General features: G+C 70.8%; 58 protein-coding genes and 1 tRNA gene (1 of these 59 only partly in view). 30 read left to right on the top strand and 29 right to left on the bottom strand.

Features of this window, described 5'->3' with window-relative positions; translation table 11 throughout:
• Positions 1-364: 364 nt before the first annotated feature.
• Positions 365-934 carry a hypothetical protein gene (locus ACFYNX_RS07990; RefSeq protein WP_388658841.1) on the bottom strand — a complete coding sequence of 190 codons (570 nt, stop codon included), beginning with the start codon at positions 932-934 and terminating at the stop codon, positions 365-367.
• On the opposite strand from ACFYNX_RS07990, the gene ACFYNX_RS07985 reads away from it, so the two are divergent.
• The 5 genes from ACFYNX_RS07985 (at position 933) to ACFYNX_RS07965 (ending at position 5,170) form a co-directional block, all read left to right on the top strand.
• Positions 933-1,154, top strand: a complete 222-nt coding sequence (locus tag ACFYNX_RS07985) for a peptidoglycan-binding domain-containing protein (RefSeq protein WP_365537806.1) — start codon at positions 933-935, stop codon at positions 1,152-1,154. The two genes, ACFYNX_RS07990 and ACFYNX_RS07985, sit on opposite strands and share 2 nt — an antisense overlap.
• Positions 1,155-1,438: 284 nt before the next feature.
• Positions 1,439-2,113, top strand: a complete 675-nt coding sequence (locus ACFYNX_RS07980; protein ID WP_388658839.1) for an HAD-IA family hydrolase — start codon at positions 1,439-1,441, stop codon at positions 2,111-2,113.
• A gap of 639 nt (positions 2,114-2,752) precedes the next feature.
• Positions 2,753-3,403 (top strand): HNH endonuclease family protein, encoded by a 651-nt coding sequence (locus ACFYNX_RS07975; RefSeq protein ID WP_388658837.1) that lies wholly within the window; start codon positions 2,753-2,755, stop codon positions 3,401-3,403.
• A 304-nt stretch (positions 3,404-3,707) separates the two neighbouring features.
• A complete protein-coding gene (locus ACFYNX_RS07970; RefSeq protein ID WP_365538948.1) occupies positions 3,708-4,187 on the top strand; it encodes a DoxX family protein in 480 nt (159 codons plus the stop codon).
• A 347-nt stretch (positions 4,188-4,534) separates the two neighbouring features.
• Positions 4,535-5,170, top strand: coding sequence for a DedA family protein (locus tag ACFYNX_RS07965; RefSeq protein ID WP_388658834.1), 636 nt, complete (start codon positions 4,535-4,537; stop codon positions 5,168-5,170).
• Positions 5,171-5,244: 74 nt separating this feature from the next.
• Here ACFYNX_RS07965 and ACFYNX_RS07960 read toward each other — a convergent pair whose 3' ends face one another.
• Together ACFYNX_RS07960 and ACFYNX_RS07955 are read right to left on the bottom strand one after the other, a co-directional pair.
• Entirely contained in the window at positions 5,245-5,478 is a 234-nt protein-coding gene (locus tag ACFYNX_RS07960) for a DUF2277 domain-containing protein (RefSeq protein ID WP_388658831.1), read from the bottom strand.
• An 89-nt stretch (positions 5,479-5,567) separates the two neighbouring features.
• The gene (locus tag ACFYNX_RS07955; RefSeq protein WP_365537817.1) at positions 5,568-5,801 is read right to left on the bottom strand and encodes a hypothetical protein; all 234 of its coding nucleotides are present in this window, start codon (positions 5,799-5,801) and stop codon (positions 5,568-5,570) included.
• A 188-nt stretch (positions 5,802-5,989) separates the two neighbouring features.
• On the opposite strand from ACFYNX_RS07955, the gene ACFYNX_RS07950 reads away from it, so the two are divergent.
• Positions 5,990-6,748, top strand: coding sequence for a GntR family transcriptional regulator (locus ACFYNX_RS07950; protein ID WP_388658828.1), 759 nt, complete (start codon positions 5,990-5,992; stop codon positions 6,746-6,748).
• Positions 6,749-6,789: 41 nt separating this feature from the next.
• Here ACFYNX_RS07950 and ACFYNX_RS07945 read toward each other — a convergent pair whose 3' ends face one another.
• The gene (locus ACFYNX_RS07945; protein WP_388658825.1) at positions 6,790-7,731 is read right to left on the bottom strand and encodes an MBL fold metallo-hydrolase; all 942 of its coding nucleotides are present in this window, start codon (positions 7,729-7,731) and stop codon (positions 6,790-6,792) included.
• Between the two features lie 138 nt (positions 7,732-7,869).
• Here ACFYNX_RS07945 and ACFYNX_RS07940 point away from each other — a divergent pair, with 138 nt between their 5' ends.
• On the top strand, positions 7,870-8,319 hold the full coding sequence (locus tag ACFYNX_RS07940) for a lamin tail domain-containing protein (RefSeq protein WP_365537821.1): 450 nt from the start codon (positions 7,870-7,872) through the stop codon (positions 8,317-8,319).
• 63 nt (positions 8,320-8,382) lie between these two features.
• Here the strand turns inward: ACFYNX_RS07940 and ACFYNX_RS07935 are convergent, their stop codons facing one another.
• Positions 8,383-8,973, bottom strand: coding sequence for a DUF4231 domain-containing protein (locus tag ACFYNX_RS07935; protein ID WP_388658822.1), 591 nt, complete (start codon positions 8,971-8,973; stop codon positions 8,383-8,385).
• Between the two features lie 237 nt (positions 8,974-9,210).
• Between ACFYNX_RS07935 and ACFYNX_RS07930 the strand changes: the two genes are divergently transcribed.
• On the top strand, positions 9,211-9,618 hold the full coding sequence (locus ACFYNX_RS07930; protein ID WP_388658820.1) for a hypothetical protein: 408 nt from the start codon (positions 9,211-9,213) through the stop codon (positions 9,616-9,618).
• A gap of 32 nt (positions 9,619-9,650) precedes the next feature.
• Here ACFYNX_RS07930 and ACFYNX_RS07925 read toward each other — a convergent pair whose 3' ends face one another.
• A complete protein-coding gene (locus tag ACFYNX_RS07925; RefSeq protein WP_388658817.1) occupies positions 9,651-9,926 on the bottom strand; it encodes a DUF6023 family protein in 276 nt (91 codons plus the stop codon).
• A gap of 451 nt (positions 9,927-10,377) precedes the next feature.
• Here ACFYNX_RS07925 and ACFYNX_RS07920 point away from each other — a divergent pair, with 451 nt between their 5' ends.
• Complete coding sequence (locus ACFYNX_RS07920) at positions 10,378-11,235, top strand: hypothetical protein (protein ID WP_388658814.1); 858 nt, start codon at positions 10,378-10,380, stop codon at positions 11,233-11,235.
• Positions 11,236-11,308: 73 nt separating this feature from the next.
• On the opposite strand, the gene ACFYNX_RS07915 is transcribed toward ACFYNX_RS07920, so the two are convergent.
• Positions 11,309-11,557: a hypothetical protein gene (locus tag ACFYNX_RS07915; RefSeq protein ID WP_388658811.1), complete on the bottom strand. Its 249-nt coding sequence runs from the start codon at positions 11,555-11,557 to the stop codon at positions 11,309-11,311.
• Positions 11,558-11,650: 93 nt separating this feature from the next.
• On the opposite strand from ACFYNX_RS07915, the gene ACFYNX_RS07910 reads away from it, so the two are divergent.
• Positions 11,651-11,956, top strand: coding sequence for a hypothetical protein (locus ACFYNX_RS07910; RefSeq protein ID WP_388658809.1), 306 nt, complete (start codon positions 11,651-11,653; stop codon positions 11,954-11,956).
• A gap of 301 nt (positions 11,957-12,257) precedes the next feature.
• Entirely contained in the window at positions 12,258-12,725 is a 468-nt protein-coding gene (locus tag ACFYNX_RS07905; protein WP_388659764.1) for a DUF4240 domain-containing protein, read from the top strand.
• 6 nt (positions 12,726-12,731) lie between these two features.
• On the opposite strand, the gene ACFYNX_RS07900 is transcribed toward ACFYNX_RS07905, so the two are convergent.
• Positions 12,732-13,487 carry a GntR family transcriptional regulator gene (locus tag ACFYNX_RS07900; protein ID WP_388658805.1) on the bottom strand — a complete coding sequence of 252 codons (756 nt, stop codon included), beginning with the start codon at positions 13,485-13,487 and terminating at the stop codon, positions 12,732-12,734.
• 78 nt (positions 13,488-13,565) lie between these two features.
• Between ACFYNX_RS07900 and ACFYNX_RS07895 the strand changes: the two genes are divergently transcribed.
• From ACFYNX_RS07895 to ACFYNX_RS07875, 5 genes are all read left to right on the top strand, one after another.
• Entirely contained in the window at positions 13,566-13,844 is a 279-nt protein-coding gene (locus ACFYNX_RS07895) for a hypothetical protein (RefSeq protein ID WP_388659761.1), read from the top strand.
• A gap of 203 nt (positions 13,845-14,047) precedes the next feature.
• The gene (locus tag ACFYNX_RS07890; protein WP_388658803.1) at positions 14,048-14,227 is read left to right on the top strand and encodes a hypothetical protein; all 180 of its coding nucleotides are present in this window, start codon (positions 14,048-14,050) and stop codon (positions 14,225-14,227) included.
• A 23-nt stretch (positions 14,228-14,250) separates the two neighbouring features.
• The gene (locus ACFYNX_RS07885) at positions 14,251-14,448 is read left to right on the top strand and encodes a hypothetical protein (RefSeq protein WP_388658800.1); all 198 of its coding nucleotides are present in this window, start codon (positions 14,251-14,253) and stop codon (positions 14,446-14,448) included.
• A gap of 8 nt (positions 14,449-14,456) precedes the next feature.
• Positions 14,457-15,128, top strand: a complete 672-nt coding sequence (locus ACFYNX_RS07880; protein WP_388658797.1) for a GntR family transcriptional regulator — start codon at positions 14,457-14,459, stop codon at positions 15,126-15,128.
• Positions 15,125-15,466, top strand: a complete 342-nt coding sequence (locus ACFYNX_RS07875) for a hypothetical protein (RefSeq protein ID WP_388658794.1) — start codon at positions 15,125-15,127, stop codon at positions 15,464-15,466. The genes ACFYNX_RS07880 and ACFYNX_RS07875 overlap by 4 nt, the downstream gene beginning before the upstream one ends.
• A 75-nt stretch (positions 15,467-15,541) precedes the next feature.
• Here the strand turns inward: ACFYNX_RS07875 and ACFYNX_RS07870 are convergent, their stop codons facing one another.
• The 5 genes from ACFYNX_RS07870 to ACFYNX_RS07850 form a co-directional block, all read right to left on the bottom strand.
• Positions 15,542-17,017 (bottom strand): hypothetical protein, encoded by a 1,476-nt coding sequence (locus ACFYNX_RS07870; RefSeq protein ID WP_388658791.1) that lies wholly within the window; start codon positions 17,015-17,017, stop codon positions 15,542-15,544.
• A 1,033-nt stretch (positions 17,018-18,050) separates the two neighbouring features.
• Positions 18,051-18,881, bottom strand: coding sequence for a hypothetical protein (locus ACFYNX_RS07865; RefSeq protein ID WP_388658788.1), 831 nt, complete (start codon positions 18,879-18,881; stop codon positions 18,051-18,053).
• A 722-nt stretch (positions 18,882-19,603) separates the two neighbouring features.
• Complete coding sequence (locus ACFYNX_RS07860; RefSeq protein ID WP_382817181.1) at positions 19,604-19,981, bottom strand: hypothetical protein; 378 nt, start codon at positions 19,979-19,981, stop codon at positions 19,604-19,606.
• A gap of 1,147 nt (positions 19,982-21,128) precedes the next feature.
• The gene (locus ACFYNX_RS07855) at positions 21,129-22,307 is read right to left on the bottom strand and encodes a protein kinase family protein (RefSeq protein ID WP_388658786.1); all 1,179 of its coding nucleotides are present in this window, start codon (positions 22,305-22,307) and stop codon (positions 21,129-21,131) included.
• A gap of 827 nt (positions 22,308-23,134) precedes the next feature.
• Positions 23,135-23,209 (bottom strand) — tRNA-Val (locus ACFYNX_RS07850).
• Between the two features lie 270 nt (positions 23,210-23,479).
• Between ACFYNX_RS07850 and ACFYNX_RS07845 the strand changes: the two genes are divergently transcribed.
• The 3 genes from ACFYNX_RS07845 to ACFYNX_RS07835 all read left to right on the top strand — a co-directional run bounded on the left by ACFYNX_RS07845 (position 23,480) and on the right by ACFYNX_RS07835 (position 25,900).
• Positions 23,480-24,142 carry a DUF4097 family beta strand repeat-containing protein gene (locus ACFYNX_RS07845; RefSeq protein WP_388658784.1) on the top strand — a complete coding sequence of 221 codons (663 nt, stop codon included), beginning with the start codon at positions 23,480-23,482 and terminating at the stop codon, positions 24,140-24,142.
• 79 nt (positions 24,143-24,221) lie between these two features.
• Complete coding sequence (locus tag ACFYNX_RS07840; protein WP_388658781.1) at positions 24,222-25,583, top strand: hypothetical protein; 1,362 nt, start codon at positions 24,222-24,224, stop codon at positions 25,581-25,583.
• 104 nt (positions 25,584-25,687) lie between these two features.
• On the top strand, positions 25,688-25,900 hold the full coding sequence (locus ACFYNX_RS07835; protein ID WP_356544523.1) for a zinc ribbon domain-containing protein: 213 nt from the start codon (positions 25,688-25,690) through the stop codon (positions 25,898-25,900).
• A 24-nt stretch (positions 25,901-25,924) separates the two neighbouring features.
• Here the strand turns inward: ACFYNX_RS07835 and ACFYNX_RS07830 are convergent, their stop codons facing one another.
• From ACFYNX_RS07830 to ACFYNX_RS07820, 3 genes are all read right to left on the bottom strand, one after another.
• A complete protein-coding gene (locus ACFYNX_RS07830) occupies positions 25,925-26,722 on the bottom strand; it encodes an HAD family hydrolase (protein ID WP_365538960.1) in 798 nt (265 codons plus the stop codon).
• 140 nt (positions 26,723-26,862) lie between these two features.
• A complete protein-coding gene (locus ACFYNX_RS07825) occupies positions 26,863-29,397 on the bottom strand; it encodes a phosphoribosyltransferase (protein ID WP_388658778.1) in 2,535 nt (844 codons plus the stop codon).
• An 18-nt stretch (positions 29,398-29,415) separates the two neighbouring features.
• Positions 29,416-30,579 carry an HpcH/HpaI aldolase/citrate lyase family protein gene (locus ACFYNX_RS07820; protein ID WP_388658776.1) on the bottom strand — a complete coding sequence of 388 codons (1,164 nt, stop codon included), beginning with the start codon at positions 30,577-30,579 and terminating at the stop codon, positions 29,416-29,418.
• Positions 30,580-30,766: 187 nt separating this feature from the next.
• Between ACFYNX_RS07820 and ACFYNX_RS07815 the strand changes: the two genes are divergently transcribed.
• Positions 30,767-31,642, top strand: coding sequence for a TerD family protein (locus ACFYNX_RS07815; protein WP_388658773.1), 876 nt, complete (start codon positions 30,767-30,769; stop codon positions 31,640-31,642).
• Between the two features lie 30 nt (positions 31,643-31,672).
• Here the strand turns inward: ACFYNX_RS07815 and ACFYNX_RS07810 are convergent, their stop codons facing one another.
• The 6 genes from ACFYNX_RS07810 to ACFYNX_RS07785 all read right to left on the bottom strand — a co-directional run bounded on the left by ACFYNX_RS07810 (position 31,673) and on the right by ACFYNX_RS07785 (position 36,236).
• Entirely contained in the window at positions 31,673-32,410 is a 738-nt protein-coding gene (locus tag ACFYNX_RS07810) for a Tellurium resistance (protein ID WP_388658771.1), read from the bottom strand.
• Between the two features lie 100 nt (positions 32,411-32,510).
• Positions 32,511-33,653 carry a DUF475 domain-containing protein gene (locus ACFYNX_RS07805; protein ID WP_365537890.1) on the bottom strand — a complete coding sequence of 381 codons (1,143 nt, stop codon included), beginning with the start codon at positions 33,651-33,653 and terminating at the stop codon, positions 32,511-32,513.
• A 29-nt stretch (positions 33,654-33,682) separates the two neighbouring features.
• The gene (locus ACFYNX_RS07800) at positions 33,683-34,258 is read right to left on the bottom strand and encodes a TerD family protein (protein ID WP_125663907.1); all 576 of its coding nucleotides are present in this window, start codon (positions 34,256-34,258) and stop codon (positions 33,683-33,685) included.
• Between the two features lie 85 nt (positions 34,259-34,343).
• Positions 34,344-34,919 carry a TerD family protein gene (locus ACFYNX_RS07795; RefSeq protein ID WP_356544535.1) on the bottom strand — a complete coding sequence of 192 codons (576 nt, stop codon included), beginning with the start codon at positions 34,917-34,919 and terminating at the stop codon, positions 34,344-34,346.
• A 161-nt stretch (positions 34,920-35,080) separates the two neighbouring features.
• Positions 35,081-35,539 carry a peroxiredoxin gene (locus ACFYNX_RS07790; RefSeq protein ID WP_388658766.1) on the bottom strand — a complete coding sequence of 153 codons (459 nt, stop codon included), beginning with the start codon at positions 35,537-35,539 and terminating at the stop codon, positions 35,081-35,083.
• A 274-nt stretch (positions 35,540-35,813) separates the two neighbouring features.
• Positions 35,814-36,236 (bottom strand): DUF3052 domain-containing protein, encoded by a 423-nt coding sequence (locus ACFYNX_RS07785; protein ID WP_125663913.1) that lies wholly within the window; start codon positions 36,234-36,236, stop codon positions 35,814-35,816.
• A gap of 416 nt (positions 36,237-36,652) precedes the next feature.
• Here ACFYNX_RS07785 and aceE point away from each other — a divergent pair, with 416 nt between their 5' ends.
• Positions 36,653-39,385: a pyruvate dehydrogenase (acetyl-transferring), homodimeric type gene (gene aceE, locus ACFYNX_RS07780; protein ID WP_365537896.1), complete on the top strand. Its 2,733-nt coding sequence runs from the start codon at positions 36,653-36,655 to the stop codon at positions 39,383-39,385.
• 103 nt (positions 39,386-39,488) lie between these two features.
• On the opposite strand, the gene ACFYNX_RS07775 is transcribed toward aceE, so the two are convergent.
• Positions 39,489-39,932, bottom strand: a complete 444-nt coding sequence (locus ACFYNX_RS07775) for a peptidase inhibitor family I36 protein (protein ID WP_388658761.1) — start codon at positions 39,930-39,932, stop codon at positions 39,489-39,491.
• Positions 39,933-40,089: 157 nt separating this feature from the next.
• Positions 40,090-41,583, bottom strand: a complete 1,494-nt coding sequence (locus ACFYNX_RS07770; RefSeq protein ID WP_388659757.1) for an MFS transporter — start codon at positions 41,581-41,583, stop codon at positions 40,090-40,092.
• A 265-nt stretch (positions 41,584-41,848) separates the two neighbouring features.
• Here ACFYNX_RS07770 and ACFYNX_RS07765 point away from each other — a divergent pair, with 265 nt between their 5' ends.
• The 7 genes from ACFYNX_RS07765 (at position 41,849) to ACFYNX_RS07735 (ending at position 49,581) form a co-directional block, all read left to right on the top strand.
• Complete coding sequence (locus ACFYNX_RS07765) at positions 41,849-42,517, top strand: TetR family transcriptional regulator (protein WP_388658759.1); 669 nt, start codon at positions 41,849-41,851, stop codon at positions 42,515-42,517.
• Positions 42,518-42,674: 157 nt separating this feature from the next.
• Complete coding sequence (locus ACFYNX_RS07760) at positions 42,675-43,895, top strand: alpha/beta hydrolase (RefSeq protein ID WP_388658756.1); 1,221 nt, start codon at positions 42,675-42,677, stop codon at positions 43,893-43,895.
• A 56-nt stretch (positions 43,896-43,951) separates the two neighbouring features.
• Positions 43,952-44,941 carry a DUF4429 domain-containing protein gene (locus ACFYNX_RS07755; protein WP_365537909.1) on the top strand — a complete coding sequence of 330 codons (990 nt, stop codon included), beginning with the start codon at positions 43,952-43,954 and terminating at the stop codon, positions 44,939-44,941.
• Between the two features lie 191 nt (positions 44,942-45,132).
• Complete coding sequence (locus ACFYNX_RS07750; RefSeq protein WP_388658753.1) at positions 45,133-46,521, top strand: sensor histidine kinase; 1,389 nt, start codon at positions 45,133-45,135, stop codon at positions 46,519-46,521.
• The gene (locus tag ACFYNX_RS07745; RefSeq protein ID WP_125668600.1) at positions 46,518-47,198 is read left to right on the top strand and encodes a response regulator transcription factor; all 681 of its coding nucleotides are present in this window, start codon (positions 46,518-46,520) and stop codon (positions 47,196-47,198) included. The genes ACFYNX_RS07750 and ACFYNX_RS07745 overlap by 4 nt, the downstream gene beginning before the upstream one ends.
• 200 nt (positions 47,199-47,398) lie before the next feature.
• Positions 47,399-48,379, top strand: a complete 981-nt coding sequence (locus ACFYNX_RS07740; RefSeq protein WP_388658750.1) for an alpha/beta hydrolase — start codon at positions 47,399-47,401, stop codon at positions 48,377-48,379.
• Positions 48,376-49,581: an acyltransferase gene (locus ACFYNX_RS07735; RefSeq protein WP_388658747.1), complete on the top strand. Its 1,206-nt coding sequence runs from the start codon at positions 48,376-48,378 to the stop codon at positions 49,579-49,581. The genes ACFYNX_RS07740 and ACFYNX_RS07735 overlap by 4 nt, the downstream gene beginning before the upstream one ends.
• Before the next feature lie 45 nt (positions 49,582-49,626).
• Here ACFYNX_RS07735 and ACFYNX_RS07730 read toward each other — a convergent pair whose 3' ends face one another.
• Together ACFYNX_RS07730 and ACFYNX_RS07725 are read right to left on the bottom strand one after the other, a co-directional pair.
• Positions 49,627-50,652 carry an aldo/keto reductase gene (locus ACFYNX_RS07730; RefSeq protein ID WP_388658745.1) on the bottom strand — a complete coding sequence of 342 codons (1,026 nt, stop codon included), beginning with the start codon at positions 50,650-50,652 and terminating at the stop codon, positions 49,627-49,629.
• Entirely contained in the window at positions 50,649-51,110 is a 462-nt protein-coding gene (locus tag ACFYNX_RS07725; RefSeq protein ID WP_388658742.1) for a MerR family transcriptional regulator, read from the bottom strand. Before ACFYNX_RS07725 ends, ACFYNX_RS07730 begins: the two co-directional genes overlap by 4 nt.
• A gap of 106 nt (positions 51,111-51,216) precedes the next feature.
• Here ACFYNX_RS07725 and ACFYNX_RS07720 point away from each other — a divergent pair, with 106 nt between their 5' ends.
• Complete coding sequence (locus tag ACFYNX_RS07720; RefSeq protein WP_388659755.1) at positions 51,217-52,035, top strand: serine hydrolase domain-containing protein; 819 nt, start codon at positions 51,217-51,219, stop codon at positions 52,033-52,035.
• An 82-nt stretch (positions 52,036-52,117) separates the two neighbouring features.
• Entirely contained in the window at positions 52,118-52,360 is a 243-nt protein-coding gene (locus ACFYNX_RS07715; RefSeq protein ID WP_260606877.1) for a hypothetical protein, read from the top strand.
• A 34-nt stretch (positions 52,361-52,394) separates the two neighbouring features.
• On the opposite strand, the gene ACFYNX_RS07710 is transcribed toward ACFYNX_RS07715, so the two are convergent.
• The 3 genes in view from ACFYNX_RS07710 to ACFYNX_RS07700 are tightly spaced (each overlapping or abutting the next) and all read right to left on the bottom strand, a layout consistent with a single transcriptional unit that may run on beyond the window.
• Complete coding sequence (locus ACFYNX_RS07710) at positions 52,395-53,018, bottom strand: hypothetical protein (protein WP_388658739.1); 624 nt, start codon at positions 53,016-53,018, stop codon at positions 52,395-52,397.
• On the bottom strand, positions 53,015-54,595 hold the full coding sequence (locus ACFYNX_RS07705; RefSeq protein WP_388658736.1) for a sensor histidine kinase: 1,581 nt from the start codon (positions 54,593-54,595) through the stop codon (positions 53,015-53,017). The genes ACFYNX_RS07710 and ACFYNX_RS07705 overlap by 4 nt, the downstream gene beginning before the upstream one ends.
• Positions 54,592-54,728 carry the 3' end of a response regulator transcription factor gene (locus tag ACFYNX_RS07700; protein ID WP_365537927.1) on the bottom strand. 547 nt of this gene lie beyond the right edge of the window, so the window shows 137 of its 684 coding nt (coding positions 548-684); its start codon lies off the right edge, out of view; it ends in the stop codon at positions 54,592-54,594. Before ACFYNX_RS07700 ends, ACFYNX_RS07705 begins: the two co-directional genes overlap by 4 nt.

Here is a 54,728-nt window from a genome sequence, read left to right as displayed (position 1 = left end):
TATCGGGGAGGGGACCCATCATGACCGGACACGTCTGTCCTGAATGCGGTGTACACAGACCTGGCTGCGCCTGCGCCCGGGCCGAACTGGCGGCGGCCGAGGACTTCGATCCGCTGCGGATCCGGCCGTACGTGACGCTGGACGCGGGAGAGGGCGCGGAAGCGGGGCCGGGGGCGGGGGCGTACGGCGCGGGGGCGTACGGCGCGGGGACGTACGGCACGGGGACGTACGGCACGGGGACGTACGGCACGGGGACTTACGGCACGGGGACTTACGGCACGGGGACTTACGGCGCGGGGGACGCCGCCGCGGATCCGCCGACCGTCCGGCCGGCGGCGGTCCGTCCGGGCTCCTCCCCGCAGGGTCACCCGTACGGGGACGCCGCCGGACCGGTGCCGCACCCCGGCGACGGGGGCGACCCCTCCGAGACGATGCCGCTGCTCCTGCGCGGGGTCGGCGAGGTGCCGCCCCCGCCCGGCGGGAACCGGCCGCGGGGCCGCAGGCGCGGTGTGGCGATCGCGGCGGTGGCCGCCGTCGCCGTGGCGGGCACGGCGGCCCTGGCGGCGGCCGCCCTCGGCGGGGGCGGGACGGACGACCGGGCGGCCGTGCCCGAGGTGACGACGAGCGCGTCCCTGAACCCGGCCGTGTCCGAGGAGCCGCCCCCCTCGTCCGGGGGCCCGGAGCCGACGTCGTCCTCCCCGACGCCGCGCCGGACGTCCGCGTCGCCCTCCGCCTCCCCGTCCGCGTCCGCGACGGCCTCCCCCTCCGCTTCGGCCTCCGAGTCCGCCGACGCCTCCCCCAGCTCCGGCGCCTCGACCGTCCCGGCGCCCCCTCCCGCCGTCACGACCTCGGCGTCGCCGACGAGCGCGCCGTCGGCGACGAGCGCGGAGCCCTCGCGGTCCCCGGAGGCGACGGAGGAGCCGGAACGGGCCATGACCCTCAGCTACGGCGACGAGGGGCCCGAGGTGGAGGACCTCCAGTGGCGGCTGCGGGCCGCCTGGGTCTACTTCGGCCCGGTCGACGGCCGCTACGGCAACAAGGTCCGGGAGGCCGTCCGGGAGTTCCAGCGCTGGCGGTCGATCCAGGGCGACCCGCTGGGCGTGTACGGACCGAGCACGCGCGCGGCACTGGAAGGGGAGCAGTCGGGGAACTGAGCGGCGGGCGACCAGGGGCGCGGGCCGGGGGCGAGGACGGGGACGGGGTCAGAGCCAGGGCCAGGGCCAAGACCCGGACCGGAACCAGGACCAGGGCCAGGAACAACGGCCGGCGGACAGCAAGTGCGACAGGCGGCAGTCCCAGGATGCGGACACGGAGAGGGCCGGTTGGCCAAGACCGCCCCCGGTTTTGTATCGTTGAAAAACAAAGTGGCCCCGCCCGCACTCCCTGACCGGTGGGCGGGTCCGCCTTGTTCTCCGCACCACCCCCTCTGGAGACCCCGATGCCTGCCACCACCCCGGCAACGCTCACCGCCCGCGCCCTCCTCCTCGACATGGACGGCACCCTCGTCAACTCGGACGCCGTCGTCGAACGCTGCTGGCGCCGCTGGGCCGAGCGGCAGGGCCTGGACGGGGACGCCGTGCTCCAGGTGGTCCACGGCCGCCAGGGGTACGCGACGATGGCCGTACTCCTCCCGGACCGCCCCATGGAGGAGAACCACGCCGACAACCGGGTCATGCTCGCCGAGGAGACCGCCGACCTCGACGGGGTCGTGCCCGTCGGCGGCGCGCCCGCCTTCATGGCCGCGATCGCGGACCTGCCGCACGCCCTGGTGACCTCGGCGGACGAGGCGCTCGCCCAGGCACGGATGGGGGCGGCGGAGCTGCGCGTGCCGGAGACCCGGATCACGGCCGAGTGCGTCGGGGCCAGCAAGCCGGACCCGGAGGGCTTCCTGAAGGGCGCGGCCGCGCTGGGCTTCGCCCCGGAGGACTGCGTGGTCTTCGAGGACTCCGAAGCGGGGATCCAGGCGGGTCGCGCGGCCGGCATGCGCGTCGTGGGCGTGGGCCCGCGCGCGGCGGCCTTCGCACCGGACGCGTACGTGCCCGACCTCACCCGCCTGCGGGTCGAGGCGGCGCCGGACGGCACGATCACGCTGACGACGACCACCGCGCCGTAACGCCCCTCCCCCACCCGCACTCCCCGCTCGCGCGCGGCCGGATCCCCCGGCCGCGCGCGAGCGCTTCTCGGTACGGCTCCCCCGACGCCCGCCCCGCCGCCGACGCCGGCCCCGCCTCCGCCACCTCCGCCGCCGTCGCCCGCCCCATCCCCGGCACCCGTCCCCGACCGGCACCCACGCGGACGAACGCGTAACCGCCCTACCCTCAAAGGGACTTGAGCGCACGCCTCCCTGGGCCCCGCACGCGCAAGCATCCCGGCGCCCGCGCGGACGTGCCGTACGCCCCGCCACGCCCCTGGACGCGCCGGCCTCCCGGCCCCACACTTCCGGACAGCCGGTCCCCACCCCGTCGACCCCGCCCCAGCGACCCCGCCCCAGCGACGCGGCACCCCGCACGCGCCCCCCGCGCGCGCCGCGCCCCGCACCACCCCGCGCTCCACCCCTCAATCCCAGGCCGCCGAGCGGAATCTGGCGCTCCGTCAGCACGCGCACACCCCTTGATGTGACGTGCCCATGTCGTCACGCTGTTACCTGGCGCACCCCGTACGGAAACCTGGCGCCGCCACGATGACCGGGCCGCCGCCCGGTGCCCCACGGGGACGGCACCCGCCACGGTCCCCCCACCTCAAGGGAGTTCACATGTCCGTCCGCAGCGTCTACGCGCGTCGACTCGCCGTGCTCACCACCTCCGCCACCCTCACCGTCACCGGCCTCCTCGCCACCGCGCCCGCCGCCCAGGCCGCCATGCCCACCCCGGTCAGCGCCGCGACCGCGCGCACCTACCTGGCCGCCCTCACGGTGAAGGCGGAAGGTTCCACCTCGGGCTACAGCCGGGACCTCTTCCCGCACTGGATCACCCAGTCCGGCGCCTGCAACACCCGCGAGACCGTCCTCAAGCGGGACGGCAACAACGTCGTCACGGACTCCAGTTGTGCCGCCACCGGCGGTAGCTGGTACTCCGAGTACGACGGCGCCACCTGGACCGCCGCCTCGGACCTCGACATCGACCACATGGTCCCGCTCGCCGAGGCCTGGCGCTCCGGCGCCAGCTCCTGGACCACCGCCCAGCGCCAGTCCTTCGCCAACGACCTGACCCGCCCGCAGCTCATCGCCGTCACGGACAACGTCAACCAGGCCAAGGGCGACCTCGACCCGGCGAAGTGGCTGCCCTCGCGGACGGCCTACCGCTGCACGTACGTCAGGGCCTGGGTGCACGTGAAGTACCACTGGAACCTCAGCGTCGACTCCGCCGAGAAGAGCGCCCTCCAGTCCGTCCTCAACGGCTGCTGACACCACCCCGCTTGAAGAAACGTCACGGCATGCCGGCCGGGAAGTGAACACGACCACACACTTCCCGGCGGTCCGATGTTGAACTTGCAAGTACTAGTGAGGTGAACCTAACCTACGGACTCATCGGTTCCGTCCCCCACCTCGTTCGCCGACGGACGAGGCCAGACCGAAGGAGTCCCACCCCATGAGCAACACCAGCGATCCCACCGCGCCGGGCAAGACCGGCGAGGCGGCCGGTACGGCCGTCGGCGCGAGCGCCGGCACCCGTACCGGTACCGAGGGCGCGGCCGGTCTCACGGCCCGCCTGGACCAGGCCCGGCCGTACGCGCTCGGCCTCTTCCGCATAGTCGTCGGCCTGCTCTTCCTCTGCCACGGCGCCGCCTCGCTCTTCGGCGTCCTCGGCGGGGCCCACGGCGGCGGCACGGTCGAGGCGGGCACCTGGCCCGGTTGGTACGCGGCGGTGATCCAGTTCGTCGCGGGCGGCCTGGTCCTGCTCGGCCTCGGCACCCGCAGCGCCGCCTTCCTGGCCTCGGGCTCGATGGCGTACGCGTACTTCAACGTCCACCAGCCCGAGGCCCTCTTCCCGCTCCAGAACGGCGGCGAGACCTCGGCCCTGTTCTGCTGGGCCTTCTTCCTGCTCGTCTTCACCGGTCCGGGCGCGCTGGCCCTGGACGGGCTCTTCGGAGCCGGGGCCCGGAACGGCGCGGACGTGACGGCGCGCGGGGAGAGGAGCACGGAGAAGACCGCGGAGCGCGAGGAGCAGGCCGCGCCGGCCACGGCCTGAGGCCGAGTCCGGGCCGCGTCCCCATCGCCGGCCCGGCCCGGAGACGTACGGGATCAGCAGGACAGACAGGACCGGCAGGCTCACCCGTCTCGGCGTCCTACAGGAGAGGAGCCGGTGTCCGCAGCACGGATTCCGGCCTTTTCCCGCACGCGGCGCGCGTCCGGTACCGACCCCGTACCGGACGACTCCCGCCAGGTTCCCGCACGATCGAACACCGGCGCGGCAGCGGTGCACGGCACCGGCGGCGGCTCCGGCGCGTGGCACCGGCACCGCTCGCCGGCACCCCGTCGGGCCCGCCGCGCACCCATCCGGCGGCGGGCCCCCGATCCCGCGTAGGCTCTGCCCCTGTGAATCTGCTCGACAGCCTGGGCTCGCTGCGGTCGCTCACCGCCGGTCCGTGGATCTACCCGGTGGTGGCGACGTCGATCCTGCTCGACGTCTTCCTGCCCGTGCTGCCGAGCGGCTTCCTGGTGATCACCGCGGCCACGGCGGCGACCGCCGCGACGGCGACCGCCGCCTCCCCCGACGTGCCGTCGCTCCTCCCCCTGCTCCTCTGTGCGGCCACGGCCTCGGTGCTCGGCGACTTCCTCGCGTACCGCCTGGCGCGCCGGGGCGGGGCCAGGCTGGACCGGGCGATAGCGCGCTCCCGGCGCCTCTCCCTCGCGCAGGAACGTCTCGGCACCGCGCTCGCCCGGGGCGGCGGACTGCTCGTGGTGCTCGCGCGCTTCGCGCCGGCGGGCCGCTCCGTGGTCTCGCTGGGCGCGGGCGCGGCGAAGCGGCGGAGCAAGGAGTTCCTGCCGTGGTCGGCGCTCGCGGGCGTGACCTGGGCGTCGTACAGCGTGGGGCTCGGCTGGCTGGGCGGTCAGTGGATGGGCGCGACCTGGTTCAGCGCGGGGGTGTCGACCCTCGCGCTCTTCCTGGCGGGCGGCCTCGCCGCGTATCTCCTGCGCCGTCCGGCCACGACCGCGGCGCCCGCTTCCTGAGGGCGGGGTCCCGCGCAGTACGGGATCACGAGCGCGTCCTCGCGGGGCGCGGGTGCGGTCCCGCACGGCACGGGTTACGAGCGCGTCCTCGCGGAGTGCGTCCCGCGTACCTCCAGGCCGTCGAGGAGTCTCGCGGTGGCCTCGGCGATCTCGTCCACGGCCCGCTCGAAGACCTCGCGGTTGTGGGCGGCGGGGGCGCGGAAGCCGGAGATCTTCCGGACGTACTGGAGGGCGGCGGCGCGGATGTCGTCCTCGGTCGCCTCCTCGGGAAGCACGGGCGGGCGGAGCGTCTTGATGCTGCGGCACATGCCTCCAGTGTGGCGCGCGCCACTGACAACCGCCCGGCCCGCCACCCACACCCCTATGACCCCTACGACCCCTACGACCCCGACGTCCCCTACGCCCCGACGCCGCCGAGGCCGCGTCTGCTCCGGGCGTTGATCTCGGCGGTACGGGCCCGCAGCTCGTGCAGGGGCGTGGCGAGCTGGACGTCGACGGGCTCGGCCTCCCACTCGGTGCCACCGTGGACGGCACGGATGCGGAAGCGCCCGGAGGCGCTGTCCACGTAGAACCCGACCCGCCCGGTGGCGGTGTCACGGACGAGGTCACCGACCTCGGGCAGTGGCTGCACGCGTCCCCTCCGTCCCGGAACCTGAAGCATGGGGACACTCAGGGAAGCGCGGCGACCCGGCCCTGTCAACGTATCTCTAGAGATGTCCCCCGATGGATGGATCGACCGGTCGGGACGGCGTACACGTGTGCTTCCGCGCCGAGGGGTGCGCCGTAGGGTGTCCCGCAGATGAAGGGAGTGGTCCACCCGTGACCGACCAGGACAGCGCTCGGCAGCCCAAGTACCAGCGGATCGCTGATGAGTTGAGAGACGCGATCCGGTCGGGCGCCTTCGCGCCGGGCGACCGGCTCCCCGGCGAGAACGACCTGATGGCGACCTACGAGGTGGCGCGGATGACGGCCCGGCAGGCCCTCTCCGTGCTGCGGACCGAGGGGCTCGCCGAGGCGCGCAAGGGCTCCGGGGTGTTCGTCCGCGTCTTCCGCCCGCTGCGCCGCCGGGGCATCCCGCGCCTGGCGGGCGACCTCTGGGGCGGCGGCCGTTCGGTCTGGTCGGCGGACGCGGAGGACCGGGACCTGGTGGTCGACCGGATCGAGGTGGGCGAGGCGGAGGCCGGCGCCCGGGTCGCGGAGGCGCTCGACCTGCCGCCGGGCGCGCCCGTCTGCGTCCGGAGCCGCCGGTTCGTCCTGGACGACAGGCCGGTGCTGCTCTCCGTCTCGTACCTCTCGGCCGAGCTGGTGCGCGGGACGCCGATCGCCGAGCGGGACACGGGTCCGGGCGGCATCTACGCCCGCCTGGCCGAGCTGGGCCGGCGGCCGGTGCGCTTCCGGGAGGAGATCCGCTGCCGGATGCCGACGGCGGAGGAGTCGGAGCGGCTGGCCCTGGAGCTCGGGACGCCGGTGATCCTCGTCGACCGCACGGCCTTCACGGAGGCGGGGGTGGCGGTGGAGCTGAACGAGATGACGCTGGACTCGTCGTCGTACGTCCTGGAGTACGACTTCGACGCGTGAGGGGTGCGTACGGGGTGCGGGGTTACGGAACCGGGCCCGCGTCACGCGCCCGGACCCCGGCCCGGACGGGCGGCGGCCTCGGTCCACTCCTCCCGGCCCGCCCCGGGGACGAACCGCAGCCCGGGGTCGGCGTGGGCGACCTCCCCGGGGTACCCGGCGGCGGCGAGCGCGACGGCCTCGCCCGGCTCCGTACCCGGCCCGACGTGGGTGAGGACGAGGCGGCGGGCCCGGGCCTCGGCGGCGCTCCGTCCGGCCTGCGCGGCCGAGTGGTGCCCGGGACCGTCCCCGTCGGCCTCGCAGATCAACAGGTCGCAGTCACGGGCGAGTTCGACGAGGGAGGGGCAGGGCTCGCAGTCCCCGGAGTACACGAGCGAGCGGCCCCGTCCGTCCTCGACGCGCAGGGCGAAGGCGGACGGGCCGCCGTGCTCGACGGCCCGGGAGCGGAGGGTGAGCCCGCCGATCCGGGTGGCGTGCCCGTCGTACAGCTCCTCCACGGCGAAGGCCTTCTCGACGGGGCTGCGGACGGGCCCGTCGGTGAGGAATCCGGCGAGGCGGTCGGCGGTGCCGGGCGGGCCGAGGAGCGGGAGGGGCAGGGGGAGGTCGAGTCCGGCGTACAGCAGGGCGTAGAAGGTGGTGAGGAGGTCGGCGCTGTGGTCGGCGTGCAGGTGGGAGAGCCAGACGGCGTCGACCCGGTCGAGCGCGACGTACCGCTGGAGTTCCGCGAGGGTGCCGGTTCCGGCGTCGACCCACACCCGCGCGCCGCCGCCCTCGACGAGGAAGCCGGAACAGGCGTTGTCCGGGCGGGGGTAGGGGGTGGCGGACCCGAGGACGGTGACCCGGAGGGGGTCGGGGACCCGGGAGGTGTCGCCGCCCCGGAAGGCTCCGGGGTCGCGGAGGGCGTCGCTGCCCCGGAGAGTGCCGGCGCCCTGGAGGACGTCGGGGTCCCGAAGGGCGTCGGTGTCCCGGAGGGCGTCGCTGACCATGCGGCGAGCCTAGGACAGGCACGTCTCCTCCCGCCCCCGCTTTCCCGCAAGTTGTGCGGAGGGAGTGAAGATCGTGCGTATCCTGTGTGCTCGCCGGATCCCCATCGGCGGGGGCCCGGCAGAAATCGAGGGACATCCATGCTTCGTGCACGCACGCTCGCGGCCGTGACCGCGGCCGCCGCCTCCGGCGTCCTCCTGCTGCCCGCGCAGGCCCAGGCCGCCGGCTCGGTCCACCTCTACAAGATCTGGTACGACAGCCCCGGCACGGACAACCGGTCCACCGCCAGCCTCAACGGCGAGTACGTGCAGATACGCAACACGACCGGTGCGGCGGTCAACCTGCGGGGCTGGACGCTCACGGACGCGGCCAACCACAAGTACACCTTCGGCAACTTCGTCCTGGGCAAGGGCAAGATCGTGACGGTCCGCACGGGCCGCGGCACGAACACCTCCGCGAACGTCTACCAGAACCGCGGGGCGTACGTCTGGAACAACGACCGGGACACGGCGACGCTGCGCAAGTCGAACGGCGCGAGCGTCGACACCTGCGCGTACAACTCGACGCGGGTGGACTACAAGTGGTGCTGACGCGGCACCGCGTCTGAGGGGGGCGGGCTCCGGAGACCACCGGGGCCCGCGCCGCAAGCCCTCCTACCCACCGTCCTCGCCGCTCCGGGTGCTCGCCACCTTCACGCTCTCGGCCCGGACGCTCTCCACGACCACGCTCTCGGTACGGGTGGCGGGGACCCCGGCCTGTACGTCGGAGTCGACCTGCCCGCCGAGCGTCATGACGTTCAGGGTGGCCGAGTTCTCGTTGGCGATGGCCTTCTCGACCCGGGCGACCAGCACGGAGAACGCCTCCCGCTTCGACAGGCCGCGGTAGGGCCCCACCCTGGTCTCGAAGTAGACGCGCTCGTGCCCGAGGAGCTGCTCGGTCGAGCGGTAGTTCTTCCACTGCTCCCGGTACCGGTAGACGCTCTCCAGCGACACCGCGGCGACGACGACCACGCTCAGGACCGTGGCCGTGACGCGCGCGAAGCCCAGGTCCACGTTCACGAACACCGGCACGAGCGCCCCGCCGACGACGGACACGGTCCGCATCCGCAGGTGCATCGCCTTCATGCGGGTCGCCTTGGTGTCGTACCACTCCCGGTACTGCTCGACGCGCGTCTCGATGTACCGCTGCGGCGTCATCTCGCCGCTCTGCGCGCCCGGTTCGGGCGCGTCCCCCACCTCAGCCATGCGGTGGAGTACACCCGCGGCCCGAGGTCCGCGTCAATTCTCCCCCGCTCCCGGGGTTCGCCGAAGCGACGGCGGGCGACAAGAAGATCGAAGTGATCAAAGTCCGACCTGGCACAGCGTCACCCCGAACACGAAGACCTCCGAACCTATCACGCTTCGGGGCTTTCGCGTGCGAATCCGACCACCTGCCCCACGATCCCTAGGATGGACAGCCCACAAGAAAGGACATGACCGCACATGCGCCCCCAGCGATTCAGCGACTTCGTCGTCGACATCGTGAAGAACAGCCCCACCGCCGACGGCGTGCGGACCCTCGCCGAGTCCGGCGACACCAAGCACCCCTTCGGCGTGGTCATCACGGTGGGCACGACCGAGAGCCAATGGCAGTTCACCGGCCAGCTCCCCGAGGGCGCCAAACACGAGGGCTTCCTCGACGAACCGTCCACCGGCACCCCGGTCCCCGCCGGCGAACCGCCTCGGAAGACCGACTCCCCCGAGGCCTGGCTCGCCGCCGCCCTGGCCCAGGCCGCCTCCCCGGAGATCGCGTCCGTCGAGCGCTGGTCCACCCAACCGGAAGCGGCCTCCCAGACGGGCCTGACCCTCACCTTCCACAACGGCGCCCGTATCTTCGCCCGGGCCTACTGACCGCCGCCCCGGGCACCCCTGAAGGCTCCGGCTCAGGAAGCCGAAGCGACGGAGACGACCTGCCAGGCGACCATGCCCGTGGCCCCGGCCTCCGCGGTGACGTCGACGGGCAACTCCTCCGGCGCGCTCCCCACGTCCCGCCTCGCGGCCACCCCGTCGCAGGGCACGGCCCGCGGATCCCCACCGCCCACGACGACCCGCACGCTCCCGGTCCCCACGCACACCACGGAGACCTCGTAGGCCTCCCCCTTCACGAGCGAGGACCGGTGGTGCAGGCCGTCCTCCACCCGCTCCAGCCCGGATTCCACGAATCCCGGATCATCCACCGAAACCGTCTCGAGAACGGCCTTGGCCCGCTCCCCCCGGCTTTCCTCGCCCTCCCCCCGAGGCGTCTTCACCCCTGCCGACACCGAGGGAGTACCCGCCGGGTCAGCATCCTCGGTACATCCGGCAACCAGAAAAGCCCCGAGAACAAGAACCGCGACCAACGCCCTGCGCGACGCCGCCACGCACTCGCCGCCACCCCCGCCGCCCGTCCTGCCCCATTCCGTCATCCGCACGTCTTCCCCCCGCATCGGAACCGCTCACGGGACCGCCTGCCAGGTCAGTGAGGCAGCCCCCTGCGACGACCGTAATCAAGGGAACGGGGATCGGGTAGAAAAGAGCACCCTTCTGAGCAAGAACTGAGGAAGGCGCATTCCGGCCGCTCGAACGGCCTGCGGCCGAGGCGGTGTCGGTCCCCCGTGCCACCATCCTCCCGTGCTGAAGATTCCCGGTTACGAGGAAGGCCCGCTGGTCCAGGGCTCCGCCCATCTGAACGACCCGTTGTTCTGGCCGGTGCACCTCGGCACCTGCTTGCGGGGCGAGGACGCGCGGCGGGCCGCGTTCGGTGCCGACTGGGACGCCGCGACGGACCTGCTCCACCTGCTGCACGACGAGCGCGCCTGGCCGGTGTTCGACGTGCCCCTGCGCTCCGGGCACACCTTCCACGTCGTCTACCGCAACATCGAGGGGGAGCGCGGGGTCGACTACCTGCTCCACCACCCGACGTGGCCGGCGGCGGAGACCCTCGCCGTGGACGACGGCCACTTCATGGGACCCGGCCTGGCCTGGCCGGAGCTGCTGTCCGTCGCCCGGCGGCCGACGGCAGAAGGCCCCGCCGACACCGACGCCCGCCTCCTGTTGCTCTTCCCGACGCTCGGCGACGCCCTGATCCCCGACGACGCGGCCGCCACCCTCACCTCCGCACTCGCCGCTCTCACCGTCATCGAGGAACCGGCGGAGGTGGCGCGCACCCTCCTCGACAACCAGGGCCAGTGGGCCCCTGCCCACTGGAGGCAGGCGGACGGCACCCGAATCAACGACGGAGGGCACTCCTACCGGAACCCCACCAACGCCTTCGCGCTGCCCCGAAACCGCCTCGTGGAGATCAGCGACGCCCTGAACGACGGGGGAACGTCCACTCACCATGCCTGGGACGGAGACGACGGCACCGTCCGGAACCCGACCGTCGGCGAGGCCCGCGCGAACAAAGCGGAAAAGCCCCCGGCCGCAGTGGCCGGGGGCTTCTCGTCTGTGGGCGCGGACGGTTTCGAACCGCCGACATCTGCTTTGTAAGCTCGTGCGGATCACGGTCGGCGGGGGCCCGCCCCAGCTCGCGGACACCAGGCAGGGCCGTGCAGAGTTGCTGTCATCCGCCGTCGTTGATGTCAGATGTGGATGTCACCTGGCGCCGGTCCGCAAATGGCCGCCGGTAGTCCGCGGCGTCCCCGACCGGGGGATAGTCCCTGCCGAACAGCACGTAGACGGGGTACTCGGGATCCCCGGCTTCCATCCTCACCGAGATGTCCACGTCGTGGTTCGCGAACCTGTGCAGGTACTGGACGAACAACTCCAGCTCCTCATCGGACAGCCGCTCGTCGAGCCGCTCGTTATGCATGTCACCCTCACTACCGACTGATCGACGGGGCCGGACGATACCCGAGCCAAAACACGCGGGCGGCTCGCCGGGCTCCAGCGCTACCGTGCGGACATGAAGCGCAGACGAAAGCACTGGCGGGACGGCTTCGGGACACCGAAGTTTTTCGTCCTGTACCGCACGCCTGACGTGTGGCGCTATGCCATGTACTTCTCCGGCGCCATCGTCGACGGCTACCTCGCCCAGCCCAGCGCCGACAGCGAACCCGGCGAGGCCCAGACAGCCGCACACAGCAAGGCCGAGGACCTGGCTGGCCGGCCGCTGACGATCTCCTGGGAGGCAAGCGACGAACCAGGCTGGTGGACGGGAACCATCACGACCGAACCCATGGACCTGGCACTTAACTCTGCTGCTGGTTGATGGGGGATCCCGCAGAGGGCTGCGGATCCGCCTCCAGCTCCGCACGCTCCAAGGCTGTGATTGTCCTGCGTCGCCATCGAACAACCACAAACGACCCGACCACCGTCACCAGCAATGCAGCGAACACAGAGCCCCAAGCCAAGGCGCCTATGAGGTACCCGACTGACTCCATGGCGCTCTCCCCCTCGCGTACAGCTCTGCTGATCGGAATCTCGTAGACGATCCCATACAGGTGCGGCGGGCTCCCTGGTGATTCGGCGGCGTGAATGTCAGACCGCCCTGACATCCTGCGCCTGTGAGAATGACATGGGCCGACTTCTGGGCGCTTATAGCCACCCTGAACGGTGAGGCCACCCACGCGAACTGCCAGCGTCTCGCCGAAGAGCTGAGCCGCCGTCCCGTCTCCGACATCGTCGGCTTCGCGGAACGGCACGCTGAGGCGCTCTACCGCCTGGACCAGGAGAAGTTCGGCACTCTGCCGGTGATCGACCTGACGGCCCGGTTCGGCAGCCCGTTCCCGCAGTCGTCCGACGTGTTTCTGTACGCACGCTGCGCTGTCGTGGCGGCAGGGCAGACTGTGTGGGAGAGCGTCTTCTTCGACGTCGAGAAGTTCGCTCCGTACACCTCAAGCGAGCGTGACGGCGAATGGCTGCTGTACGTGCCGGACAAGGCGTACGAGCTAGCCACCGGCGAGGAGTGGGACCGCTCCACCCGGCACTGCTTCGAGAGCTACTCCAACAGGGACGGCTGGCCAGACCTGCGGAACTGAGGCGATCTACCTCTTGATCGGGATCTCGTACACGATCTCGCAAAGCGCAGCGGGCACGACGATGTCGGCCGTCTCCACGGGGCGTCCCTCATCGCTGTAGTAGGTCCGCCGGATGTGCGTGACGAGCGCGGCCTTCTGGATCCCGAGGAGTGACGCTTCCTCGGCGGTCGCCTGCCGCGGCTCCGGCTGCTCGACGGCATGGCTGACCGTGACCCCGATCTCGGCCATCCGGTTCACGACGCCGGCCCCTGCGTGCGGCCCGCCCTCGGGAAGGACGACGAGGGTCCCGCCGGTGAGGTCGTACGGCTCCCAGCTCGTCGACAGCTGCACGGGCCATCCGTCGGCAAGGAACTCGTACACGGTACGGACACACAGCTCGCCCTCACCGATCCCGAGCCGCGCAGCAATCTCCGCCGACGCGGGCACCTTCGCATCTGTCCGGCTCTCCCAGCCACCATTCCGCCCGACAGCTTTCATGTCGGCCCGGAAAGGCGACCCGTCAGGCTGCTCGCGCGCCGCGGACCGAACCATCCGCACCCGCTGCCGAGGCTCGGCCACGTAGGTCCCGGACCCGGCCCGCCCCTCCAGCACACCTTGGGAGATCAACAGCTCCTGGGCCCGGCGAACGACATTCTCGCCCACCCCGCACTCCTGGCCGATCTGGGCCCGAGAGGGCAGCCGGTCACCAGGACTCCACTCGTGCTCCGCGATCCGCCGCCGCAGTTCGTCGGCGATGCGGAGGTATGGCGGCTGCTCAGGCATATGGAAAATCTAGTCCACTAGCTCTAATCTAGTTAACTAACTTTACTTAAAGTGATCGCCGGTGACGGAGGCTGCCCTGTGCCTGCTCCAGAAGTAAGCGCGAATGCCCTCGCCGCCCGGTTGTCCGCCCTCGGGCTCACCACACGCGTGCTGGCCCACGCCAGACACACGTCGATCGAAGCGGAGGTACCGGAAACCCTCCCCATCGCGACATGGCGGGAGGTCCTGGAAGTCCTGGCACAGGCAGACCGCTTCGGTCTCCTCGCCACCGGCTTGGGCGGCCGAACCCTCTGGGCCGCCGTGAACAAAGCGGTCCCCGCGACAGGCGACGTCCGGGGACCTGGCCATCAGCGATAGGAGCTGATCAGCATGCTCAACCGTATCCGCCGCGCGGTCACGCGCACCAGGAAGCGGTACGTCCGAAGGCCCGGCGCTCGCTGGGCATTACCGCCCACGGCCCACGTGCTCCACCCGAACGTAATCCCGGGCGAGGACACCACCCTCGTCCGCCCTTACGTCCCGGCCACAGAACACCTCCTCATGACGGCGGAGGTCCTTTGATGCCCCGCACGAAGGCGGCCCCGTACCGCTCGTCCGCCTGCCAGATCGGCACGCACCACGAGTGCGCCTACTCCTCCCCCGCGACGGCCCCGCTCGACATCCCCGTCATCTATGAGGCGTGCGCCTGCCCGTGCCACGAGCCGGCCACTGCCCACACCCCCACGGAGGCGACGGCATGAAGCCCTGGACTCCCAGCGGCGCCATGGCCTCTACGGTGGAGATCACCTCGGCCAACGTGCAGCGCGGCGACGTCATCCAGATCGGCGGTCAGCCCTGCCGAGTGGCTGACCTCCGCCAACTGCCCGGCGGCGCGAAACGCCTCCTCTTCGAATCGGGCGAGCACCTGACCATGCACACCCGTACGCGCCTGATCGCCGTACGCGTGCTCAGAAGGTGGTGATCGACCCAATGCCGTCCCTTCGCCACGCCATCGCTGACGACCTCCGGACCCAGATCACCAAGGGCCACCTCCGGGCCGGCGTCCGCCTCCCCTCGGAGCCCCGGCTCGCCGCGCAGTACAAAGTCAGCACCCCGACCCTGCGGACCGCCCTCGCGCTCCTCCAGGCCGAGGGTCTGATCGAGAAGCTCCACGGCAAGGGCAACTTCGTCCGTCAGCCCCTCCGCAGACTGACGTACGTCGGAGGTCACCTCACCCCGGACGAAGACCTCCACGTCACGATCCGCACCACCCACCTCCGAGCCCGCGGAGACCTGATCACCCTGCTCAAGGTGCCCTCGCGCACGCCGCTGACGGAGTTCCTCTGCCTCAGCCACCAGGGAGAGTCCCCGCACAGCTTGGCCCGCATTTATGTCCCTCGCGACCTGGCGTCGGCCGAGCTCCCCTGGCAACGATCCGCCGCAGAGCAAACCCGGGACCGGGTCAGCGCCCGCCTCCCAACCACCGAGGAAGCCTCCATCCTCCGCATCAGCTCAACGCTGGCCGTGCTCTCCATCACCCGGGTATCGACCGACACCACCGGCCGCGTGGTCGAGGCAGCCTTCCTGGTCTTCCCTAGCGACCGCGCCGATGCGCTCTTCATCACGCACCACGCAACCGACGACAAAGGGCAGGATGGATGACGCCCCACAACGAGCTACGCCTCCTTCCGTGGTCGGGCCCTGATGGCAAACCCTGCTACCTGAGCACCGACGACGAAGACAGTCACCTGTCCCAGCTGGCCGACAAGACCGAAGCGCTCCAACTCAGCCTGGCGGCAGCGCTCCTGGTACAGGCATCGGATTTACTCACCGGCGCCAAGCCGGATGAGCTGCGCCTTCTGGTGACGGATCTGACGGGAGCCCTGCGGGCCGTGCTCCGCGTGGCGGAGAGCCGCGGACACCAGTTGCGACGGCCGGGCGCCTCGCCTCACGGAGGAGGCGACGAGGGTCCTCGACTGCCCGCAGGACCCTTCGGCTAGACCCATCACCAGATAGCGTCGGGCAAGTCGCCAGCAGCGCCTGCGGCTTGCCCGCTACATTTAGACGAATGCCCATCAAAGACCAATAGGCCTGATCAGCTTCTCCCCTCTGGGTACTGACTTAATTCGATGGGGTAGTCCAGCAAGCATAGAGGCGAGGTCGTCCTCCTCCTCACTTGTAGCGAAAATGATCTGACTTCCAGCGGCACCATTCTCGGCTGCGCGCCGCAAAAGCTGCTGAAAGCTTGGACGTGCGGCCTCCTGCTGTCGCGGTTCATCGAAGATGAGTAGCTGAGGGTGATTGGCGCCGAACTCTCGCGATACCTCCATATACGAAAAGAGGTAGGCCCAGATTACGCGGATCATGTCACTCGCCGACAAATCGAACCCAAGGTCAAACCCCTCGTGAACAGGGCGATAAGTCTTCTTCGAGATGTCGATCGAGTCGGGCTCAAGCGAACGGAACCCGTAAGCCGAGAGCTGAGAGGAAAGCGACGAGCGAAGCGAACTGATCTTGGCCTCATCCGTAAAGGAGAGTTCCCTTCTTCGTAGGGAAGCGAGGTTCTCCTTGTTGCGCCTCCAGGTCGCTGCGAGTGAATCGAGTTCCTCAATTGATGAATCGATCGAGTCCCGGACGTTTCGCAGCGCGGCCACGCGCTCCTCAAGGCGCAGCCTCTCGGCCAGCATGGCGGGATTTGGCAATGCGCTTGGACTTACTAGAGCGTCCTTTTGCGATCTGATCGCGGCACGCAGGTTGTCCATTTCCTCGCGCAGGCGATTTACTCGAACCTGTCCAATTTGGACGACGCGCTCGGCATCCCCAGCCATTGCCCGAAAAGTGGTCAACTCCTTATCGAGGTGAGCGATATTATCCTCGATGGTTAGCGGATAGTCGGTGATCTCGAATCCATCGGGAAGCTTCTGCCCACAAGTGGGACAGCTAGAGAAGGACTCGGTGAAATCATCGAAAGACCCGAGGCTTCTAAGTAGCGAGGCATCCTTATGCTTTCGGAGGTCTTCTTCAAGCGCTTCAATTCTGAGCTCAAGCGACGTGGCCTGCCTCTTGGCTTGTTCCAAATCACCGATCGCCGACGACAGGGCGATATTGAGGTGGGTGGCTTGGTCTAGATTCAGAGAAAGGGCTTCTTCGATTCCAGGCGCCGCCTCTCCTACTGACGCGACTGGCTGAACCTGACGAGATTCGAGTTCGCGAACTAGGCGGTCAATCTCCTCATCAAGGGCAACCCAACCCGAACCAGAGTCAACCTCCAGGCTTACAAGTTCATCTCGGCGCCATGTATTTGTAGGCTTCTTGGGAATTCCTCTAACAAGGACACCAGCTCTCGATGCCAGGTCCGAGATGCCATGCTCAGATGCTTTCCAGTCGGCTTCAAGCATGGAGATGGCGGACTCGACCCTCTGGGTTTCGAGGATCATATCCATGGCGTCCATCGAGAGGATGAATTCCGCCGATCTCTTTGACACGTCCTGGATTCCCAGGTATGTCGGGATGCGCGCCTGGACCCCTGACCACCCGTGCTTTTGCTCCACGAAGAAATAGGGAAACAAGCACTCCAGGTAGAGGGGTCCTTCACTGCCGTCCGTGCGTGTAACGCGAGGTAGTTCCCAGCCGAGAAAGCGAGCCAGTTCATGGTGGAACCCAGCTTCTCGCTGCGCCGCTCCAGATCGGCGCACGAAGTAGTCTCGCTGCAAGTACGTTCCCGCCGGCTGCGAGAGAGCAGGTCCGTTACGTGTACGGATAAGGGCCGTATCGTGCTGGGTACTCTTGACCGGTCGGCCGATCGTGAGGACCTCTCCCCGCTGGTTCTCGATCTCTAGGGAGACGCTTGACGTGATTACCCGGTGCTCGATCCCGTCAACTTCGACAACATCTGTCATAGCGTGCGGAAGAGGGATTTCACGGCTGGGGCTCATCATTCCCTCCAGCCCCAGTGCGTACACGATCGACTGCAAACACGTCGACTTACCACTGGAGTTGTCAGCGCGCAAAATGTTTAGCCCACCGTCGAAAGATAGGCTCGCTCCGCATGTGGGACCGGAGGTGCGAACATTCAACGCAAGCTGCCGGATTTTCATGTTCAATCCCCCCACTCAAGAAGATCGCGAATGGATCTCTGTGTGATTCGCGCCGGAAGAGTAGACAGGAATTCCTTCTCAGGCACAAGCACATCGGAGCACCCCCAGAGTAGGTGAGCGAGTCTTTCACCTTTCACAGTCAAGGAAATAGTTGAATTACTATTCCTGGTAGCCAGACCCCCGGCGACTGCCAGATTGATCGTCCGCGCCGTAGATGGGTCGTGCCGAATGATTAAATCGTTCGGCTTGCGCTGCCTGAGGAACCAGTCGCTAATTACCTGTCGGCCATGGCGGGAGCGCAAGGCCCAGGATAGAACGTGGATCTGTTCAAGATTTGCCGTGTTGCCCCGACATCGCTTTAGAATCAACACTGCAGAAGCCAGCCTCCAGTCGATGCGGAGATCTCCTGGAATAGGGTCAGGCCGCCTGGTAAAAACTACGCTGCTCCTGATTAGCGAGAAGGCCTGCTCCAGGACCAGTGAATTGCTCATGTTGCGCCCTCGATTTCGAAATCTAGTGGACATCTCATGAGCCAGTCCGCAATGGATCCCCAAGACATTGCGTCGATGAATGTGTCATCCAGCGCCGGAACCTGACGCGCAAACTCCTCCTTGAGGGCTCTAACGATGCCGGTCAGGTCGGTCGCGCTATTGGTGTTGCCAGGAGGGTATTCGAGGACGAGCTTGCGCTCTTTTCGCACCTTGGCGCCCGTCGCCGCCTCCCACTGATCGGGATATTTTTCACGCAGACGCATCAAGGCATTCTCTGAATCCAGGAACTGCACCACTAGCTGTTCTAGGTAGGTCCTCTGGGCAGACGGTGGTAGTCGAAGCTTCGACAGTTTCTCGAGGGCGGTCTCTGTAAGCTGAGAATTACCCTCAATCCAGCTAGAGATATCGTCCGGGGGCGTCGGGATCACATCGACCAGGGAAGCGAACCGCTCCAGCACTTCACTTCGTTCCGTGGCGTAGATCCTATCTGTAGCGACGGTGATCTTGAAGCCATCTGAAACAAACGGCAAGCCTGCCGATCGGATCTCTTCCGATTTAACACTGGCGTGTTGCACGAGTTGCGCAGAGTCGAAAATCGGCACTAGAAAGATATAGTGGTGAATCTTCACGTCACCGAGAAGTTTTTGCAGCTCTTTTTGCTTAACAATCAGTTTCCTGAGGTCAGTGGAGAGCTTGTCCCGCTGCTTCTCGTAGCGCTCCGCAGTGGATAGCGGCTCGACCGGTGCGTAGCACTGAAAGGCGCGACCATTGAATGTGAAGGCTTCGATCCCGAGGTCGCCACCATGGCGTGCGGGAACTTCCTGCACCTGGTCAGCGCCGTAGTGGCGCCTGGCCAAAAGTAGGCAGTACTGCTCCCACTCATCGCCCGTGTAGTGGTGAGTTGCTACCAAGTAGACCCCCCGACTCGCTGAGCTTGTCACCCAGCACCAAAATGAGTGCCTGCTTCCAGGCCCCGCCCCGCTGCCATGATAGGGAGGCTGCCGCCTGGCGACCTGGTCTTTGTCAGGTCGGCATCCGTCCATCACTGCCCCGTGAAGATCTACCCCATGCTGATTGGCTGGTCGTTCGCCGGAGCGCGGGCAGCCACGGCCGGCTGGTGTACCGCGGGAGCCTGGCGGGGGTGACCATGAAGCAGCATCTGCCGGAGAGCTACTGTCCCGTGACGACGAGGCGTCCGCAGCTGCTCTGAAGGCCCTCCAAGGCGAAGCCACTTACCACGTGTCGGACACGACATATCCCGCAGCTCAGCATGCTGGGTCTTTGCGCGCCAGCTTCGGCGCATCCGGCTGCACGGACTCGAACCTCTTGAGCTGGAACGAATGGTGCAGCTTCTCCGCGAGCATGGCAGGCGCAGCGACCTCTTCGTCCCGAAGCAACTCGGACAGGAGCGCTTCCTTGGGCTGCTGCGCCCCTCACCTGCGCTGATGGTCCGCAGGCGTTCGTGGGCGTACGCCGCTGTTCGTCAGTGTTGTCACACAGTTAGACACTCACCCTGAGCACGGCTTGAGCTGCGGCACGGCCCCACTTGTTAGCTCTCCAAGTGGCTGGCCCATGCAGCCTTGATCTGTTCCCCCTGCTCGGCGGTGATGATCCCTGCGTCCAACGCCACGGCCACGAGATCAGTGCCAGCCGCCAGCTTGAAGGCGGTGAAGGCGTCGTTCATCCGGTCTGAGCTTCGAGGGGTACCGAGATGCCCCGGATCCAGGTCGGCGGGAAGGAAGTTCGCAACTTCCCCGTCATGGTTCTCGAACGCGGCCTTGTCCATCCTCACGTGGACCCGCTTGGTGCCGATGGTGACGACGGTCCCATGCGACCCATGGTGGTACAGGGGCCTGTCGCTTGGCGCTCTGACCGTGACTTTGTCCCCGACCTTGAAGCTGCTCAGGGTCCTTCCACTGCTGAACATACGAGTCCCCCCTCTGGGACATGTGGATCAAGAGCCACTCGATGCCGCCGCTCTGCCCTACTTCTACACCTTGCGTGGGCTCCCGTTCAGCCAGTCCGCCGGCCTCCCACTCCTCGCCGTGATCCATGGGCGGAAGTACCGCGTTACAAGAGAGGGAGGATGGGACCACACCTGACCTGCACAGACGCTGCAGGAACTGAACGCGTCACAGAGCCCGACACCGTCCCTCATTCCCCGTGGTTCCCCGCCTGATCTGGCACAGATGTGGCACGGCCTTCACTTCTGCCTGTCAGTGCCTCGGGGTAGCGTCCACCTGCGCGCGGTCGGCTTCCGAGGTGTCCAGCTCTGTAGTGCAGCTGCATCCCTGGCTCTGTCCGGGGGCGGCCCGGTGCAAACCCGGGACCCAACCGACGGCCAGGCTCCGCCGATGGCCAAGAGTGCCCTGCCAGCGCCGGCCGCGCGCGAACCCTCAAAGTCTGCCCGTACGCGGCAACGGCTCCGGAGGGCGCGTGTGCCCCACGCGTTACAGCAGGTCAGAGCTGTGCGGCGGCCCAGTAACTGTAGACCCGTCCACAAATAGACCGCAGGCCACGGGAGCGATCGCTGTCATTTGAGGGTGCAGGCGATTCGCCCATACTCCTCAATCTGGCGTTGTTGCTCCTCTGGCCCTGGCGCGCGCTCATCGCGACCGCACCGAAGGACCGTTCCATCGGTCCCCTCGAGCACCGAGACAACCCCTCCGTGGTGACTACAGGCACCTTGAGTTCCGGTCGACACTGATGACCATCCATCTGCGCACTCGTACCGTTGATGTGTCCAGACAACTGGCGTGAACATGGGTGGCGGAGATGGAGGGGTGGCAGGCGAATCCTCGTCGTTCCATCCGCTGAGTTGAGCTGTGACCGGAAGGATTATGAAGATCCCCACCGCTATGAGGCCTGCCAGGGAGTAGCAGACCACCCGAGTAACACGCCAGACACGGCTCGCGATGACCCTTCGCAGGAGACCAAGCATGGCAGTCTTCTAGCGCACCACGGAGTCTGAGGAAGCCTCAACGCCAAGATTGGTGGGGTTTACGGCATCTTGTTGCGTGCTCGGGCATCTGCCGCAGCCGGCGAGAGATGTCAGAGAGCCCGCCTAATAAGCGTCATGCGGGAGCGTCCGTGGGCGGCGGGGTGGACTCCAGTCTCTCGACGTCACCAATCAGTTCGCGCACGCTCCCGTACCGATGGGCGACATCGTGTGCCGCACATTTCCGCACAATCTGACTCGGCGCATCATCTTGGGACATCAAGACCTCTCTCCCGGTGAAGATGTAGGAAAGGACCCAGCCGATCGAGTAAATTTCGTTGCGTACGCCATAGTCCTTGAAGCTAGCCAGGAGAGGATCCCGATAGGTTCCTCGCATCTCCGTCTTTGTTCGCGTGAATTCTGAATCGTTGTCCTTGGCAAGGCCGAAGTCTGACAGCTTCACAAGGACAGCCCCGCCATTAAAGGTCTTCACCAGAACGTTTTGAAGGCTGACATCGCGATGAAGCAGCCCCTCACTATGGATGTAATTGACGCCGTACAGAAATTGCAGCGCAATTCTCTTTCGCGATGAAAATGGCAATGTGTTGTTACGTTTCTTAATGTACTTACGAAGCGTAGACTCGCAAAACTCCATTAGATATTCATTGCGAGTTGCATCGTATTGGAAAACCTCAACTATGTACGGGAACCGGAGACGCTTGAGGATCTCGAACTCTTTCTGGAACCGGTGAAGATCCCGTTCGCTCAAGTCCTTATTGGCGCGCTTGAGGGCAAATTTGGTTCCGTAGTCAGGGTCGGTAAACGAGAATACCTTGGCGTATGACCCTTCCCCTACGAGCTGCAGCAGGGCGCGCTGGCTGGACTTCTTCAGTTTGATCTCAGTGTCTGAGCGCGAAAAAACTGGCTCGTATTTGATGATTGCGATCTGCTCGAAGTCGTCCGGGACGGCGCTACCCCCGCTGCGTGCCAGCCAAGACTGGCAGCTCTTCAGTGCACTTGCGTAGGATGCCGCAAGGTGTGCCTGTGTTCCGGCATGCTTGAGGGAATCAAGGAAGTTCATGATTTCCTTGATGAGCGCAAGCATTTCCCTACTTGGCTCGGCCCAGTAGTGGCGGGTCGTCTCCGCCCTGTCGTTAATTGATTCGAAATGCCCGTTTAGCCGTTCATGGAGGCTGGCGAATGCACGGCCGAATTGGGGATCACTCACGTACAGGCGAAGGAAAGCGTTAGAAACTTTTGCGTCTGCGTAATAATTCGAGAGGTCGGCCAGCATCAACTCGGTGGGGTCGGTCATCTTTATCCTCCTGACGGTTGCTTTTAATTGCCTTCCTCTCTTGGTGCCCAGCTAGGTTAAGGTTCGGTTGGGTCTTGCGGGGTAAGAATCCCGGAAAAGAGCAAGGCGGGGTGACCCGCCCACGACTCGCCTCAGCTCCCATCCCGTCTGCCGTCGACCCACACACCGTGGAGCAGGCGCGGTGCCGGGCGTCCAGGTGGAGCGCGCTACTGTACGAACGACCTGGACGCCCGGTGCCGTGTCTGCTCGGCTTTGCCTGGGTCGACGGCAGACGGGATGGGAGTCCCCCACCGCCGCACCCCACCGGCCGGCACCCGCGTACGGCCCCCTCCCATCCCGGAGCCTGAGCGCCCCCGCCGGAGGCATCGTCCTGAGCCGCACTCGTGTGCCGCCTCGGCCACCCGTGGGTTCTTACCCCATCAACCCGAGCTGTCAGGCGTGCGGACGGCGGCCGGGCTGGAGCGGGGCGGAGACAGGAGCACAGGCTCGGGCGACGGGCCGCGCGCGCCGCGCCATGCGCGGCGGCTGCCTTGACAGGCGGTACGTGTGGACACCGCCCTCAGCCAGCGGCACCGCGAGCGTTTCCGGCGCGGGAGGGCCCGGGATGCAGCGATCCACGTCCTCCCCGTACGGGCCGCCATGGAAGATGGCATGCATCCAGCCTTTCGGCGGTCTCCCGGTCGTGTCGAAAACGTCCTCCACCGTTCCCCCTTCGACGGCACCGCAGCCCGCGCTCCCCAGGGACCAGGGCCCCGGTGACCATGGACGTTGATGTCAGATGTAGATGTCAAAGGCCCCCAGCCATGATCGGCTGGGGGCCTTTGCACTGGTGGGCGCGGACGGTTTCGAACCGCCGACATCTGCTTTGTAAGAGCAGCGCTCTACCCCTGAGCTACGCACCCGTGGAAGAGGCAACAGCCTACATGGCCCGTGGGCGGGTGTCGCAAACCGATGGGGGGTGGGGCGGGGGGGTAGCCCCACCCCCGGACGGTGGGTCGCCGGATCGTGACCGGGGGTGGGCGGGGCATAGGTTCGGCAGGTCAGCTTGGTCGTCGTGGGGGTGGGTCGTCGTGGGTCGTCGTCGGGGTCGGGTGCTGGTCGCTTGCGGTGGGGTGCTGGTCGGGATGCTCGGGGTCGGGGGGTGCGGGACCGCCGACGCCGAGGGGGCCGCCGTGGAGAGGAGGAGCTTCGCGTTCGACGGGAGCGAGCTCGTCGTCGACTCCGACGACTCGCGGCTGGTGATCACGCCCGCCGACGTCGACGACGTGCGGGTCGAGCGGCAGGTCGACGGGTGGGTGTTCATGGGGTCCGGGCCCGAGGCGAGCTGGAAGCTGGTCGACGGGCGGCTGACGCTGCGGGTCGACTGCGACGCGGTCGCCTCGAACTGCGAGGCCGTGCACCGGATCCAGGTGCCCCGGAAGGTCTCCGTCGCCGTCGAGAGCGACAACGGGGACGTGACCGCCGAGGGGTTCGCCACGCCCCTGAAGGTGCGGACCGACAACGGGGACGTGCGGGTGCGGAAGGCCGGCGCGGCGCTCGACCTCGGCAGCACCAACGGGCGCGTCACCGTCGACGCCGGCACCACGTCGACCGACCTGACCGTGCGGACCGACAACGGGGACGTCCGGCTCGCCCTCGGAGCCGTACCCCGGAACGTCGACGTCGCCACCGACAACGGCGGCATCACCGTGGAGGTGCCGAAGGCCGAGTACGCCGTGGCCGGGAGCAGCGGGAACGGGAGCGTACGGGTCGACGTGCCCCGGAACGACGGGAGCGGGCACGGGGTGCGGGCCCGCAGCGAGAACGGGAACGTCACCGTCCGTACGGTGAACTGACCGGCCCGTGTGTTCGTCCCTACCGGGTGGGAGAATGGACCCGGACCGGGCACGGCGGACACAGCACGGGGAGAGGTACGTGGCGGCGAGCGATACGAGGAGCGCGTCGGCGCCCGGGGTTCCTTCCGCGTTCCGGCTGGCGCTCCTGCTGCCCCTGGTGGTGGGAGCGGTGCTTCCCGGAGCCTTCGCCGGAGGCGGCACCCGCCGCTGGTTCGGCGGGCGGGGAGAGGGCCAGCGGGCCGAGGCGCAGGCCGCGAAGGACGCCGCCGCGGCCGCGTTCTACGAGCTCGACACCGCCCAGCGCGGGCTGCGCATCTCGGTGGAGACCATCACCGCCGTCGACGGCTCCCCCGAGGCGCTGCGCGCCGCCGAGGGCTTCGAGGCGCTCGGGCGCCGCATCGACGAGGTCAGCCACGCGTACATCACCGCCGTCGACGCCCACGACCTCGACCGCGACGAGCTGGACGCCGCCACCGCCTCCCGGGCCCGCGGCGAACTCACCCGCGCCAAGGACGAACTCGACCGGGTGAAGGGAGAACTCGACCGGTTCGAGGCCGGGCTCGCCCCGCTCCTCGGGCGCGCCGAGACCCAGCTCGCCCGGCTCGCGCCCGCCGTCGAGCGCGCCCGGCAGGCCCTGCGCGGCGCGAGCGGCGCCCTCGACGCCGTACGGGAGAGCGGGCTGCGCGCCGACGACCTCGCGCTGCGGCTCGCCCGGCTCGGGCCCGAGCTGACCCGGCTCAACGAGGGGGCGGGCCGGCACGGCGTCCCCGAGACCCTCCAGCGGGCCGACCGGGTGCTGCGGGACGCCGAGGCCGTACGGGCCGAGGCCGGGCGGCTGCCCGAGCGGGCCGCCGAGATCGACCGGCGCCTCGTCTCCCTCCGTACCCGCACCGAGGCGCTGACCACCCGCGCCGAGGGCGTCGAGCCCGTCCTGTCCGAGCTGCGGCGGCGGTTCTCGCTCGACTGCTGGCAGGACCTCCAGCACGTGCCCGAGCAGGCCGCGGCGAGCCTCGGGCAGGCCGGGGAGCGGCTCGCCGAGGCCGGGAGGGCGCGGGCCGAGCAGCGCTGGCCCGACGCGACCTCGCTGCTCTCCACCGTCCGCGCCCTCCTCGACGCGACCGACGAGGCCGTCTCGGCCGCCGGTGACCGGCTGCGCCGCCTGGAGGCCGTCGCGAAGGACCCGAACGCCGAGGTCGACCGCGCCCGGTTCGCCGTACGGGACGCCCAGCGGCTCGCCATGGACGGGCGGAGCACCCCCGACCCGCGCCACGCCGAGCCCCTCGACCGGGCCGTCGCGCGCATCGACCGGGCCGTCGCCTCCCTGGAGGGCCGCCACCCCGACTACTGGCACTTCCTGACCGAGCTGGAGGACGTCCGCGCCACCGCCGCCCGGGTCGTCGGGCAGATCCGGGAGGAGCGGGGCGGCGGCGCCGGGCATTGACCGGTCCGGTCGACCGGGCCACCCGGACCGGCGGGCGGTCGGGCCACCCCCACTGGCGGGGCGGTCGGCCGGACGGTTCGCCGGGCAGCCTCTAACCTGTCCCCATGCCTCGTTACGAATACCGCTGCCGCACCTGTGGCGACACCTTCGAGCTCAGCCGTCCCATGGCCGAGTCCTCCGCACCGGCCGCCTGCCCCGCCGGGCACGACGACACCGTGAAGCTGCTCTCGGCCGTGGCCGTCGGCGGAAGCGGCACCGCCGCCCCCGCGCAGAGCGGCGGAGGCGGCGGTTGCTGTGGCGGGGGCTGCTGCGGCTGATCTCCCTGGTCCCCGGAGGGGGTCTCAGCCCGCTGCCGCCGCCCTGAAGCGGCGCAGGATCTCCTCCCCCGCCGCGACCCCGCGCTCCGCGAGGACGTCGAGGTGGGGGGCGGTCCAGTCGCTGTCGGCCAGTTCGCCGTGGCCCGGGCGCCAGGCCCGGTCCGCGGCGAGCAGCAGGTCGGCGTCGAGGAGGGAGTCCCCGGCCGCCAGGGTGAGCGCGGCGCCGGTGCGGCGGGCCAGCTCGCGGACGGCCGCGCTCTTGGTGAGCGGCTTCGGCACCGCGTACACCTTGCGGCCCTGGAGCGAGACGGTCCAGCCGCGCTCCCCCGCCCAGTGGCCGAAGAGCTCCAGCCAGCCCTCGGGGAGCAGGTCCCGCTCGATGACCAGGTAGGTGAACAGGTCCTCGGCGACCCGGTGCTTGCGCACCCAGGTCTGGTCCGTGGTGGCGGAGAGGTAGGCGCGGACCTCGGCGAGCGGGGCGCACTCGCCGGCCAGCCGGTCGAGGACGGAGGCGTGCCAGTCCCGGTCGGAGACGCCGTCGACGAGGATGTGCCCGCCGTTGGCGCAGATCGCGTACTTCGGTGCGGCGCCGGGGAGCCGGATGCGCTGGTACTGCTTGCGCGTCCGCGTCGTGGTGGGCACGAAGAGGGTCTCGTCGGACAGGCGCGTCAGGAGGGCCGCCGCGTCCTCGGTCATGTAGGAGAGCGGCTTGGACTCGTGGACCTCGACGCAGAGCAGCCGGGGCGCGAGCGCGTCGGGCATGCCGAGGGCGAGGGCCGCGGACGAGTAGATGAGGGTGCGGTCGAGGTCGCTGGCGACCAGGACCGGGGCCGCGGTCCGGGCCTGATCCCGGGGCGCGGTCCCGGTCCGGGGCGCGGTACCGGTCTGCGCCTGGGCCGCGGTCTCGGCCCGGGCCTGGGCCGCGATCCCGGCCTGGGCCCGGGGCGTGTCCGTCGTCGTGTTCACTGCGACGCCACCGCCTTGCCGTCGGCGCCCGTCGCGCCCCTCGTGTACTTGGGGTGGATCAGGCCCACGGCGCTGTACGGGAGGTCGTCGACCTCCTCGACCGGTACGCCGCGCTGTTCGGCGAGCAGCCGCACGTGCGCGAGGTCGGCGTCGGCGCCCCGCTTGGCGAGGATCTTCCAGGGGACGCGGCGGAGCAGGACGCGGGTGGTCTCGCCGACGCCCGGCTTGACCAGGTTGACGTCGTGGATGCCGTACTCCTCGCTGATCCGCTCCACGGCCGCCCAGCCCTCCCAGGTGGGGGTGCGGTCGGCGGCCAGGAGTTCCTTGACGTCGGCGTCGACGGTCGCGGCGACCTCGTCGAAGCGGGCGGCGACGGCGTCCAGGAAGGCTTCGGAGACGTCGGATCCGGCCAGCTCGCGGTAGAACTTGGCGCCGTGGAAGTCGTCCGGGCCGACGAGGTCGGGGCGGAGCACGGTCCGGGAGATCAGGCCGGAGACCGTGGAGTTGAGGCAGGCGGAGGGGATGAGGAAGTCCTCGCGCGTGCCGTAGGTGCGGACGCAGGAGCCGGGGTCGGCGAGGACCGCGACCTCCGGGTCGAACCCGTCGAAGTCCTTCAGCGCCTCGGCGAGTTCGCGGGTGATGGCGCCCTTGCCCGTCCAGCCGTCGACGAAGACGACGTCGGCGGGGTCGTGGTGGGCGGCGAGCCAGCGCAGCGCGTTGGCGTCGATGCCCCGGCCGCGCACGATCGAGACGGCGTAGTGCGGCAGGCCGAGGCCGTGGCGGTCCCGGGCCCAGCGGCGCATGAGGACGCCGACGGGGGTGCCGGCGCGGGCCAGCGAGACGAGCACGGGGGTGCCGGCGCGCTCGGCGAGGACGGTCTCGGTGACCGTGCCGACCGCGCGGGCGACCCGGGCGGCGGAGCTCTCCAGGGCGGCGTGGAAGAGCTCCTGGTAGCGCTCGCTGGGCTGGTACTCGACGGGCAGCGACTCCGCGTAGTGGGCGCCGCCGCTCTGGATGGCCTCCTCGCGCTCCTCGGTGGGGGCTTCGAGTTCGACATCCGAGAGGTCCTGGAGCAGCCAGCCGACCTCGTCGGGTGCGTACGAGGAGAAGGCGGGGCCGCGGAGGGGCTCGGGCAGCATGGAGCTCCTTTCGGGAGCTTCGGTGGCTTCGGTGGCGGTGAGGGTGTCGGCTCCGCTGTTCCCGACGTTTCGCGTGGTCCCGGCGGTTCCGGTGGTTCCGGGCACGTACGAGGGGACCACCGCGAGCACCACGTGCGGCACGTGCTCCGCGAGCCGGGCCAGGAGGCCGTCCGGGGCGTGCAGGGCCGGGGTGTCGGCGGCGGAGTCGACGACGAGGACAACGGCGTCGAAGCCCGCGCCCGCCACGTTGTAGGCGTAGCGCTCGCCGGGGCCGTCGGCCGGATCGTCGTGGGCGGGGAAGACGAGCCGGGTGCGGATCGCGTAGCCGGGGTCGTCGACGGCGAGGACGGGCGAGCGGGTGGTGGTGGAGTAGCGGACGTCGTGTCCGGCCTCCTCCAGGGCGGTGCCGAGGCGCAGCGGCGCGTACATCAGCTCCTCGAAGCCGAGGACGAGGACGCGGCCGGTGCCGGGCGCCGGGGTCTCGCGGGTTCCCGGGGCCTCGCCGGTTCCCTGGCTCCCCGGGGCCTCCAGGGCCTTCCCCACCCCGGCCGCCAGGGCCGGAAGGGCCGTCTCCAGGCGTTCCCGGTGCTCCGGCGTGAAGCCGTGCCGCCCGCCGTCGGGCAGGCCCCGGGGCCAGTCGAGGGCGGCCCGCACGACGGCGGAGGTCAGGGGGGCGGCCTGCGGCCCCCGTGCCGTCTCGTGCTCCGCCACGAGCGCCCGGCCCTTCTCCAGGACCCCCTCCGGGAGGCGTACGGTGCCGGCCGCGCGGGCGATCAGGTCGACGCGGGCGCCGATCTCCTCCGCGAAGGCGTCCAGGCGCTCGTGGTCGGCGGCCGAGCGCATGTCGACGAGGGCGACCACGACGTACCGCTCGCGCGGGTGGCGCTCGTGCAGGTCCCTGATGGTGTTGAGGACGGTGTTGCCGGTGGAGAACTCGTCGTCGACGAGGACGAGCGGGCCGTCGCCGGCGAGGAGCTTCGGGTCCTCGGGGAGCAGGAGGTGCGAGGTGGCGTGGGAGTGGGACTCCTCGAAGCCGCCCGCGCGGGCGACGCCGGCCACCGGGCGCCGGGTGGAGTGGAGGTACGGGGCGAGGGCGAGGCCGTCGGCGACGGCGTGGCCCAGGGCGGTGGCGGTCTCCGCGTAGCCGAGGACGACGGCGCGGGCGGCCTCCTCGTCGCCGAGGAGCTCCCGTACGCGCCGGCCGAGGTCGAGCCCCGCGCCGTACACCACCGAGGGGCGCTGGGGCACGTGCTTGCCGAGCACGCCGGAGACGAGCAGGTGCGCGCGCTTGGGGTTGCGGCGCAGCGCGAGGCCCAACAGGGCCGGCAGCTCCTCGTCGCCGATCAGTTCGACGCCCAGTCGCTCCGCGACCCACGTTCCGGTCCACACCACGTCGTCGACGTCCCTTCGTCAGCCGGTCAGTCCGGCGGTGAGCAGCTCCACGAAGCCGACGTCCTCCTTGGCGACGCCGAAGACCTCGGCGCGCAGCAGGGTGCGTTCGGCCCACGCGCGGTGCGGCTTCACTTCGTTCATCTTGTTCGTGTACGCGGAGCGGAGCACCCCGCCGCCGCCCCGCTCGGGCCGCAGGATGTCCTGGGCGTCGCTCCACTCCTCGTGGCTGACCACGGAGAGCGCGTGCACCGGCAGCACGTGGGTGGGGTGGATGCAGGTCTTGCCGAGCAGGCCGTTGGCGCGGTCGAGTTCGATCTCGCGCAGCAGGCCGTCGAGGTCGTGCTCGATGAGGGCGGTGCGCAGGTCCTCGGCGCTGCCCTCCAGGAAGGGGCTGCGGCGCAACTGGGGCTTGAACATGCGCTCGCCGGGCCGGAAGTACTCCCAGACGGGTCCGGTGATGGTGAAGCCGGTGCCGTCGGCGCGGCCGAGGACGTTGACGACGTCGGAGATGACGTGGGCGACGACCTTGACGTCGTACGCGGTCATCTCGGGCGAGCGGCGCAGGCCGTAGGCGGAGCAGAAGTCGGTGACGCCGAGGCGCAGGGCGAGGACGTGGTCGCGGTACGCGTCGGTGATCGAGGCGATGCCGGCGAGGGTCTCGACCCGGGTCTCCAGGTGGAGGAGCTCGGGGGACTCCAGGACGGGCATGGCGTAGAGGCGCCGGCCGCTCGTCCGCTCGGCCTCGACGAGCGCTTCGAGGAAGGCGCGGCCGCGCTTCTCGGTGAATTTGGGCAGTACGAATCCGGACAGCAGGTGAATCGTTTCGCCGAGGCGGCCGACGAGGCTGGTGATCTGGGCCGGCTCCCGGACCCGGATGAAGAGCAGGGGCGCGTCCGTGCCACCGGCGGCGAGCTCGGCGAACTCCCGGACGAGGTTGTCCTCGCCGGCCTCGACGTCGGCGTCGCTGATGGAGTCCTCCAGGCAGAGCACCATGGAGACCACGCCGCGGGCGGCCTGTTTGCGCACGGCGGCGGCGAGCCGCGGCCGGGTGGCCGGGCTGTAGAGCGTGGCGCCCAGGGCCGCGGCGAGCGTGCGCGCGGGCGAAGCGGCCGTGAACTCGACCGGCTCCCGGTGGAACAGCCCGGTCCGCCTCACGGACGGGATGTGCCCGAAATGACGCATATATGGATCCCGTCTGCCTTGCCGTGTCCTGGCGACACGTGGCCGGTAATAGTACGTAGGTGCGGGTGACCCTGGTTCCCCCAGCGTATGAAATTCAGGTAACCCGTCCGCGTCCGTCGGTCTCGTCCCGGTCTCGGTACCGCCCCCGCGTTGTCCGCGGGTCGGCCGGGAGGGCAGGATTGCGGTCATGACGCACGCGATGCTGAAGGGCTCCAACGTCCCTCTCGACACCGCGGCCGTACGGGCCGTGCTCCGCTGGACCCCGGGCCCCGGGGTCCCCGACGTGGACGCCTCGGCCCTGCTGCTCGGGCCCTCCGGGCGCGTGCGGTCCGACGAGGACTTCGTCTTCTACAACCAGCCGCGCCACCCCTCGGGGCTCGTGCGGCGCCTGCCGAAGAAGCGGGACGCCGCGGGTCTGACGGACACCGTCGAGGCCGACCTCGGCGGTCTCGACGCCTCGGTCGACCGGGTGGTGGTCGCCGCCTCCTCCGACGGCGGCACCTTCCGCTCCGTCTCCGACCTGCGGATCCTGCTGTACGACGCCACGGGGCCCGAGCGCGAGCCGCTGGCCCTGTTCGAGGTGACGGCGGAGACCGGCGAGGAGACGGCCGTCATCTGCGGCGAGCTGTACCGGCGCGGGGACGCCTGGAAGTTCCGCGCGGTGGGACAGGGCTACCCCACGGGCCTCGTGGGCCTCGCCACCGACTTCGGCATCTCCGTCGACGAGGACGCCCAGGAAGGCGCCCAGGAGGGCCGGGACGGCCTTCCCGGGGCCCCGGAGGCCGCGCGGGCCCCGGAGGGCGCCGGGTCCGGCTCCCCGGCCCACGGCACGCCCGCCGCCGGCTCCGCCGACCTCGACGCGACCGTCGTCCGCCCTCCCGTGCCGCCGCAGCCCGCGGTGCCGCCCCGGCCGGACCGGGCGCCCTCCTACGGCTACCCGCAGCAACCGGTGAACGGCCCGGCCCCCGCGTACGGCTATCCGCAGCCGGTGGGCGCTCCCGAGCAGAACCCGTCCCCGGACTTCCGGATGCCGCCGATGGGTCCCCAGTTCGTCAGGTCCTGACGCCCTCGGGGCGGGCACCGCGCCCGCCCTTCAGGTCTTGGTCTTGTAGCCGCGGCCCCACTGGAGGCCCCAGCCGTACAGCCGGTCCAGCTCCGCCTGGAAGCCGTACACGAAGCGGACCTCGCGCCGGACGGTCAGGTCGCCCTTGACGTTCTCCAGGGAGAAGACCGCGCAGGAGCGGGCCTGCGGGGCGCGCTCGTCGAGCTCGATCTCGATCCGGGGGCCGTTGCTCGGGTAGAGCGTGACCTTGGCGTGGGTGCGGTCGAAGGCCGGCGTCTGGTCGTAGATGTAGACGAAGAACAGCAGCCGCTTGATCGCGTCCCGCTGGTCCAGGTTGACGAAGATGGTCTCCCCGGAGGAGCCGCCGAAGCGGTCGTCCCCGCTCAGCTTCACATACGGGGCCGCGTTCAGGTCGCCGAAGAAGTTGCCCAGCGGCTGCACCACGCCCTTGGAGCCGTCGGCGAGCTCGTAGAGACAGCCCAGGTCCAGGTCGACGTTGACCATGCCCTGGGTGTGGGCCTGGACGACCTCGGGCTTGAAGAGCTGGGCCGGGTTGCGCAGCAGCCGGCCGCCCTGGCGGGAGCGGCCCTCGATGTCGGAGGTCCGCATCCGCCAGGAGAGGTTCACCCGGAGGTTGCCGGTGGCGGCCCCCTGCTTGCTGAGCGAGACGGACGGACGCCGTTTCGTCAGGTCGATCGCGTTCGACACGGCGTTGCCCGAATCGAACTGGGCCGCCCTCCCCGCGAACAGGTTGTCCCAGAAGGCCATGCCGCCCCACCCCCACCACTCGTCTGCGTCCGCACATGCCCGCGGGGCGGCCGGGTGCTCCGGCCGCCCCGCAGTGAAGCGTTCCTCGTCGACGGGGGTGTCACACCCCCGAGGTCACCTCTGTCTTGTCTCCCGAGGAGCCGCCCTCGGCCGCCGCGAGCGCCTTGTTGCGGCGGACGGAGGACCAGAAGGACCAGGCGATCAGGACGACGCCGATGAGGCCGGTGATGACCTCGTTGATCTCGTACTGGATGGTGACCAGGAGGAGCACGGCGAGGGCGCCGATCGCGTAGTGCGCGCCGTGCTCCAGGTAGACGTAGTCGTCGAGGGTGCCCTGGCGGACCAGGTAGACGGTCAGCGAACGCACGTACATGGCGCCGACGCCGAGACCGAGCGCCATCAGGACGATGTCGTTGGTGATGGCGAAGGCGCCGATGACGCCGTCGAAGGAGAAGGAGGCGTCGAGGACCTCCAGGTACAGGAACATGAAGAAGGCGGCCTTGCCGGCCAACTGGACCGCGGAGACCTTCTTGCCGGAGCGCCTGGCCTCCTCCTCGACCTCGTGCTCCCGCTCCTCTTCCTCCTCCAGCTTGTTCTCGAAGAAGCTGGAGAGACCGCCGACGACGAGGTACGTGATGAGACCGGCGATGCCGGAGATCAGGACCGTCTGCGCCTTGTCGACGTGCGTGCCGCCGTGCTGGTGGGCGTGGGTGGCGAAGGTCATCGAGGTGACGAGCAGGACGATGAGGGCGATGCAGACCGACAGCATGTCGACCTTGCCGAGCTTGGCCAGCGGGCGCTCGATCCAGGCGAGCCACTTGATGTCGCGGTCCTCGAAGATGAAGTCGAGGAAGATCATCAGCAGGAACATGCCACCGAAGGCGGCGATCGACGGATGCGCGTCGGTCACCAGCTCCTGGTACCTGTTCGGCTGGTTCAGGGCGAGGTCGACCGCCTCGATCGGGCCGATCTTGGCACTGATCGCGACGATCACGACGGGGAAGACGAGACGCATGCCGAAGACGGCGATCAGGACGCCGATCGTGAGGAAGATCTTCTGCCAGAAGGCGTTCATCTTCTTCAGGATTCCGGCGTTGACCACCGCGTTGTCGAACGAGAGAGAGATCTCGAGGACGCAGAGGATCGCGACCACTCCGAAGGCCTGCCACCCCCCGTAGAGCACAGCCGCGACCAGGCCCAGCGCAGTGATCGCGAATGACCAGCCGAAGGTTTTCAGAACCACTGTCTACCCCATCGTGAAATTACATGGCTTTACGAAACGTTGACCCCGAAGTCTAGAGCGATGCCCCGCAGCCCGGACGCGTACCCCTGACCCACGGCCCGGAACTTCCATTCGCCGTTGTACCGGTAGAGCTCGCCGAAGATCATCGCGGTTTCGGTCGAGGCGTCCTCGGAGAGGTCGTAGCGGGCGAGTTCCTGGCCGTCCGTCTGGTTGACGACCCGGATGAAGGCGTTGCTGACCTGGCCGAAGCTCTGGCCGCGGTTGTCGGCGTCGTGGATCGAGACCGGGAAGACGATCTTGTCGCAGTGGGCCGGCACCTTGGTGAGGTCCACGATGAGGGACTCGTCGTCCCCGTCGCCCTCGCCGGTGAGGTTGTCCCCGGTGTGTTCGACGGAGCCCTCGGGGCTGCGGAGCTGGTTGTAGAAGACGAAGTACTCGTCCCCGAGCACCCGGCCGGCCTGGCAGAGCAGGGCGCTGGCGTCGAGGTCGAAGGGGGCTCCCGTGGTGGAGCGCGCGTCCCAGCCGAGCCCGACGAGGACCTGGGTGAGGTTGGGTGCGGCCTTGGAGAGGGAGACGTTGCCTCCCTTGGCGAGCGTGACGCCCATGGTTCTTTTCCTCCCCGGTGGATGATGAGGCACGTCCGGCGCCGCACTTCCGAGTGCGGCGCCGGACGGTTGGTGCGGGTGCGGCTCAGACGTTGACGCCGAAGTCCTGCGCGATGCCGCGCAGGCCCGAGGCGTAGCCCTGGCCGACGGCGCGGAACTTCCACTCCGCGCCGTGGCGGTACAGCTCGCCGAAGACCATGGCGGTCTCGGTCGAGGCGTCCTCGGAGAGGTCGTACCGGGCGATCTCGGCGCCGCCGGCCTGGTTCACGACGCGGATGAACGCGTTGCGCACCTGGCCGAAGGACTGCTGGCGGTTCTCGGCGTCGTAGATCGAGACCGGGAAGACGATCTTGGCCACGTCGGCCGGCACGCCCGCCAGGTCCACCTTGACCTGCTCGTCGTCGCCCTCGCCCTCACCGGTGAGGTTGTCGCCGGTGTGCTCGACGGAGCCGTCGGCGCTCTTCAGGTTGTTGAAGAAGACGAAGTCCTGGTCGTTGCGGACCTTGCCCGCCTCGCTCACCAGGATGGCGCTGGCGTCGAGGTCGAAGTCCGTACCGGTGGTGGTGCGGACGTCCCAGCCCAGACCGACGGTCACGGCGGTGAGGCCAGGGGCCTCCTTGGTCAGCGAGACGTTGCCGCCCTTGCTGAGGCTGACTCCCACGAGTCCCTCCATAGGTTTCCAGGGGCAGCGCCCCCAGTCGTGCGTTGGCATCGGATCAACGTCTGGATCCTAGTGACGGGTTCCCGGTCGAAACAGTCGATTCGCCCGGTGAATCCGAGGGTGTCGGCCCCGGAGCCCCTCCGGAACCCCGCCGCGGCCCCTCAGAGGGCTGCCAGCGCCTCGACGTAGGCGGCGGCGTCGCGGGCGTCCGGCAGGGCGTTGACGACGCTCCAGCGGACGGTTCCCGCCTTGTCGAGGACGAAGGTGCCGCGCACCGCGCAGCCCTTCTCCTCGTCGAAGACGCCGTAGGCGCGGGAGACCTCGCCGTGCGGCCAGAAGTCGGAGAGCAGCGGGAACTCCAGGTCCTCCTGGTCACCGAAGACGCGCAGGGTGGGGACGGAGTCGGCGGAGACGGCGAGGAGCTGGGTGTCGTCGTTGACGAACGCCGGGAGGTTCGCGCGGAGCTCGCGCAGCTCACCGGTGCAGACGCCGGTGAAGGCGAAGGGGTAGAAGAACAGCAGGACGTTCTTCTCGCCGCGGAGGTCGGCGAGCCGCACGGTGCGCCCGTGGTTGTCCTTGAGCTCGAAATCCGGGGCCTCGGTGCCGACCTCGATCGCCATCGCGTGCGCGTCCCTCTCGACGGGGCCCGCGGCGCCGGGCCGACGGGAACCCGGGCGCTGGGCCGAAACGGTGAGACCCACCCTACGCCCGTACGGGAAGCCCCTGCGCGCGCGGGAAGCCCGGCGCCGGGGAGGCCCCGGAACTTCCGCGCGGAGAAGCCCCCGCACGCGTACGGGAAGCCCCTGCGCGCGTGCGAGGACCCGTGACCGGGCCCCGTACGCGACGAGCCCCCGCCGGACCGGGTCCGGCGGGGGCTCGTCGTAGCGTGGGTGATCAGCGCTTCGGGGTCGCCAGGCGGGTGCCCGCCCAGTCCTTGGCGACGACGATGCTCTTGGTCTGGGAGAGACCAGCGGTCTGCGCGGCATCGTTGATGTCGCTCGGCTCGATGTAGCCGTCGCGGCCGGTCTTCGGCGTCAGCAGCCAGATCACGCCGCCGTCCTCCAGAAGACCGATGGCGTCCACCAGGGCGTCGGTGAGATCGCCGTCCTCGTCGCGGAACCACAGGACGACGCCGTCGGCGACGTCGTCGTAGTCCTCGTCCACGAGATCGGCCCCGATGATGGACTCGATGCCTTCACGGAGATCCTGGTCGACGTCGTCGTCGTAGCCGATCTCCTGGACCACCTGTCCGGGCTCGAACCCCAGCCTGGATGCCGGGTTGGTCCGCTCCTCCGCGTGGTCCGCGGTCGCGCTCACGGCTTGCCTCCTGCTCATTCGGAAAATGCTGTGGGCCGCGCGTGTGCGCGCGGCGCTGGCCGTAGTCCACACGTGCCGGGGCGGATCGCGCAAGTACCCGGCCCCGGAGACCGCCGAAACGGTGACGTTTGGGGCCGTCTCGCCGCAACTTCCGGCACTGTCGGACCCCCTCCGTGATCAGGTGCGAGCGTTTCGTCCGCTTACGAGGACTTCTGACTCTTCAGTCTGCCGAACGCCCGGACGAAACGCATGCGCGGGTTGGGCGTAAGGTTGCGATTTGACCGCACCCTGGCATCTGGAGGGCGCCCCGAAGGGTTACCCCTCGGTAAAGATGACGTCCGGTGTCGGCGGGGTACACGATGGAGATCCCGACCACCCCGTGGCCCCGTGACCACCCCGAACAGCGAAGGAAGAGCGTGGCTCCCGGATCCGATCGCAACCCGATCATCATTGGCGGCCTTCCCAGCCAGGTCCCGGACTTCGATCCGGAAGAGACCCAGGAATGGCTCGACTCCCTCGACGCTGCCGTCGACGAGCGGGGCCGGGCACGAGCCCGCTACCTCATGCTCCGCCTGATCGAGCGCGCCCGCGAGAAGCGCGTGGCCGTGCCCGAGATGCGCAGCTCGGACTACGTCAACACCATCGCCACCAAGGACGAGCCCTTCTTCCCGGGGAACGAGGAGATCGAGCGCAAGGTCCTCAACGCCACCCGGTGGAACGCGGCCGTGATGGTCTCGCGCGCCCAGCGCCCGGGCATCGGCGTCGGCGGCCACATCGCCACCTTCGCCTCCTCGGCCTCCCTCTACGACGTCGGCTTCAACCACTTCTTCCGCGGCAAGGACGAGGGCGACGGCGGCGACCAGATCTTCTTCCAGGGGCACGCCTCCCCCGGCATCTACGCCCGCGCGTATCTGCTCGACCGGCTGAACGAGGCCCAGCTCGACGGCTTCCGCCAGGAGAGGTCGAAGTTCCCGAACGGCCTCTCCTCCTACCCGCACCCGCGGCTGATGCCGGACTTCTGGGAGTTCCCGACGGTGTCGATGGGCCTCGGCCCGCTCGGCGCGATCTACCAGGCCCGGATGAACCGCTACATGGAGGCGCGCGGCATCGCCGACACCTCCAAGTCGCACGTGTGGGCGTTCCTCGGCGACGGCGAGATGGACGAGGTGGAGTCCCTCGGCCAGCTCTCCATCGCGGCCCGCGAGGGCCTGGACAACCTCACCTTCGTCGTCAACTGCAACCTTCAGCGGCTCGACGGCCCGGTCCGCGGCAACGGCAAGATCATCCAGGAGCTGGAGTCGATCTTCCGGGGCAACGGCTGGAACGTCATCAAGCTGATCTGGGACCGCTCCTGGGACCCGCTGCTCGCGCAGGACCGGGACGGCATCCTGGTCAACAAGCTGAACACCACCCCGGACGGGCAGTTCCAGACGTACGCCACGGAGACCGGCGGCTACATCCGGGACCACTTCTTCGGCGACGACCACCGGCTGCGGGCCATGGTCGAGGGCATGTCGGACCAGCAGGTCCTGCACCTGGGCCGCGGCGGCCACGACCACCGGAAGATCTACGCGGCCTACGCGGCGGCGAAGGCCCACGCCGGCCAGCCGACCGTGATCCTCGCGCAGACCGTCAAGGGCTGGACGCTCGGCCCGAACTTCGAGGGCCGCAACGCGACCCACCAGATGAAGAAGCTGACGGTCGACGACCTCAAGCGCTTCCGCGACCGGCTGCACATCCCGATCACGGACAAGCAGATCGAGGAGGGCCTGCCCCCGTACTACCACCCGGGGCGGGACTCCGAGGAGATCCAGTACATGCACGACCGCCGCGAGGCCCTCGGCGGGTACGTCCCGACCCGGGTCGTGCGGGCGCAGCCGCTGGAGCTCCCCGACGACAAGGCCTACGCGGCGGCCAAGAAGGGCTCGGGCCAGCAGTCGATCGCCACCACCATGGCGTTCGTCCGCATCCTGAAGGACCTCATGCGGGACAAGGAGATCGGCAAGCGCTTCGTGCTGATCGCCCCCGACGAGTACCGCACCTTCGGCATGGACGCCTTCTTCCCGAGCGCCAAGATCTACAACCCGCTGGGCCAGCAGTACGAGGCGGTGGACCGCGAACTCCTCCTCGCCTACAAGGAGTCGCCGACCGGCCAGATGCTGCACGACGGCATTTCCGAGGCCGGCTGCACGGCCTCGCTGATCGCCGCCGGATCCGCGTACGCCACGCACGGCGAGCCGCTGATCCCGGTGTACGTCTTCTACTCGATGTTCGGCTTCCAGCGGACCGGCGACCAGTTCTGGCAGATGGCCGACCAACTGGCGCGCGGCTTCGTCCTCGGCGCCACCGCCGGCCGCACGACGCTGACCGGCGAGGGCCTCCAGCACGCGGACGGACATTCCCACCTCCTCGCTTCCACGAATCCCGCCTGCGTCGCCTACGACCCGGCGTTCGGCTTCGAGATCGCGCACATCGTCAAGGACGGTCTGCGCCGGATGTACGGCCCCGAGGCCGAGGACGTCTTCTACTACCTGACCGTCTACAACGAGCCGATCCAGCACCCGGCCGAGCCGGAGGACGTGGACGTGGAGGGCATCCTCCAGGGCGTCCACCGCTTCAAGCCGGCCGAGTCGGGCACGATCCCCGCGCAGATCCTGGCCTCCGGCGTCGGCGTGCCGTGGGCGATCGAGGCGCAGCGGATCCTCGCCGAGGAGTGGAACGTGCGGGCGGACGTCTGGTCCGCCACCTCCTGGACCGAGCTGCGCCGCGAGGCCGTGGCCGTCGAGGAGCACAACCTGCTCCATCCGGACGAGGAGCAGCGCGTCCCGTACGTGACGCGCAAGCTCCAGGGCTCCGAAGGCCCGTTCGTGGCGGTCTCGGACTGGATGCGCGCGGTGCCGGACCAGATCTCCCGCTGGGTCCCCGGCACGTACACCTCGCTGGGCGCGGACGGCTTCGGCTTCGCGGACACGCGTGGCGCGGCCCGTCGCTACTTCCACATCGACGCCCAGTCGATCGTCCTCGCGGTGCTGACCGAGCTGGCCCGTGAGGGCAAGGTCGAGCGGTCGGCCCTGAAGCAGGCCGTGGACCGCTACCAACTGCTCGACGTGGCGGCGGCGGACCCGGGCGCGGCGGGCGGCGACGCGTAACCCCCCGAGAGGGGACGAGGGGCGGTGGGGCCGACGGCTCCGCCGCCCCTCGTCGTTCCCCCCGGGCCATGGTCCCGGGGGAACGACGCCCGGTCGGCCGCTCCTACCGCTCCCAGATCTTGAACGCTCTGACCTCGTAGGGCGTCTGCGGCACCCAGGTCCCCTTCCCCGGGTAGGTCTCGAACTCGCCCGTCTCCGCGCACTCGGCGGACTGGTAGGTGGTGACCGGCCGTCCCGTGCGGTTCGCGAGGGACTGGGCCGAGGTGCCGGCCGGCAGGGCGACGCAACTGTCGATGTCGGTCGTGGCCAGCTCGTGGCTCCGGACCCTGCCCTTGAAGTCGGGCTTGGGCCAGAGGCAGAGCTTCCCGGGTCCGCAGGCACCGAGCTTCGGCCCCGAGGCCGTGGCCGGCAGGGCGGTGGGCGCGGCCGTGGCCGGCAGAACGGTGAGGAGGAGGACCGCCAGGACGGCGGACGTGAGGAATCGCTTCGCGTGTCGCTTCGTCGACGGTCCCTTCGTCGACGGTCGCTTCGTATACAGGTCGTGCATGGCACTGAACCCCCGGTTTCGTCACTCTCTGTGATCAGAACTCTGCCGGAGGTCACCCCCCGTTGAGAAGAGGGCCAAAGCTTCTTCACCCGAACGGGCGACGGCCCCCACCGGACCGGATCCGGTGGGGGCCGTCGCGGGACGGGAAACGAGCAGGTCAGATGTGGGCGCCGCCCATGCCCGCCTCCGCGTTCTCGCCGCGCTTGGTCAGCAGGGCGACGCCGGCCGCGACGACCGCGACGACACCGGCGACGGTGAAGGCCAGGCCCATGCCCTGGAGGAAGGTGTCGTGGATGACCTTGGTGATCACCTGGACGAGGTCGGGGGTCATCCCCGGCGCCTTGGCCAGCTCCGGCGGGACCATGCCGAACTCGGCGGCCTGCTCCAACTGCGGGTTGGGCGGGGCCGGGATGCCGGCCTCCTTCCAGTTGTCCGCGAAGACGCCGGAGACCTTGGAGGACATGACGGCGCCGAGGACCGCCGTGCCGAGCGCGCCGCCGACCTGCATGGCGGCCTGCTGCAGACCGCCCGCCACGCCGGAGAGTTCGAGCGGCGCGTTGCCGACGATGACCTCGGTGGCGCCGACCATGACCGGGGCGAGGCCCAGGCCGAGGAGGGCGAACCAGAGGGACATGGCGAGGGTGCCGGTGCCGGCGGAGAGCGTGATCATGCCGAACATCGCGACGGCCGTGCAGACCATGCCGCCGACGAGCGGCACGCGCGGGCCGAACTTGGTGATCAGCGCGCCGGCCAGTGGCGAGGAGACGATCATCATCGCGGTCAGCGGCAGCAGGTGCAGACCGCTGTCGACCGGGCTGAGGCCCTTCACGCCCTGGAGGTAGAAGGTCACGAAGAACAGGCCGCCCATGAAGGCGAAGGCCATCAGGACCATGAGGATCACACCGGCCGAGAGCGGCACGGAGCGGAACATGCCCAGCGGAACGAGCGGCTCCTTGACCTTGGTCTCCCAGACGGCGAAGAGCGCGAAGAGGAGCACCGCGCCGAGGAGGCAGCCCCACGTCTTGGCACCGCCCCAGCCCCAGGACTCGCCGGCCTTGATCAGGCCCCAGACCAGGGTGCCCATGGCGCCGGAGAGCAGCAGGATGCCGAGGACGTCGAAGGAGCGCGGCGCGTTCTCCGCGCGGTGGTCCTTCAGGATCACCAGGCCGAGGACGAGCGCGACGACGCCGACCGGCACGTTGACGAAGAAGACGGACTGCCAGCTCACGTGCTCGACGAGCAGGCCGCCGACGATCGGGCCGCCGGCCGTCGAGGCGCCGATGACCATGCCCCAGATGCCGATGGCCATGTTCAGCTTCTCGGCGGGGAAGGTGGCGCGCAGCAGGCCGAGGGCGGCCGGCATCAGCAGGGCGCCGAAGAGGCCCTGGAGGACGCGGAAGGCGATCACGGCCCCGATGGAGTGCGAGAGGCCGATCGCACCGGAGGCGGCGGCGAAGCCGGCGATGCCGATGAGGAAGGTCTGCCGGTGGCCGAAGCGGTCACCGAGCTTGCCGGCGGTGATCAGGGCGACGGCGAGCGCGAGCAGGTAGCCGTTGGTGATCCACTGGACCTGGGCGAGCGTGGCGCCGAGGTCCTCCTTGATGGCGGGGTTGGCGATCGCGACGATCGTGCCGTCGAGCGCGACCATCATCACGCCCACGGCGACGGCGAACAGGGTCAGCCAGGGATGGCCGCGCAGTCCCTTCGCCGGACCCGGTACGGGTCCCGGGGTGCCCCCCTGGCCCTGCGGGGCCTTTTCCACGGTGGTCTGACTAGTCATACACCGAGGCTAGTGACAGTCGCTGACAATTGACAAAGCGATTCACGCGTCGGTAACTGTCACGTAGCTCACAGGTACCCTGAGCCGGAAGAAAACCCCGCAAAGCGCCGGTGGCGCCGGAGAAGAGGACCCCGAGGTGAACGTGCCCGGCCTGCGGGAGCGGAAGAAGCAGCGGACGCGCGACGCGCTGACCCGGGTGGCCCTGGAGCTCTTCACCGCCCAGGGGTACGAGCGGACCACGGTCGACGAGATCGTCGAGGCCGTCGAGGTCTCCCAGCGCACCTTCTTCCGCTACTTCTCCTCCAAGGAGGAGGTCGCCTTCGCCGTCCAGCAGATGGTGGAGGAGCGCTTCGTCCGCTCCCTCGCGCGGCGGCCCCCGGCCGAGGGCCCCCTCGACGCGCTGCGCAACGCCGTCCTCTCCTCCTGGGACACCATCGGCGAGGCCATCACCGCGGTCGTCCCGGTCGGGCTGTACCTGCGCACCTTCCAGTTGATCGAGTCGACACCCGCGCTGCTCGCCGTCCACCTGCGCCGCTCCACCGAGATGGAGGAGACGATCGCCCGGATCATCGCCGAGCGCGAGGGCGTCGACGTGGACGCGGACCCGCGGCCCCGGATCGTGGTGGCCGCGTTCAGCGGGGTGATGCGGGTGACCGGACAGATGTGGGGCCGGGGCGCGGACCAGAGCCTGGAGGCCATCCGCGCGCTCACCGAGGAGTACCTCGACCACCTCGGCCCGGCGCTGGCCCCGCACTGGCGGGACCGGGACCGGGACCGGTGCGAAGAGGGTCGCCGCGCCCTCTAGGGGGCACGTACGGAGACGTCTGGGGGCGCGTACGGAGACATCCGGGGGCCCGTACGGAGACGTCTCGTGCAGGCCCCCGGTTCCCGGTCCCGCGGAGGCGTGACCTACGTCCCACCTGGTACGGAACCACCCCCGCCGCCCCGTAGGGTGGCGGCCCGTGACACCTGTCGAGACCCCGTCCGCCCCCTTCGCCGCGCGCGCCCTGCTCGCGCTCGTCGTCGTGCTCGTGCTCCTCGCGACCACCGGGTGGACCACGATCCGGCACCGGCCCGTACCGGGGCCCTCCCGCGAGGCCGCGCTCGCCGCCTGGGCGCACGACCGGACCGGCGGCCGCCCGCTGCCCGACCCGGCGGCCCCGCCCCGTACCGTCGCGGCGTTCTTCGCCGGGCTCGGCCCGGCGGGCGGCGCCCGGCTCGCCGCACGGCACCCGTTCGTCGTCGGCAACCTCAACGGCGCCCCGGTCGCCCTGCGCTACCGCGCCAACCGGATCACCCTCGCGCGCGCGTACGGCGCCGAGCGCGGCAGGGCCGACGACCCCCGGCTCTCCCCCGAGGGCCGCCACGAGGCGCAGCGCCGGATCGACCGCTTCGCCTCGCTGCTGCGGCCGGGCCGGCAGATCCTCGCGTTCGACCCGACGGGGACGGGACGGGCCGCCGAGGTCCTCGGGGACCTGGAGCGGGCCCGGCGCGTCTCGGTGGTCGTGCCCGGCGTCGACACCAACCTCCTCACCTTCCAGCGGACCCACGGCCGGTACGGGGCCCCCGTCGGCATGGCGCAGGCCCTCTACGACGCCGAGCGGCGGGCCGCGCCGGGAGACGGAGTCGCGGTGATCGCCTGGGCCGACTACACCGCGCCCGCCGGGATCGGCATCGACGCGCTGACCGGGCGGCTCGCCGGGGCGGGCGCCGCGCGGCTCGTCGGACTGACCGAGGCGCTGCCCGGGAACGCCCGGGTGGCGCTCTTCTGCCACAGCTACGGCTCCGTGCTCTGCGGGGCCGCCGCGCCCCGGCTGCCCGCCCGGGTGACGGACGTGGCCGTCTCCGGGAGCCCCGGCATGCGCGTGGAGCGGGCCGCCGACCTCGCCACCACGGCCCGGATCTGGGCGATGCGGGACGCGGACGACTGGATCGCGGACGTGCCGCACCTGGAGGTGGGCGGGATCGGACACGGAGCGGACCCGGTGGCCCCCGAGTTCGGCGCGCGGCTCCTCTCGGCGCGCGGGGCCGTCGGGCACAGCGGCTATTTCGCGCCGGGGACGGTGAGCCTCGGGAACTTCGCCGCGATAGGCGTCGGTGCCTATCCGCACCTGGTCTGCGCACGTGCCGACAGCGCTTGCCACGACGGAATATCCGGTACGGAAGGGTCGCGACGCGCGTAGATCCCGTGATTTCGGGACCTTTCACAGGGGCGACGCCGGAGCGGGCGCCGCTTACGATGAGGCGTATGGGTGATGTGCTGGCCGGAATTCATACCGCCTGGGAGTTCGAGAGCGACGCCCTCGTCATCCGTTTCGAACGGGGGATCCGCACGCCGAAGCTGTTCCAGGTCCTGCGCGAACGACGCGTGCCGTACGAAGCGCTGGCGTCCGTGACGCTCACGCCCGGCAAGCGGGGCACCGTCGTGCTGCACGCCGTGCCGAGACCCGGCGCCGATCCGCTGATGGAGGCGGCCGCGGGACAGCTCAAGGAGGGCTCCGATCCGTACCGGCTCGTGCTGCCGGCGGACCGGGAGACCCTCGCCGAGTACTACCGGGACGAACTGCGGGCGCTCCTGCCGCCGGAGCCGGGGGCCGCGGGGGCCGCCGGACACGGCGGGAGCGCCCCGTACGACGTGCTCGACGGACCCTCCCCGGGCGGTGGACTCGCCCCGGACGACGGGCTCGACGGACCGGAGGATCCGTACGGGACGGGCGGGGCCGTGACGCCCGCCGAGCGGTTCCTCGTGGCGCCGCCGCCGGGACCGCTGTCCTTCAAGGCATACGACGGGAAGGCCAGCTTCGACGGCAGCGCGGAGGTCGCGTTCCGCTGGTTCTGGACCGGGGCGTCCTCCGAGAAGTGGAAGGCGGGCGACCAGACCTTCTCGGTACGGGACCTGTGCGGGGTCGAGTGGCGCTCGCCCGACGTCTTCGACGGGCACCTGCGGCTGGTGCTCCGGGACGGCGGGCCCCGGCCCACCCAGCCCGACCACGACCCGGCGTCCGTCGTCTTCGGCCTCGGCTACGGGCTCGTCCACGAGTCCCTGCCCTTCGCCGCGGCCGTCCTCGCGGCGATCCGCACCGCGGACCGCGCCCCCGTGCCCGTCGGCTCCCGGACCCCCGGGGTGGTGGCCGAAAGGATTCGGCACCTGGGCGAGCTGCACCGGGCGGGTCTGGTGACGGACGAGGAGTTCTCCGCGAAGAAGGCCGAGTTGCTCGCGGAGCTCTGAGACCGCCGGGGTTCTGAGGCCGCCGGAGCTCTGAGACCGCCGGGGTTCCGAGGCCGCCGGGGCTCTGAGACCTCCGGGACCCCGGCGCCCGGCCCCTCGGGGAGGTCCCGGGTCATACCCCGGTATCAGCCCGCACCCCGGCCCCCGGTATGACGCCGGGGGCCCGGGCCGCTGCCTACGCTGGGCGGGCCATGACCACCGAACCGCGGCCCGAGCCGCCCACCGCTCCCCGCACCGAGTCGGCCGCCCCGTCCCGCCCCGAACCGCCGTCCCGGCCGTCCGGCCGCCGGCCCCTCGTCCGGGCGCGCGAGGCGTTCCGGGGCCTCGGGGCGTTCCGGGGCCTCGGGGCCGCGCTCACCACCCCGACCGCCCCCGGGGCGCCCCTCCTCGCCGACGCCTCCTCCCGCTGGGTGCGGCTGCTCCCGTACGCCGTCGCCCTCGCCTTCGTCGCCTCGCTGCTCCCCACCACCGTCCACCTCCTCGCCGGGGACTACGGCGTCGCCGGGGCCCTCGCCGGGGCGATCGGCACCGCGCAGACCGCGCCGCTGCTGCTCGCCGTCACCCGCCCCCTCCAGGCCTGGTGGGTCGTCTTCGCCGCCGACGTGCTCGGCGCGTTCGTCCTGCTCGCCGCCGACGGCCCGCGCGCCCACCTGTGGCCCTGGACCCCGCCGCTCGTCGTCGGCTACTGCGCGCTGATGGTCGCGCTCGGCCTGCGCGAGTCCCGCCGGGCGCTGTTCGGCGTCTGGCTGGCGACGGGGGCCGCCGGATACGTCCTGGAGGTGTTCCGGCCCGCCGGGCACGTCAGCGTCCACACCCTGCTGTTCGTCCTGAGCGGGGTGCTGCTCCTCCTCACCTCGGCGGTACGCGCGCGGGGGGACGCCCAGCGGCGGCTCGTGGAGCAGGAGACCATCAGCGAGGCCGAGCGGTCCCGCCGCACGCTCCTGGAGGAGCGGGCCAGGATCGCGCGCGAACTGCACGACGTCGTGGCCCACCACATGTCCGTCATCACCGTGCAGGCCGACTCGGCGCCGTACCGCATCCCGGAGCTTCCCGAGGCGGCCCGCGAGGAGTTCGGGTCCATCGCGGCGAGCGCGCGCGAGTCCCTCGCCGAGATGCGCCGGCTGCTCTCCGTGCTGCGCAGCGACGGCAGCGAGGGCGAGCGGGCCCCGCAGCCGGGCCTCGACCGGCTCCAGCAACTGGTGGAGGCGACCGTACGGGCCGGGGTGCCGGCCGAACTGCGGCTCGCCGCCGACCTCGGGGACGTGCCGCAGGCGGTGGACCTGTCCGCGTACCGGATCGTGCAGGAGGCCCTCGCGAACGTCGTCCGGCACGCGCCCGGCGCCGTGACCCGGGTCTCGGTCCGGGCGGACGGGGGGTGGCTGACGGTCCTCGTCGTCAACGGGCCGTCCCTGGAGGAGGGTTCGTCCGTCGAGCGGGGGGCGCCCGGCACCGGGCACGGGCTCGTCGGCATGCGGGAGCGCGTACGGTTGACGGGCGGCTCGCTGGACACCGGGCCGCTTCCCGACGGCGGCTTCCGGGTCGCGGCCCGGCTTCCCCTGCGCATGGAGGACCCCGCGTGACCATCCGCGTGATCATCGTCGACGACCAGGCCATGGTGCGGGCCGGTTTCGCCGCCCTGCTCGCCGCGCAGCCCGACATCGACGTCGTCGGCGAGGCCCCGGACGGGCGGCGGGGCGTGGAGGCGGCGCGGTCGGCGCACCCGGACGTGGTCCTCATGGACGTGCGGATGCCGGAGCTGGACGGGCTCGCGGCGGCCCGCGAGATCCTGCACCCGCCGGCCGGGGTCACGCACCGGCCGAAGGTGCTGATGCTCACCACCTTCGACGTGGACGACTACGTGTACGAGGCGCTGCGCGCGGGCGCGTCCGGCTTCCTCCTCAAGGACGCGCCGCCGGCCGACCTGATCGCGGCGGTACGGGTGGTGGCGGCGGGCGAGGCGCTGCTCGCCCCGTCCGTGACCCGGCGCCTGATCGCCGACTTCGCCGCGTCCCGCCCGGCCCCGCGCCGGGACACCACGGCGCTGCGCCTGAACGGTCTCACCCCGCGCGAGACGGAGGTCCTGGAGCTGATCGCCCGGGGCCTGTCCAACCAGGAGATCGCGCGGAGCCTGGTCCTCGCCGAGCAGACGGTGAAGACCCACATCGGCCGGGTCCTGGCCAAGCTGGACCTGCGCGACCGGGCCCAGGCGGTGGTCTTCGCCTACGAGTCGGGGCTCGTGACGCCCGGCACGGCCTGACGCCCGGACGAGGACGGGGAACCCCCCGGGGGAAAACCCCACCCCTTCCCCGGGGACGGCCGCTCCCCCACCCCCTACCCCGGTATCAAAGGGCAGTTGGCCCCCCGGTGTGACGTGCCGTCACCCACCCGCTTCCTACCTTCCTCCCGTCGCCGGACGACCGGCGGACGAGCGAGAAGCCGGAGAGGGAGGGCGGGCCCATGCGCCGCACTGCGAGGACCCTGATCACCGTGGCCCTGGCGGCCGTCGCGGTCGCCGGAACGGCCGGCTGGGCGTCGGGGGACGCCCAGGAGGCCGTGACCGGGGCGCCGGTCGGGACGGGGGCGTGGGTGGGTGCGGGGCTGCCGGACCCGGAGGGGATGGGGGTGGCCGGGACCGCGCGGTTCTTCGCGGGACTCGATCCCGTACAGAGGAAGAGGCTGGTGCGGGAGCACCCGGCCGTCGTCGGGAACCTCGACGGGGCCCCTCTGGAGCTGCGGTACGAGGCCAACGCCCTCGTCACGAAGGGGGCGTTCGGGGGCGCCCGGGTGCTCGCCTACGATCCGCGCGGCCGGGGGCAGGTGGCCCTGGTCTACGGGGACCTGGCGCGGGCCGCGCACGTGGCGGTGGTCGTGCCCGGCTCCGACGTCGACGCCGGGCACGTCCGGCCGCTCGCGGACATGACGGCCGCGCTGCGCCGGGCGACCGGGGGCCGGACGGCGGTCGTCGCCTGGGCCGGGTACACCACCCCCGTCGGCGTCGGCCTGGACGCGGCCACCGGCCGGCTCGCCGAGGCCGGGGCCGGGCGGCTCGCCCGGTTCGCGGACGGCCTCGCGGCCGTCGGCGCCGCCGAGCCCTCGGTGTTCTGCCACAGCTACGGCTCGGTGGTCTGCGGGCTCGCCGCCCACGAGCTGAAGGCGAAGGACCTGGTGGTCTTCGGCTCGCCCGGGATGCGCGCGGAGAACGTCGCCGACCTCGGCACCTCCGCGCGGGTGTGGGCGGCGAAGGACCCCACCGACTGGATCGACCGCGTCCCGAACGTCGCGTTCGCGGGGCTCGGGCACGGCGCCGACCCCACCGGGCCGTCCTTCGGGGCGCGCCGGATCCCGGCGGAGGACGCCGCCGGGCACGGCGGCTACTTCGCGGCCGGGACCTCGTCCCTGCGGGCGTTCGCCGCGATCGCCGAGGGGGACGTCCGATGAGTTCCCTCGCGGTCGTCGCCCGGCGGATCGAGGCCGCCACCCCCGCCCACCGCGACCGGGCGGTCGACGGGCTGCGGGCCCTCGCCCTGCTCGCCGTGCCCACCGGGCACTGGCTGCTCGGCGGCTTCACGCGCTCCCCCGACAGCGCGCTCCACAACGCCAGTCCGCTCGGCACCTTCGCCGGGCTCGCGCCGGTGAGCTGGGTCCTCCAGATGCTGGGGATCTTCTTCCTGGTCGGCGGGTACGCGTCCGTCCTCTCGTACCGGCGCCGGAAGGGCTCCACGCGCGCGTGGCTCGGGGGACGGCTCGCCCGGCTCGGGCGGCCGGTGCTCGGGGTCACCGCCGTGTGGGCGGCGCTCCTGCCCCTGCTCCACTTCGGGCCGGGGGTGCCCGTGGACACCCTGCGCACGGCGTCCACGCTGGTGGTCCAGCCGCTGTGGTTCGTCGGGGTCTACGCGGTGGTCACCGCGCTCACCCCGTACTGCGTGCGGGCCGCCCGCCGCCTCGGAGCGTGGGCGGCGGCCCCGCTGCTCGGCTCGGTCGCCGTCGTCGACCTCCTGCGGTACGGACCGTACGCCGACGCCGTGCCGTCCTGGCTGGGTCTCCTGAACGTCCTGCCCGGCTGGCTCTTCGCCTATCAGCTCGGCGTCTCGTGGGGCGAGGGCCGGGTCGCCCGGCGCCACGCGTGGGCCCTGCTCCTCGGCGGGGCCGCCCTCTTCGCCGTCCTGCTGCTCCTCTTCGGCTACCCGGCGTCGATGGTCGGCGTCCCCGGCGAGGCCCGCACCAACTCGCATCCGCCGTCGCTGCTCGTCCTGGCCCTCGCCGCCGCGCAGAGCGGCGCCGCGATCCTGCTCCGCGACCGGCTCGGCGCGCTCCTGCGACGGCCCGCGCTCTGGGCGCCGGTCGTGGTCGTGAACCTCTCGGCCATGACGGTCCTGTGCTGGCACCAGACGGCGATGCTCGCCGCCGCGATCCCGGCCGCGTACGCCGGGGAGGTCCCGGGCCTGGTCGGCGCGCCCGACTCGGCGGGCTGGATCCTGGCCCGGCTCGCCTGGATGCCGGTCTTCGCCGGGCTCCTCCTGCTGATCGGGCGGTACGCGCGGGGCTTCGAGTCCCCGTGGACGGAGGCCGGGCCCGCCCGCCGCGCCCTGGCGGGGCTGCTCGCGGCGGGCTTCGGGGTCTTCGCGCTGGGGCTGGGGTGAGCGCGCCCACAGCCCGCTCGGGCCCCGGCCCGTCCCTTGAAGGGCTCAGACCTCCCGGCTCACCGACGTGAAGCTCATGTCCGGGTAGCGGTCGCCCGCCACCCGGCCGGCGATCGGCTCCAGCTCCGCCAGCTCGGCGTCGGTGAGGACGACGCGGGTGGCCGCCGCGTTCTCCAGGAGGCGGGAGCGCTTGCGGGTGCCGGGGATCGGAACGACCGTGACGCCGTGCACGGAGGCCCGCTGCTGGACCCAGGCGAGGGCGATCTGCGCCGGGGTCGCCCCGTGGGCGGCGGCGATCTTGCGGACCGGGTCGAGCAGGGCGGCGTTCCGCTCCGCGTTCTCGCCGGTGAACCGGGGCTGGTGGACCCGGAAGTCGCCGCTCTGGAGGTCCTTGCCGGCGTCCGCGAACGCCCCGGTCAGGAAGCCCCGGCCGAGCGGCGAGTACGGCACGACGGTCACGCCGAGGTCGGCGGCGGCGCCGACGGCGCTGCGCTCCACGTCCCGGGAGAAGAGCGACCACTCCGACTGGAGGGCGGCGATCGGGTGCACGGCGTGGGCCTCGCGCAGCTCGGGCCCGGTGACCTCGCTCAGCCCCAGGTGGCGGACCTTGCCCTCCCGGACGAGTTCGGCCATCGCGCCGACGGACTCGGCGAACGGCACCCGCGGGTCGCGGCGGTGCATGTAGTAGAGGTCGATGGTCTCGACGCCGAGGCGGCGCAGGCTGTTCTCGACGGCGCTCCTGATGTACGCCGGGTCGTTGCGGATGCCCCGGTAGGAGGGGTCGTCGGCCCGCCGCTCGATGGCGAACTTGGTGGCGAGGACGACCTCGTCGCGGTGGGCGGCGAGGAAGGGGGCGAGGAACTCCTCGTTGGCGCCGTTGCCGTAGATGTCGGCGGTGTCGATGAGGGTGACGCCGGCCTCCAGGGCCGCGTCGAGGGTGTCGCGGGCGGCGGCCTCGTCGGTGGCGCCGTAGAACTCGCTGATCCCCATGGCGCCGAAGCCCTGGACTCCGACCTCCGGTCCGTCCTGGCCCCCGAGGCGCACGGTGTCGATCCTGGTCACGCTGGTCATGATGGCGTTCCTCCGCATACGGTCCCGTAGTGGGCGATCTTGACGTCGAGCACGGCGAGCGTGTCCTGGAGCTCGGTGACCCGGGCGAGGACGTCCCGCCGGGTGGCCTCCAGGAGCTCGCGGCGTTCCTCACGGGTGTGGTCCCCCGCCCGCACCAGCTCGGCGTACCGGACCATGTCGGCGACCGGCATCCCGGTCAGCCGCAGCTTGCCGACGAAGGCCAGCCAGTCCAGGTCGCGCGGAGTGAAGCGGCGCTGTCCCGTGTGCGAGCGGTCGACGTGCGGCATGAGGCCGATCCGCTCGTACCAGCGCAGGGTGTGCGCCGAGAGACCGGTCAGGGCGGCGACCTCGCTGATGGTGTGGTGCGGCGTCCGGCCGCCGCCCGCGCTCGTGCCGGTCGTGCCGCCCGTCGCCGTACCGTTCGTGGTCGTACCGCTCGTGCTCGCGATCACGCTCATGCCTCCACGCTAGGGGGTTGGAGTGCACTCGAAGCAAGCCCGTTCCGGGAGGGCCAGTAGGCTCGGTGTCATGGAGAGCCCCGTGGAGAACAGCGTGGAGAACGGTCTGCCGAGCCTGGCGTCGATCGAGGACTGGCCCGTCCCCACCGCGGCCGCCGCCGTGGTCCGCGCGGACGGCACCCTCGCCGGGGCGCACGGCCCCACCGGGCGGCGCTTCCCGCTCGCCTCGGTGACCAAGCCGCTCGCGGCGTACGCGGTGCTCGTCGCGTACGAGGAGGGGGCGATCGACCTGGACGAGCCGGCCGGGCCCGAGGGCTCGACCGTCCGCCACCTCCTCGCCCACACCTCGGGCCTCGCCTTCGACGAGAACCGGGTCCAGGCCGCGCCGGGCACCCGCCGGATCTACTCCAACACCGGCTTCGAGGCCCTGGGCGACCACGTCGCCAAGGCCACCGACATCCCCTTCGCCGACTACCTGCACCAGGCCGTCCTGGAGCCGCTCGGCATGACGTCCACGACCCTGGAGGGCTCGCCCGCCAAGGACGGCGTGTCGACCGTGGACGACCTGGTGCGGTTCGCCGCCGAGGTGCAGGCGCCCCGGTTGCTCGACGCCCGGACCGTCCTGGACGCGATGACCGTGACGTACCCCGGTCTGACCGGCATCCTGCCCGGCTACGGGCACCAGCGGCCCAACGACTGGGGGCTCGGCTTCGAGATCCGCGACGGGAAGTCCCCGCACTGGACGGGCGCCACGTCCTCGCCGCGCGCCTTCGGGCACTTCGGGCAGTCCGGCACCTTCCTGTGGATCGACCCGGACGCGCGGGCCGCGTGCGTGGCCCTCACCGACCGGCCCTTCGGGCCGTGGGCGGTCAAGGCCTGGCCGCCGTTCACGGACGCGGTCCTGGCGGACCTGCGGGCGGTCTGAGGGTCTGTCGCACCGCCCGTTTGTCCCGGGCGGTGCGGGCAAAACGGAGTCCATGAGAGGCATCGACTCCGTCATAAGAACCGTGGCCCACGTGCTCGCGGGCATCCTGGTGATCTGGATCATCATGGCCCTGCTCGACGCCAACCGGGCCAACACCGTCGTCGGCTGGTTCCACTCCGCGGCCGACTGGCTCGCCGCCTGGTCGATCGGGCTCTTCGACGTCGCCGGGCACACCCTTCAGGTGCTGCTCGACTACGGCATCCCCGCGGTCGTCTACGTGGTGATCGCGAACGTCATCGCCAGCAGGGCGTTCGGCCGGCCGTAGTCGCGACCTCGGTCACGGTCCGCCGGGCGGGCCCTCAGTCTTCGCAGCGGGCGGCGGGCAGCGTCCCGTCGGGGCCGGCGACCGTCACCTCGGCCCGGCCCGTCGGGTGGTGCGCGTAGGCGGCCGTGCACACCAGTTGGCGCACGGCCGTCTCCGGGAGGTTCCCGACGGGGAAGGGGGCCTTGATCCGGAGCGCCGGGGCGGACGGTCCGCTCCGCTCCGTCTCGACGCGCGGGGCCCGGGTGCCACCCCTCGGCAGGGCGGTGGTGGCGCCCGCCGCCGCCTCCTCCGGCCCCGGGCCGGCGAGGAGCGCGGCAAGGGTCTTGTCGACGGTGACCGGCTCGCGGCGCAGGGTCCCGGCGGAGACCTCGTAGCCCGGACCGAACCCGTCGTACGGGACCGTGTCGTCGGCCGGGCCGGAGGCGGACGGGCGGGTGGTGGCCGGGTCTGAGACGACCGGTCCGGGCCGCCCGAGGTCGCGGACCATCGGCATCAGCCGGTCGTCGGGGCCGAGGAAGTAGAGCGTCATCCGCTCCTCGGGGACCGGCTGGACGATGACGGTCGCCGCCCCGCCCGCCTCGACGACGTCGGTCCGCTGTATGCCACAGCCGGACAGGGCGAGCAGGACGGCCCCGGCCGCGGCGGCCCGGCGCCTCACAGGGGCGTCCGCACGGTGAACACGGCCCCGCCCCCGGGGCGGTTGGCGGCCGTGACGGTGCCGCCGTGGAGCCGGACGTTCTCCAGGGCGATCGCGAGGCCGAGACCGCTGCCCTCCGAGCGGGTCCTGGCCCGGTCCGCCTTGTAGAAGCGGTCGAAGACGTGCGGCAGGACCTCCGGGTCGATGCCCGGTCCCCGGTCGGCGACCTCCGTCACCAGCACGTCCCCCTCCGCGTACAGCCGGACCGTTACGGGCGTTCCGCCGTGCCGCAGCGCGTTGCCGACGAGATTGGCGACGACGACGTCGAAGCGGCGCGGGTCGAGCCGGGCCCTGATCCCCTCCGTGAGGTGCGGGAGGACCCGGTGCGGGTCGTCCCAGTGGCGGCGCTGGAGGGTCTTGCGGACGCAGTCGGCGGCGTCGACCTCGTCGGTGTGGAGCTCGGCGGCGCGCGCGTCGAAGCGGGAGATCTCCATCAGGTCCTCGACGAGCACGGCGAGCTTCCCGGTCTCGGCGCTGATCAGGCGGACCGCGCGGGCGGTGTCGCTGTCGAGGCTCCCGGCGTCCTCGTCGAGGACCTCGGTGACGGCGAGCATCCCGGCGAGCGGGGTGCGCAGCTCGTGCGAGACGTCGGAGGCGAAGCGGCGGGCACGGGCCTCGGCGCTGCGGAGTTCGGCGACGGAGCGTTCGAGCCGGCCGGCGGACTCGTTGAACGTGCGGGCCAGATCGGCCAGTTCGTCGCTGCCCTTGACGTGGATGCGGGTGTCGAGGCGGCCCTGCCCCATGCGGTGGGCGGCCTGCCGCAGTTCGCGCACGGGCCGCAGGACGCCCCGGGCGGCGAGGAGCGCGGGGATCAGGGCGACGGCGAGGGCGGGCAGGGCGCCGTCGCGGGCGGCGGTGACCATGGCCTCGACGTTGGCCTCCTCCTCGTTCAGCTCCATGACGGCGTAGAGGACGAGGCCGGTGGGCCGGGCGGTTCCCTCGGCGTGGGCCAGGAAGACGGCGGGGACGGCGATGGTCAGGTACGGGGTGCCGTTCTTCACGACCCGCTGGAAACCGGCGTGCGGGGCGGCGTCCCGGGCCCGGGCGCGGGCCCGCAATTCGGGGGTGATGACGGAGGAGGTGGGCCGGTCGGTGGAGGAGACGCGGAGGGTGCCGTACTCGGCGTAGACGCGCCAGGGGCGGGGTTTGCCCTGGCGGGCGATCCGCAGGACGTCGGTCCGCAGGCTGTTGGCGTCGGCGGGCAGGCGGACGTAGAGCGCGTCGACCTGCTCGCGGAAGGCGGAGACGGCGGTGTTCTGGGTCTGCTCCAGGATGGCGTTGCGGGCGGCCCGGTAGGTGAGGGCGGCGGTGGTGCCGCAGCCGACGGCGGCGACGAGCAGGAAGGCGAGGACGAGCCGGGTCCGCAGCCCGAAGGGGTGCGGCCGCAGGCGCGGGGCGCGGGCCCGGCGGCGGGGTCCTGCGCCGGGCGCTTCAGGACCGGATGCTTCGGAAACGGGGGCTTCGGAGCCGGATGCCCGGAAACCGGGGGCTTCGGAACCGGGTGCCCCGGGACCCGCCTGCGCCGTACGGACCTTCACAGCGGTCCGAAGCGGTAGCCGAAGCCCCGCAGGGTCTGGATGTAGCGGGGCTCGCCGGGGACGTCCTCGATCTTGTTCCGGAGGCGGCGGACGCAGGCGTCGACCAGCCGGGCGTCCCCGTGGTAGCTGTGCT

The organism is Streptomyces sp. NPDC007872, from assembly GCF_042868165.1.
Lineage (GTDB): Bacteria > Actinomycetota > Actinomycetes > Streptomycetales > Streptomycetaceae > Streptomyces.
Note: the sequence above shows the minus strand (reverse complement) of the source record. Positions and strands in the feature narration are given on the sequence as shown.

Bases quoted from the DNA above. Each gene is read 5' to 3' on its own strand.
- ACFYNX_RS07985 (WP_365537806.1), top strand. From the start codon at position 933: ATGACCCTCAGCTACGGCGACGAGGGGCCCGAGGTGGAGGACCTCCAG.
- ACFYNX_RS07990 (WP_388658841.1), bottom strand. From the start codon at position 934: ATGGCCCGTTCCGGCTCCTCCGTCGCCTCCGGGGACCGCGAGGGCTCC.
- ACFYNX_RS07980 (WP_388658839.1), top strand. From the start codon at position 1,439: ATGCCTGCCACCACCCCGGCAACGCTCACCGCCCGCGCCCTCCTCCTC.
- ACFYNX_RS07975 (WP_388658837.1), top strand. From the start codon at position 2,753: ATGTCCGTCCGCAGCGTCTACGCGCGTCGACTCGCCGTGCTCACCACC.
- ACFYNX_RS07960 (WP_388658831.1), bottom strand. From the start codon at position 5,478: ATGTGCCGCAGCATCAAGACGCTCCGCCCGCCCGTGCTTCCCGAGGAG.
- ACFYNX_RS07945 (WP_388658825.1), bottom strand. From the start codon at position 7,731: ATGGTCAGCGACGCCCTCCGGGACACCGACGCCCTTCGGGACCCCGAC.
- ACFYNX_RS07940 (WP_365537821.1), top strand. From the start codon at position 7,870: ATGCTTCGTGCACGCACGCTCGCGGCCGTGACCGCGGCCGCCGCCTCC.
- ACFYNX_RS07935 (WP_388658822.1), bottom strand. From the start codon at position 8,973: ATGGCTGAGGTGGGGGACGCGCCCGAACCGGGCGCGCAGAGCGGCGAG.
- ACFYNX_RS07930 (WP_388658820.1), top strand. From the start codon at position 9,211: ATGCGCCCCCAGCGATTCAGCGACTTCGTCGTCGACATCGTGAAGAAC.
- ACFYNX_RS07915 (WP_388658811.1), bottom strand. From the start codon at position 11,557: ATGCATAACGAGCGGCTCGACGAGCGGCTGTCCGATGAGGAGCTGGAG.
- ACFYNX_RS07910 (WP_388658809.1), top strand. From the start codon at position 11,651: ATGAAGCGCAGACGAAAGCACTGGCGGGACGGCTTCGGGACACCGAAG.
- ACFYNX_RS07905 (WP_388659764.1), top strand. From the start codon at position 12,258: ATGACATGGGCCGACTTCTGGGCGCTTATAGCCACCCTGAACGGTGAG.
- ACFYNX_RS07900 (WP_388658805.1), bottom strand. From the start codon at position 13,487: ATGCCTGAGCAGCCGCCATACCTCCGCATCGCCGACGAACTGCGGCGG.
- ACFYNX_RS07890 (WP_388658803.1), top strand. From the start codon at position 14,048: ATGCCCCGCACGAAGGCGGCCCCGTACCGCTCGTCCGCCTGCCAGATC.
- ACFYNX_RS07885 (WP_388658800.1), top strand. From the start codon at position 14,251: ATGGCCTCTACGGTGGAGATCACCTCGGCCAACGTGCAGCGCGGCGAC.
- ACFYNX_RS07880 (WP_388658797.1), top strand. From the start codon at position 14,457: ATGCCGTCCCTTCGCCACGCCATCGCTGACGACCTCCGGACCCAGATC.
- ACFYNX_RS07875 (WP_388658794.1), top strand. From the start codon at position 15,125: ATGACGCCCCACAACGAGCTACGCCTCCTTCCGTGGTCGGGCCCTGAT.
- ACFYNX_RS07860 (WP_382817181.1), bottom strand. From the start codon at position 19,981: ATGTTCAGCAGTGGAAGGACCCTGAGCAGCTTCAAGGTCGGGGACAAA.
- ACFYNX_RS07855 (WP_388658786.1), bottom strand. From the start codon at position 22,307: ATGACCGACCCCACCGAGTTGATGCTGGCCGACCTCTCGAATTATTAC.
- ACFYNX_RS07835 (WP_356544523.1), top strand. From the start codon at position 25,688: ATGCCTCGTTACGAATACCGCTGCCGCACCTGTGGCGACACCTTCGAG.
- ACFYNX_RS07820 (WP_388658776.1), bottom strand. From the start codon at position 30,579: ATGCGTCATTTCGGGCACATCCCGTCCGTGAGGCGGACCGGGCTGTTC.
- ACFYNX_RS07815 (WP_388658773.1), top strand. From the start codon at position 30,767: ATGACGCACGCGATGCTGAAGGGCTCCAACGTCCCTCTCGACACCGCG.
- ACFYNX_RS07810 (WP_388658771.1), bottom strand. From the start codon at position 32,410: ATGGCCTTCTGGGACAACCTGTTCGCGGGGAGGGCGGCCCAGTTCGAT.
- ACFYNX_RS07800 (WP_125663907.1), bottom strand. From the start codon at position 34,258: ATGGGCGTCACGCTCGCCAAGGGAGGCAACGTCTCCCTCTCCAAGGCC.
- ACFYNX_RS07790 (WP_388658766.1), bottom strand. From the start codon at position 35,539: ATGGCGATCGAGGTCGGCACCGAGGCCCCGGATTTCGAGCTCAAGGAC.
- ACFYNX_RS07775 (WP_388658761.1), bottom strand. From the start codon at position 39,932: ATGCACGACCTGTATACGAAGCGACCGTCGACGAAGGGACCGTCGACG.
- ACFYNX_RS07770 (WP_388659757.1), bottom strand. From the start codon at position 41,583: ATGATGGTCGCGCTCGACGGCACGATCGTCGCGATCGCCAACCCCGCC.
- ACFYNX_RS07755 (WP_365537909.1), top strand. From the start codon at position 43,952: ATGAGGCGTATGGGTGATGTGCTGGCCGGAATTCATACCGCCTGGGAG.
- ACFYNX_RS07750 (WP_388658753.1), top strand. From the start codon at position 45,133: ATGACCACCGAACCGCGGCCCGAGCCGCCCACCGCTCCCCGCACCGAG.
- ACFYNX_RS07740 (WP_388658750.1), top strand. From the start codon at position 47,399: ATGCGCCGCACTGCGAGGACCCTGATCACCGTGGCCCTGGCGGCCGTC.
- ACFYNX_RS07735 (WP_388658747.1), top strand. From the start codon at position 48,376: ATGAGTTCCCTCGCGGTCGTCGCCCGGCGGATCGAGGCCGCCACCCCC.
- ACFYNX_RS07730 (WP_388658745.1), bottom strand. From the start codon at position 50,652: ATGACCAGCGTGACCAGGATCGACACCGTGCGCCTCGGGGGCCAGGAC.
- ACFYNX_RS07725 (WP_388658742.1), bottom strand. From the start codon at position 51,110: ATGAGCGTGATCGCGAGCACGAGCGGTACGACCACGAACGGTACGGCG.